This window comes from Verrucomicrobiota bacterium (assembly GCA_021413925.1).
Classification (GTDB): Bacteria; Verrucomicrobiota; Verrucomicrobiia; order Chthoniobacterales; family UBA6821; genus UBA6821.
On sequence record JAIOPL010000015.1, the window covers coordinates 115,343 to 173,013 of the forward strand.

The 57,671-nt window shown below is 56.6% G+C and carries 54 protein-coding genes (2 of these 54 running past the window's edge); 39 read left to right on the forward strand and 15 right to left on the reverse strand.

The window, feature by feature from the left end:
• Both K8R57_07660 and K8R57_07665 read left to right on the forward strand, forming a co-directional pair.
• On the forward strand, positions 1–54 hold the 3' portion of the coding sequence (locus K8R57_07660; protein ID MCE9588172.1) for a hypothetical protein. It extends 1,050 nt beyond the left edge of the window; the window shows 54 of its 1,104 coding nt (coding positions 1,051–1,104); the start codon falls outside the window, past its left edge; it ends in the stop codon at positions 52–54.
• A 44-nt stretch (positions 55–98) separates the two neighbouring features.
• Positions 99–1,097 (forward strand): NAD(P)-dependent oxidoreductase, encoded by a 999-nt coding sequence (locus tag K8R57_07665; GenBank protein MCE9588173.1) that lies wholly within the window; start codon positions 99–101, stop codon positions 1,095–1,097.
• A 427-nt stretch (positions 1,098–1,524) separates the two neighbouring features.
• Here the strand turns inward: K8R57_07665 and K8R57_07670 are convergent, their stop codons facing one another.
• The 5 genes from K8R57_07670 to K8R57_07690 all read right to left on the reverse strand — a co-directional run bounded on the left by K8R57_07670 (position 1,525) and on the right by K8R57_07690 (position 6,360).
• Positions 1,525–2,610 carry a hypothetical protein gene (locus K8R57_07670; protein ID MCE9588174.1) on the reverse strand — a complete coding sequence of 362 codons (1,086 nt, stop codon included), beginning with the start codon at positions 2,608–2,610 and terminating at the stop codon, positions 1,525–1,527.
• A 26-nt stretch (positions 2,611–2,636) separates the two neighbouring features.
• Positions 2,637–4,349 (reverse strand): hypothetical protein, encoded by a 1,713-nt coding sequence (locus tag K8R57_07675; protein MCE9588175.1) that lies wholly within the window; start codon positions 4,347–4,349, stop codon positions 2,637–2,639.
• Between the two features lie 38 nt (positions 4,350–4,387).
• On the reverse strand, positions 4,388–4,768 hold the full coding sequence (locus K8R57_07680) for a hypothetical protein (GenBank protein ID MCE9588176.1): 381 nt from the start codon (positions 4,766–4,768) through the stop codon (positions 4,388–4,390).
• Entirely contained in the window at positions 4,765–5,256 is a 492-nt protein-coding gene (locus K8R57_07685) for an RNA polymerase sigma factor (protein MCE9588177.1), read from the reverse strand. The genes K8R57_07680 and K8R57_07685 overlap by 4 nt, the downstream gene beginning before the upstream one ends.
• 513 nt (positions 5,257–5,769) lie before the next feature.
• Positions 5,770–6,360 (reverse strand): YqgE/AlgH family protein, encoded by a 591-nt coding sequence (locus K8R57_07690; protein ID MCE9588178.1) that lies wholly within the window; start codon positions 6,358–6,360, stop codon positions 5,770–5,772.
• A gap of 247 nt (positions 6,361–6,607) precedes the next feature.
• Here K8R57_07690 and rplK point away from each other — a divergent pair, with 247 nt between their 5' ends.
• From rplK to K8R57_07755, 13 genes are all read left to right on the forward strand, one after another.
• Complete coding sequence (gene rplK, locus K8R57_07695; GenBank protein ID MCE9588179.1) at positions 6,608–7,033, forward strand: 50S ribosomal protein L11; 426 nt, start codon at positions 6,608–6,610, stop codon at positions 7,031–7,033.
• 72 nt (positions 7,034–7,105) lie between these two features.
• Entirely contained in the window at positions 7,106–7,807 is a 702-nt protein-coding gene (gene rplA, locus K8R57_07700) for a 50S ribosomal protein L1 (GenBank protein MCE9588180.1), read from the forward strand.
• A gap of 36 nt (positions 7,808–7,843) precedes the next feature.
• The gene (rplJ, locus tag K8R57_07705; protein ID MCE9588181.1) at positions 7,844–8,503 is read left to right on the forward strand and encodes a 50S ribosomal protein L10; all 660 of its coding nucleotides are present in this window, start codon (positions 7,844–7,846) and stop codon (positions 8,501–8,503) included.
• Between the two features lie 174 nt (positions 8,504–8,677).
• Positions 8,678–9,061 (forward strand): 50S ribosomal protein L7/L12, encoded by a 384-nt coding sequence (rplL, locus tag K8R57_07710; protein MCE9588182.1) that lies wholly within the window; start codon positions 8,678–8,680, stop codon positions 9,059–9,061.
• Positions 9,062–9,400: 339 nt separating this feature from the next.
• Positions 9,401–13,201, forward strand: a complete 3,801-nt coding sequence (rpoB, locus tag K8R57_07715; GenBank protein ID MCE9588183.1) for a DNA-directed RNA polymerase subunit beta — start codon at positions 9,401–9,403, stop codon at positions 13,199–13,201.
• Between the two features lie 66 nt (positions 13,202–13,267).
• Positions 13,268–17,401, forward strand: a complete 4,134-nt coding sequence (gene rpoC, locus K8R57_07720) for a DNA-directed RNA polymerase subunit beta' (protein ID MCE9588184.1) — start codon at positions 13,268–13,270, stop codon at positions 17,399–17,401.
• Positions 17,402–17,442: 41 nt separating this feature from the next.
• Positions 17,443–18,183, forward strand: a complete 741-nt coding sequence (gene rpsB, locus K8R57_07725) for a 30S ribosomal protein S2 (protein ID MCE9588185.1) — start codon at positions 17,443–17,445, stop codon at positions 18,181–18,183.
• A 61-nt stretch (positions 18,184–18,244) separates the two neighbouring features.
• On the forward strand, positions 18,245–19,153 hold the full coding sequence (gene tsf / locus K8R57_07730) for a translation elongation factor Ts (protein ID MCE9588186.1): 909 nt from the start codon (positions 18,245–18,247) through the stop codon (positions 19,151–19,153).
• 47 nt (positions 19,154–19,200) lie between these two features.
• A complete protein-coding gene (locus K8R57_07735) occupies positions 19,201–19,662 on the forward strand; it encodes a PTS sugar transporter subunit IIA (GenBank protein ID MCE9588187.1) in 462 nt (153 codons plus the stop codon).
• A 232-nt stretch (positions 19,663–19,894) separates the two neighbouring features.
• Positions 19,895–21,607, forward strand: coding sequence for an arginine--tRNA ligase (argS, locus tag K8R57_07740; GenBank protein ID MCE9588188.1), 1,713 nt, complete (start codon positions 19,895–19,897; stop codon positions 21,605–21,607).
• Between the two features lie 287 nt (positions 21,608–21,894).
• Positions 21,895–25,023 (forward strand): DEAD/DEAH box helicase family protein, encoded by a 3,129-nt coding sequence (locus K8R57_07745; protein ID MCE9588189.1) that lies wholly within the window; start codon positions 21,895–21,897, stop codon positions 25,021–25,023.
• A complete protein-coding gene (locus tag K8R57_07750) occupies positions 25,020–26,639 on the forward strand; it encodes a type I restriction-modification system subunit M (protein MCE9588190.1) in 1,620 nt (539 codons plus the stop codon). Before K8R57_07745 ends, K8R57_07750 begins: the two co-directional genes overlap by 4 nt.
• A complete protein-coding gene (locus K8R57_07755; protein MCE9588191.1) occupies positions 26,636–27,919 on the forward strand; it encodes a restriction endonuclease subunit S in 1,284 nt (427 codons plus the stop codon). The genes K8R57_07750 and K8R57_07755 overlap by 4 nt, the downstream gene beginning before the upstream one ends.
• Positions 27,920–28,051: 132 nt before the next feature.
• On the opposite strand, the gene K8R57_07760 is transcribed toward K8R57_07755, so the two are convergent.
• Positions 28,052–29,218 (reverse strand): ATP-binding protein, encoded by a 1,167-nt coding sequence (locus K8R57_07760; GenBank protein MCE9588192.1) that lies wholly within the window; start codon positions 29,216–29,218, stop codon positions 28,052–28,054.
• A 179-nt stretch (positions 29,219–29,397) separates the two neighbouring features.
• On the opposite strand from K8R57_07760, the gene tmk reads away from it, so the two are divergent.
• The 19 genes from tmk to sufD all read left to right on the forward strand — a co-directional run bounded on the left by tmk (position 29,398) and on the right by sufD (position 44,572).
• The gene (gene tmk / locus K8R57_07765; GenBank protein ID MCE9588193.1) at positions 29,398–30,057 is read left to right on the forward strand and encodes a dTMP kinase; all 660 of its coding nucleotides are present in this window, start codon (positions 29,398–29,400) and stop codon (positions 30,055–30,057) included.
• On the forward strand, positions 30,044–30,991 hold the full coding sequence (locus K8R57_07770; GenBank protein ID MCE9588194.1) for a DNA polymerase III subunit: 948 nt from the start codon (positions 30,044–30,046) through the stop codon (positions 30,989–30,991). Before tmk ends, K8R57_07770 begins: the two co-directional genes overlap by 14 nt.
• Positions 30,992–31,001: 10 nt before the next feature.
• The gene (proB, locus tag K8R57_07775) at positions 31,002–31,859 is read left to right on the forward strand and encodes a glutamate 5-kinase (GenBank protein ID MCE9588195.1); all 858 of its coding nucleotides are present in this window, start codon (positions 31,002–31,004) and stop codon (positions 31,857–31,859) included.
• Positions 31,856–32,731 (forward strand): ABC transporter permease, encoded by an 876-nt coding sequence (locus tag K8R57_07780; protein MCE9588196.1) that lies wholly within the window; start codon positions 31,856–31,858, stop codon positions 32,729–32,731. The genes proB and K8R57_07780 overlap by 4 nt, the downstream gene beginning before the upstream one ends.
• Positions 32,732–32,776: 45 nt before the next feature.
• On the forward strand, positions 32,777–33,574 hold the full coding sequence (locus K8R57_07785) for a hypothetical protein (protein MCE9588197.1): 798 nt from the start codon (positions 32,777–32,779) through the stop codon (positions 33,572–33,574).
• On the forward strand, positions 33,575–34,303 hold the full coding sequence (locus tag K8R57_07790) for a metallophosphatase family protein (protein MCE9588198.1): 729 nt from the start codon (positions 33,575–33,577) through the stop codon (positions 34,301–34,303).
• 8 nt (positions 34,304–34,311) lie between these two features.
• Positions 34,312–35,319, forward strand: a complete 1,008-nt coding sequence (locus tag K8R57_07795; protein MCE9588199.1) for a glycosyltransferase family 9 protein — start codon at positions 34,312–34,314, stop codon at positions 35,317–35,319.
• A gap of 90 nt (positions 35,320–35,409) precedes the next feature.
• Complete coding sequence (gene thiH / locus K8R57_07800; GenBank protein ID MCE9588200.1) at positions 35,410–36,534, forward strand: 2-iminoacetate synthase ThiH; 1,125 nt, start codon at positions 35,410–35,412, stop codon at positions 36,532–36,534.
• Positions 36,531–36,731: a sulfur carrier protein ThiS gene (thiS, locus tag K8R57_07805; GenBank protein ID MCE9588201.1), complete on the forward strand. Its 201-nt coding sequence runs from the start codon at positions 36,531–36,533 to the stop codon at positions 36,729–36,731. The genes thiH and thiS overlap by 4 nt, the downstream gene beginning before the upstream one ends.
• A gap of 19 nt (positions 36,732–36,750) precedes the next feature.
• Complete coding sequence (gene ybeY / locus K8R57_07810; GenBank protein ID MCE9588202.1) at positions 36,751–37,194, forward strand: rRNA maturation RNase YbeY; 444 nt, start codon at positions 36,751–36,753, stop codon at positions 37,192–37,194.
• Between the two features lie 10 nt (positions 37,195–37,204).
• Positions 37,205–37,810, forward strand: a complete 606-nt coding sequence (locus tag K8R57_07815) for a hypothetical protein (GenBank protein MCE9588203.1) — start codon at positions 37,205–37,207, stop codon at positions 37,808–37,810.
• Positions 37,807–38,094: an ATP-dependent Clp protease adapter ClpS gene (clpS, locus tag K8R57_07820; GenBank protein MCE9588204.1), complete on the forward strand. Its 288-nt coding sequence runs from the start codon at positions 37,807–37,809 to the stop codon at positions 38,092–38,094. Before K8R57_07815 ends, clpS begins: the two co-directional genes overlap by 4 nt.
• Positions 38,095–38,117: 23 nt before the next feature.
• The gene (locus K8R57_07825) at positions 38,118–38,624 is read left to right on the forward strand and encodes a DUF2017 domain-containing protein (GenBank protein ID MCE9588205.1); all 507 of its coding nucleotides are present in this window, start codon (positions 38,118–38,120) and stop codon (positions 38,622–38,624) included.
• A gap of 28 nt (positions 38,625–38,652) precedes the next feature.
• On the forward strand, positions 38,653–39,189 hold the full coding sequence (locus K8R57_07830; protein ID MCE9588206.1) for a recombination protein O N-terminal domain-containing protein: 537 nt from the start codon (positions 38,653–38,655) through the stop codon (positions 39,187–39,189).
• On the forward strand, positions 39,186–40,379 hold the full coding sequence (locus tag K8R57_07835; GenBank protein MCE9588207.1) for a beta-glucanase: 1,194 nt from the start codon (positions 39,186–39,188) through the stop codon (positions 40,377–40,379). The genes K8R57_07830 and K8R57_07835 overlap by 4 nt, the downstream gene beginning before the upstream one ends.
• 123 nt (positions 40,380–40,502) lie before the next feature.
• On the forward strand, positions 40,503–40,955 hold the full coding sequence (locus K8R57_07840) for a transcriptional repressor (protein MCE9588208.1): 453 nt from the start codon (positions 40,503–40,505) through the stop codon (positions 40,953–40,955).
• Between the two features lie 34 nt (positions 40,956–40,989).
• Complete coding sequence (gene sufC / locus K8R57_07845; protein MCE9588209.1) at positions 40,990–41,775, forward strand: Fe-S cluster assembly ATPase SufC; 786 nt, start codon at positions 40,990–40,992, stop codon at positions 41,773–41,775.
• 104 nt (positions 41,776–41,879) lie between these two features.
• Positions 41,880–43,292: a Fe-S cluster assembly protein SufB gene (gene sufB, locus K8R57_07850; protein ID MCE9588210.1), complete on the forward strand. Its 1,413-nt coding sequence runs from the start codon at positions 41,880–41,882 to the stop codon at positions 43,290–43,292.
• On the forward strand, positions 43,289–44,572 hold the full coding sequence (sufD, locus tag K8R57_07855; protein MCE9588211.1) for a Fe-S cluster assembly protein SufD: 1,284 nt from the start codon (positions 43,289–43,291) through the stop codon (positions 44,570–44,572). Before sufB ends, sufD begins: the two co-directional genes overlap by 4 nt.
• A 115-nt stretch (positions 44,573–44,687) precedes the next feature.
• On the opposite strand, the gene K8R57_07860 is transcribed toward sufD, so the two are convergent.
• The 3 genes from K8R57_07860 to K8R57_07870 all read right to left on the reverse strand — a co-directional run bounded on the left by K8R57_07860 (position 44,688) and on the right by K8R57_07870 (position 47,909).
• On the reverse strand, positions 44,688–45,851 hold the full coding sequence (locus K8R57_07860) for an SAM-dependent methyltransferase (protein ID MCE9588212.1): 1,164 nt from the start codon (positions 45,849–45,851) through the stop codon (positions 44,688–44,690).
• 78 nt (positions 45,852–45,929) lie between these two features.
• Positions 45,930–47,507, reverse strand: coding sequence for a hypothetical protein (locus K8R57_07865; GenBank protein MCE9588213.1), 1,578 nt, complete (start codon positions 47,505–47,507; stop codon positions 45,930–45,932).
• A 66-nt stretch (positions 47,508–47,573) separates the two neighbouring features.
• Positions 47,574–47,909 (reverse strand): iron-sulfur cluster assembly accessory protein, encoded by a 336-nt coding sequence (locus tag K8R57_07870; protein ID MCE9588214.1) that lies wholly within the window; start codon positions 47,907–47,909, stop codon positions 47,574–47,576.
• Positions 47,910–48,075: 166 nt separating this feature from the next.
• On the opposite strand from K8R57_07870, the gene purS reads away from it, so the two are divergent.
• From purS to purL, 3 genes are all read left to right on the forward strand, one after another.
• Positions 48,076–48,306, forward strand: coding sequence for a phosphoribosylformylglycinamidine synthase subunit PurS (gene purS, locus K8R57_07875; GenBank protein MCE9588215.1), 231 nt, complete (start codon positions 48,076–48,078; stop codon positions 48,304–48,306).
• Between the two features lie 14 nt (positions 48,307–48,320).
• Positions 48,321–49,025, forward strand: a complete 705-nt coding sequence (gene purQ / locus K8R57_07880; protein ID MCE9588216.1) for a phosphoribosylformylglycinamidine synthase subunit PurQ — start codon at positions 48,321–48,323, stop codon at positions 49,023–49,025.
• 147 nt (positions 49,026–49,172) lie between these two features.
• Positions 49,173–51,398, forward strand: a complete 2,226-nt coding sequence (gene purL / locus K8R57_07885; protein MCE9588217.1) for a phosphoribosylformylglycinamidine synthase subunit PurL — start codon at positions 49,173–49,175, stop codon at positions 51,396–51,398.
• Positions 51,399–51,460: 62 nt separating this feature from the next.
• On the opposite strand, the gene recQ is transcribed toward purL, so the two are convergent.
• The 4 genes from recQ to pyrF form a co-directional block, all read right to left on the reverse strand.
• Positions 51,461–53,314 (reverse strand): DNA helicase RecQ, encoded by a 1,854-nt coding sequence (recQ, locus tag K8R57_07890; protein MCE9588218.1) that lies wholly within the window; start codon positions 53,312–53,314, stop codon positions 51,461–51,463.
• Between the two features lie 133 nt (positions 53,315–53,447).
• Entirely contained in the window at positions 53,448–53,777 is a 330-nt protein-coding gene (locus tag K8R57_07895) for a type II toxin-antitoxin system RelE/ParE family toxin (GenBank protein ID MCE9588219.1), read from the reverse strand.
• Positions 53,765–54,022: a type II toxin-antitoxin system prevent-host-death family antitoxin gene (locus K8R57_07900; GenBank protein MCE9588220.1), complete on the reverse strand. Its 258-nt coding sequence runs from the start codon at positions 54,020–54,022 to the stop codon at positions 53,765–53,767. The genes K8R57_07895 and K8R57_07900 overlap by 13 nt, the downstream gene beginning before the upstream one ends.
• Positions 54,023–54,118: 96 nt before the next feature.
• Positions 54,119–54,829, reverse strand: coding sequence for an orotidine-5'-phosphate decarboxylase (gene pyrF / locus K8R57_07905; protein MCE9588221.1), 711 nt, complete (start codon positions 54,827–54,829; stop codon positions 54,119–54,121).
• Between the two features lie 36 nt (positions 54,830–54,865).
• Here pyrF and ispE point away from each other — a divergent pair, with 36 nt between their 5' ends.
• A complete protein-coding gene (gene ispE, locus K8R57_07910; GenBank protein ID MCE9588222.1) occupies positions 54,866–55,738 on the forward strand; it encodes a 4-(cytidine 5'-diphospho)-2-C-methyl-D-erythritol kinase in 873 nt (290 codons plus the stop codon).
• A gap of 89 nt (positions 55,739–55,827) precedes the next feature.
• Here ispE and larE read toward each other — a convergent pair whose 3' ends face one another.
• Both larE and K8R57_07920 read right to left on the reverse strand, forming a co-directional pair.
• Complete coding sequence (gene larE / locus K8R57_07915) at positions 55,828–56,664, reverse strand: ATP-dependent sacrificial sulfur transferase LarE (GenBank protein MCE9588223.1); 837 nt, start codon at positions 56,662–56,664, stop codon at positions 55,828–55,830.
• Positions 56,661–57,497, reverse strand: coding sequence for a chlorite dismutase family protein (locus K8R57_07920; protein ID MCE9588224.1), 837 nt, complete (start codon positions 57,495–57,497; stop codon positions 56,661–56,663). The genes larE and K8R57_07920 overlap by 4 nt, the downstream gene beginning before the upstream one ends.
• A 90-nt stretch (positions 57,498–57,587) precedes the next feature.
• Between K8R57_07920 and K8R57_07925 the strand changes: the two genes are divergently transcribed.
• Positions 57,588–57,671, forward strand: the 5' portion of a protein-coding gene (locus K8R57_07925; GenBank protein ID MCE9588225.1) for a ferredoxin. The gene runs 147 nt beyond the window's last position; the window shows 84 of its 231 coding nt (coding positions 1–84); the start codon lies at positions 57,588–57,590; its stop codon lies beyond the right edge, outside the window.

A 57,671-nucleotide genomic window follows, 5' to 3' on the forward strand; every position in this document is an offset into this window, starting at 1 on the left:
CTCATGGGCGGCCATTGTTCCCGCACCTACGAGATTTTCGAGAAGGCTCTCTAGCCTCTGCAAAGCTTCTCCTGCTCGAGATCGGGAATCACTTTTTTATGGAACTTCTGCTGACCGGCTCCACGGGATTCGTCGGACGGAATCTGTTGCTTAAGCTTCATCGTGACTCCCGCTGGAGCCGGATCATTCTTCCGGTTCGTGATCCGCAGAAACTCCGTGCTCAGCTTCAGGGTGAGGGGATTGATGACGACGGGCGCTTCGAGATCTGCCGGGTCACGGGGGATTTTTGGGAGCTTCCGCAGGGTATCTCTCCTGATCTGGTGATCCACGCCGCAGGACTTCTCTTTGGGCGCCGGAAGGAGGATTACTTTGGTACCAATGTCGACGGGAGTATCCGTCTAGCCGCTCAGTTGCCCCGGACGGCCCGGATGATCGTTCTTTCCTCACTGGCCGCCGGAGGGCCGACTCCGGCCGACTCCTCGCATCGCACCATGAATCACCAGGATAATCCTGTTTCGTTCTACGGCGCCTCGAAACTCACCATGGAGAGGGAACTCCGCAATCGGCTTGGTCGTCGCCTCCTTATTCTCAGGCCGCCGATGGTGCTCGGGCCGCGCGATGCCGCCACGCTACCGCTCTTCAAGATGGCAGCCGCTCCGATCCGCATCAAACCGGGTTTTGCTCCCAAGCATTACAGCTGGATCGATGTCGGTGATCTCTGTGACGCCATGCTGTCTGTCGCCGTGGTTGCGCCTGCTGACTGGGAGAAGCACGGGCCCTTCTATCTTGGCTCGGAGCAACTCATCACGGATTCCGAACTGATTGCGACCGCAGCCGAAGTGATCGATGCCCGCGGCATCACGCTTTCGGTTCCCCAGGTTGCAATCCAACTAGCCTCCCTAGTGATCGACGCAGTTCCTGCCTGGCGTGCCGCTGCCCCCAGTCTCGGGCGTGACCGTGTGCGTGAGATCCTTCCCTCACGATGGGTCGCCGAAGGAACGCCCTTTGCCGAGCACTTCGGCTGGAGCCACCGCCGCACGCTTGCGGAGACCCTCGCGGAAACCGCCGCATGGCTGAAGGGGCAGGGGAAGATCTGAACTGAAAACCTGAAAGCGGAAACTTGAAACCTGAGTGGGTAATAGAGATCCCGGTTCTGAATTTCAGCTTTCAGGTCTCAAGTTTCACCCTTCTCTGCTCAATTCAACCCCGGATCATCAGCAAAAGGGTCAGTCCCGTGTATTGACGACTAATCGAAACCAGCAACCGTGCCAGCCAAGGTGGGGGAGGAGAACCTCAGAAGGATTATTGCAATGCGTGTCCTGAATAGCTCGAAAGAGTCGGCCGTTGGTGTTTACCGATTTTGCGGACCATTTCTGATTGATACATGCCAAAAAGCGATCATCCCCCTGCCCCCATCCCCATAGGCCAATACCTCAAAGTAGAAAAGCCACCATTTGCGAAAGGGTGAATCCAATAAATGGGCTCTTTGGTAGCGATGGAAAAGGCTTCATGGGTTTGCTCCTTTTACTTTTCCCCGTGGCGTTCGCGCAGCCAGCGGAGGGCTTCAAGTTCGCCGTAGAGTTTTTGGCGGTCGAAGTAAGCAACGGCTTCGGCGCCGTCCATGTTCACCCATGCCTGACTGCCAGCCATGTGTTGGAGGTATTTTTTACGCGCATCCATCTCGGCCAGTCGGGCCTGGCGGGCGGCGGGATCGAGTAGCCCGAGGAATTTTTTTTCGATGCTGGCGCCGACGAGTTCATCAATCAAAAAGTTGCTGTCCTGCGCCTGCCGACCAAGGTTGATCCCCATGTCGGAAACGGTTTGCGCGGAGGTCCGGTCTCCCATTTGCAGGTAGCGGTTTTGGAGTTCGCTCATTTGCTTCGACAGGTCTTGGAGTGGTTCGATTTGTTGGCGCGTGAGGCCGAGCATCGCGGCGGCTTTGGCCTCGACCACGCTATAGCCTGCTGCCATGTAGGCCTCCTCCGAAGTTTGAAGCGCGGAGAGCGCGTAATCATCAAGCTTGGTTTTATCGGCGGCGGCGACAAGGTCGTTGAGCGCCGCTTCCGTGCGTCCGGCCCGGAAATGTTCGCGCGCGGAAAGGTAGTCGCCCATGGTGTTATCGGGATCATTTTTGCGAAGCGCTTCGATACCACGGCGACGCTCGCCGGGGTCACCGCTGCTGAAAGCGAGCTGGAGCTGCACTTGCGGGTCGTTGGGAAATTGCGTCACTGCTTGACGAAGCGAGTTCATATCTCCCGTCAGCCGGAACACGGCAACCAGGGCTTTAGCGTCGCCCTGATTTTCACTCAAATACTTGGAGAGTTGTGCCGGGGTGAGTTTCAAAAGCTGATTCTCCTTGAGCAGACGGGCGATCGGTCCACCTGTGGGTTTTTCCGGCAACACGACGGGAGGCGGCGTTGCCGCCGGCATCGGGGCAAGTTCGGGGGCGGGCAAAGCGGGGAGCGCCACTTTCACCGGCTTGACGACAGGCCGATTGACTTCAGGCGAGGAGCTTTTCGTTGTGCCGCCAATCCCCGAGAGAAGGAAAATCGCCAGCATGACGAGCAGAACAGAGCCAGCGGTTAGGAGAATTCGCGTGTTAGGTTTCATTGGTTATCGGGTATATTTCGGAGTTCCTAGAACTTCATTAGCACGCCCCAGTCGGCTTGATTTTCGAATCTTGAGGAGAGTCCTGTGATGGCAGTTACGCCGGAGCCGGCGTTGTCCGTCTGGTCCCAGCCCGTACCGTAGATCAGATACGATCTGCTCTCTGATGGCCTGTAGCAAAGCGGCTTGCCGGTGAGCGGGTCTGTGGGGACCGATGGCAGGAAGGCTGGCACGAGGTCTTCTAGGGTTGCGGGAAGGCGCCCGTGGGCCATGCGATAGCGCTCGACCGCGCAGGCGGTGGCGAGGCTTTGGAGGATTGTCTGGGTGGCTGCAATCTGCTTGGCTGGGCTCATAATAGCCGGCATCGCCACCTGAGATAGGGGATTCCGGATCTTATTCCAAACGGAGGAACCGGCACGCGCGGCCTCGATCTCTGTGAGGGTTGACGGAAGTTCCTTTGGCTGCTTCACGGCGTCGATATACCGCTGGATGGTGCCGATGTATCCGGCTTTATCCTCGTTGAACCATCCCGCTGGCCAGATTGCCCATGTGGCCCGGAGCGCCGCATTTTGTAGTCTCAGCGTGCGGGTGTCGGGGAGTCCCTGCAGCGTCAATAGATCTGTTCTGGAAGCATCGAGCTGGAGAAGAGATGCTCTCTCCCCGCGAAGACCGTTGGAAAGGCGTGCCAGCAGATCGATGCGGGAGAGCTCGCTGGAGAGGGCCGCCAATTGAGCATCGGTCCATGCGTGCCTCTCCAGACCATCGCTAATCACCTGAGATGCCCGGTCCAAGATGCTTCTTTCAACAAGCACCGTAATGAGAAAAGGGGAGGACCCAGCGGCGCGTGCCAGACCCAAAAGCGTCTGGACATCTTGAAAGGCATTCTCCGGACGGCCAGTCGCCAGTTTGGCGAGCGCTCTCCCTTGGAAGACCTTGGAGGCATTCACTGTCTCTGGGAGGTAGGTCATCGGCATCTCGAAACCTTTTGAGTAATCAAGCGGCCAACAAACCCCCGGTCGACGGACCGCCTGGGCGACTTCCTCAAGCAGAGGGGCTGAGGGGGCAAGACTCTTTAAAACCAATTCCCCAGCGGCCTGATCGTCGCCCTTGAAATCGGGATTTAAGAACCTTGCTGTGAAATGGATCGTGCTCTCGCCCGACTTAGGTTTTCCAGTGATTTTTTTCCAAGGCACATCCAGCTTTCCAAGTCGCGAATCCTTCGCGGAAACAAAGACTTCCTGAAAGACCGGTGCGGCGGCCGCGTTGTCGGCATCGGGCATCGGTGCCGGCACGATTTCCTCGAATCGCGTGGGCTCGTTCTTTTCCCGGAGCACGGCCAGGGCGGCGCTCAGCTTTCTTGCACCCCACCAGTTCGTCCATGAATAGAACAGGGTCACAAGGGTGACCAATGTGACAACGGCCAACAGGAGGCCCTTTGTCCATCCGCCTCGCCGGTCGCATTCCTCGTAACGCGCAAAGTTCCACGGCAACACCACTCCGGTGATCACAAGAATGCCGAGGAAAATCGCGGCAGCCAGCCAGAGCGTTATCGTGCGGGAGAAAACCATATCTCCCAAAGCAAAAACGATGGGCAATCCGATCACGACGTGCAGCATCGCCTGCAGGTAGAAACCGGCATATCGCAGGTGTACATGGCAGTTTTCACATTCTTTTGTCGGGCCTGGCCACAGAACCCAAGACTTAAACGGAGCAACGCGTTGATGGCATTTGGGGCATTTCATCTATTTATTGGTTATTGGGTTTTGGTTTTGGGAATCTTCTAAGCTGCAGGTTGGGATGCTTGGGGAGTGGCCTTTGGCAGGCGAAAATGCAATTCGATCTGAAGGGGTTGCTGGATCGGAGAGTCATCCATCTCCTGAGGAAATTGTCCGGTTGCGATGATGCACTTGAGCGTTGCGGCTCGCGCCAGAAATGCCTCGCGGTCGAAGGGCAGAGTCCCATTCGGAACGTCCGGCGTAGTGGCTCGGAGAAGAACGATCAACGACCAGCACACAGCCAACGAAGTCCATGCAAACCGTGGAGCCCAGGCGATGGGCTCCGCGTTTTGTCGCGCGGCCTGTAGAATCCGGTGCTTCAACCCGGCTGGCAGCTCATGCGGGCGCGCCCGGCGGAGAAGGGATTCGATTTCCTCGTTGTTCATGTTTCATCCTCCAGACGCATGGCGTCGCGTAATTTGTCTAATGCGTAGCGATATCTGCTCGCGGCTGTGTTTGCCGGGATGCCAAGGATGCCGGCGATCTGCCGGAAGGTCCTCTGCTCCCATGTCTTCAAATGGACCACCACGCGCTGCTCCTCCGGCAGGACAGCCAACTGTTCGAGTAACTCCGCGATCTTCTCATCCTCGCCGGGCTTAGGTCGGAAGGGGGTCTGCGCTTCCAAAGCGAAGTTTTCCAGCATCTGCCGCCGGGTCGCATCGCGGCGCACAACATCCACATGGGCGCGGTAAATGCACCGCAACACAAAGGAGCGAGGGTTCAGAATGGTAAACCTCGGCCGCCGGGCCAGACGCAGGAAGACATTCTGCACAAGATCCTGCGCCGCATCGGGATCCCGTGTCAGTTGCAGCGCAAACGCATAGGCCGCGGGAGCGAATTCGTCGTAAAGGGATTCCAATTCTCGAAGGTCCATGAATGGCAGTCTGTCAACCAGACGCGATGGTAAGGGGATTTGTCTATCCTGCGGGAACCTTTTCATCACCGGCTTTCGAGTCGACTGAACTCGGGCCCGATCACGCCGGGGCGTGAGGATGATTACTTCGTGGTTCGAAGCGTCCCAAGCGAACGGCCTTCGGCGGCTTACAGAGTGAAACCCGCACGGTTTCGCCGCATCCTCCAGCTTCAGAGTGGAACCCATCAATAATCTCACGGCGAGACCGGTGCGCAGTTGCATCCTGCGCTCCACCGGCGAATACCCCCGATTTTCAGCATTGCAGGATTCCCGTGCTGAACCCTTGGTCGCCGAAACAACGTTAGTGGACGTATGCGGAGTGGGTGAAGGGGCAGGGGAAGATCTGAACTGGAAAAAGTTGGAAGGTGGGAAGGTGGGAAAGTGGGAAAGTGGGAAGGTGGGAAGGTGGGAAGGTGGGAAGGGGTATTACGGATGGTTCGCGACCTTTTACGTTCTTACTTTTATACCTTCTCACTAATTGAGCCCCGGATCATCCGGTGCCTGGGCGAGGAGATGATATGTCGGTCCAAGTTTTTTCATGATCGCTTTCCAGCGCTTGATGCCATCCTCAGTAGTGCTCACAGGATACAGCATCTCGGCCGTGGGTTTAAGGAGATGCCATGATTGTTCGGCGACCTCTTGCTCGAGTTGCCCTGCCGTCCATCCTGCGTAGCCGGTAAAAGCCCTGAGATTCCGATGCGGGTCATGATCGTGGTCGCCATCCGGACCCTCTTCAGAATTCAGTTGGAAAAGATCTTCCTCCCCGAGCGATTGGAAGCGGACAGCGTTCTCCAGCCAGAGCAGGCGGGTCAGGATCAGATGCTGCTGTTCTACAGGGCCGCCCTCGAAGACAGGCACCGCAGCTAGATCCATCGGTGATTCGGCTAGTTCCCCCAGGCTCTCATTCCTAGGGCGGTTCAGGATGAAGCCCATGGCACCCTCCTGATCGTGGTGGGTCAGAAAGAGGATCGCCCGCCGGAAATTGGGATCGAGCAGGGAGGGGAGGGCGACCAGCAGTAAGCCCGTAAGCCGCGTATCGGTAGGATGGGTTTCCTGAGGTAGCACGGGGGTATTTTGATCCCAGTCGAGAGACAGATCAATCCGAACTTGGATGATTGAGAGGGGAGGGATTGCTAGTTTGGAAAGTGAAAAAGATTGCGGATGGAGGGCCCTAATTGGAACTTCAATAAAAAAATCAAGAAATCTCTTGCCCCTAAGGACCGGATCAGCTTTTATTTCCACCCTTTTTCGCCGGAAACGTCGGCAGAAACATTCTCGAATCCCTTTCTACAACCTTCTCAAAACTCGAACCATGGCCAAAGAAATCACAGGACAGATCAAACTTCAGATCCCGGCAGGACAGGCTAATCCAGCCCCTCCGGTAGGTCCCGCTCTCGGTCAGCAGGGTGTCAATATCATGGCATTCTGTAAGGAGTTCAACGCCGCCACGCAGAAGCAGGCAGGCGATATTCTGCCTGTCGTCATTACCGTCTATAAGGACAAATCCTTTACCTTCATCACGAAACAGCCTCCATCCGGAGTGCTCCTGAAGAAAGCCGCTGGGATCGCTTCAGGTTCCAAAGAACCGAACAAGGTCAAGGTAGCCAAGCTCACCAAGAAGCAGGTTATGGACCTCGTGAAGATCAAGATGAAGGACATGAATGCCAACACCGAGGAGGCGGCCTTCCGCACCCTCTGTGGCACCGCCCGCCAGATGGGGATCGAGATTGAGGCATAAAAAAGCGAGACAGAACTTTTAACAAAAAACCAACCGCAGGAGGTCTTCGGATCGCTTGAACTGCAACACACCATGCAAAACACCCGCAGCAAACGTTACCGCGCCGCCAATGAGCTCGTTGAGCAGGGGCGCAAATATCCTTTGAGCGACGCCCTGACCGTCCTCAAGAAGATGCCTCCCACCAAGTTCGACCAGACGGTCACCGTCTCAATGCGACTTGGTGTTGACCCCAAGCAGAGCGACCAGATGGTCCGTGGTACCTGCCCACTGCCCCATGGTAGCGGCAAGAATGTTCGTGTTCTTGTCTTTGCAACTGGTGCAGCCGCTACAGCAGCGCAGGAAGCAGGAGCAGAGTTTGTTGGTTTTGATGATCTTCTCAAGAAAGTCCAAGGCGGATTTTCCGATTTCGATGTCGCCATCGCGACCCCGGCAGCCATGACCGAAGTCCGCAAGCTTGGTAAGGTTCTAGGACCCAGGGGTTTGATGCCGAATCCCAAGACCGGAACGGTCAGTGATGACACCGCCAAGGCAGTCCAAGAGGTGAAGGCTGGACGCGTCGAGTTCAAGCTTGATAAGAATGGCAATATAGCCGTTCCCGTCGGAAAGTTCTCCTTCAGTGAGTCACAACTTCTCGACAACGGTCGCGCCGTGATCGAGGCGGTCATCAAGTCTCGCCCGGCAACCGCCAAGGGTGCCTATGTCGAGTCTTTGACAATCGCTGCCACGATGTTGCCTGGCATTCTCGTGGATGCATCCCCCTTCCTGAAGAACTAAACCCATCAACGGAACCAGGAACCTAGGACTACTACCATGCGCCCCGAGAAACCCACGATCGTAGAGGACGTCAAGCTGCGCCTCAACAACTCTCCCTTCCTCATCGTCGTCGAATACGGCGGGATGAACGTGAATCACTTTGCAGAACTCCGCAACCGCCTCGGTGGCGCTGGAGCCACGCTGACCGTCATCAAGAACACCTTCCTCCGCCGTTCCATTAAGGACGCCGGCCTGCCTGATTTGGATGCCCACCTGGTAGGTCAGACGGCTTTTGTTGTCGGCGAGAAGGACATCTGCGCCGCCGCTAAGATCCTCAAGACCTTTGCCGCAGAGTTTGAGAAGCCAACAATCCGTGTTGCTATCCTCGATAACGCCATCCTCGAGACTGCTGAGGTGATTGCTCTCGCCGACCTTCCCCCGAAGGAAGTTCTTCAGGCACAGCTCCTCGGTCTTCTGCTCAGCCCTGCCACCAAGCTGGTGCGCACGCTCAACGAACCAGCCGCCAGTCTGGCACGCGTTCTCGCGGCCATGGCGGAGAAAGCTCCTGCCGCCCCTGCTCCAGAAGTTGTGGAAACCCCCGCAGTTGCTGCTGTGGAGGCTCCCGTAGCTCCAGCTGTCGAAGTTGCTGCAGAAGTCCCATCAGCAGAAACCACCGCAGTTGAGGAAGCCGCCCCAACGGAGGCCCCGGCCGCCTAGCAAGCAGAGTCTGCAGTCCCTATTTCAACCTTTTAACCAAAAATAATTTCTCCCGGCGTACGAAGCCACGACGGGTGAAGGAAACACAACACGATGACCTGTCGGTCCGGCAGCTGCCGGACTCAAATGTCCTGAGGCTTCGGGACGCGACAGCATCAAAATCCAAACAACACCATGTCTGACAACACCGCAATCGTAGAACAGCTCAGTAATCTCACCGTCCTCCAGATCGCCGACCTCGTGAAGGCCCTCGAAGAGAAGTGGGGCGTGAGCGCCGCCGCTCCCGTAGCCGTCGCCGCCGCTGGCGGTGCACCAGGCGCGCCCGCCGCAGCAGCCGAAGAGAAGACCGCCTTCGACGTGATCCTTAAGGATGTCGGATCCAACAAGATCGGCGTCATCAAGGAAGTCCGCGCCGCAGTCCCAGGACTCGGCCTCGCAGAGGCAAAGGCCCTTGTCGAGAGCGCTCCCAAGGCTATCAAGGAAGGCGCCACCAAGGAAGAGGCCGAGGAGATCAAGAAGAAGATCGAGGCCGCTGGAGCCAAGGTCGAGATCAAGTAGTCTCCGACTACACACGCCATTCATTTCCGTTTATCGTTGTCAACTGGGTTTTCCCGGTTGACACGATGGACGGAAGGGCGTACAACGAAAAGTTCCACCTGTCCCGAGCCCTGCAACACGGTCACAAGAAGCTTAGTCAATCACATCCCTTCGCCGCCCGCGCGGATTTCCATGTTTCTTTTGGGGATCCCACAGCTGGCGGCTCTTTTGCCTACCGTTTTTCCAGTTCCTCCCCGGAGTCCACAACACTCTTACCGCTCTCCCTTTTCCGTCGGCGCTAGCCGGCAAAGAAAGGACCGCCATTAAGGCAACCCGTATCGCCACCCAAGATCCTGTACCATGTCTGAAAGAATCAACTTCGGAAAACTCTACGAGGCCATCCAACCGCCCAACCTCATCGAACTGCAGATCAAGTCCTACGAGGAGTTTTTCCAGACAGGCGTCGAGCCCTCCAAGCGAAAGAACGTAGGCCTTCAGGCCGTCTTCCGTGAATTCTTCCCGATCTATGGCTTCGAGGAGAAATCCTCGCTTGATTTTGTGAGCTATCACATGGACGAGCCGAAGATCGGCCCTTTTGAATGCCAGATCGAGGGAGAGACCTACAGCGCTCCCCTTTACGTCACCTTCCGGTACAAGGACGAAAAGTCCACTAAGGAAGAAAAGGTTTACATGGGTGAGATCCCTCTCATGACCAAGTCCGGAACCTTCATGGTCAATGGTGCCGAGCGCGTCGTGGTCAGCCAGCTTCACCGTTCTCCAGGCATCTGCTTTGAGTCCGATATTCACCTCAACGGAAAACTGCTCTTTGGTTTCCGGATCATTCCCGACCGGGGTTCTTGGACCGAGGTGCAGTTCGACACGAATGACCTTCTTTATGTCTATCTTGACCGCCGCAAGCGCCGTCGCAAGTTCCTTGCGACCACCTTCCTGCGCGCACTTGGATTCCCTACGGACGAGGAGATTGCAGCTCTCTTCTACAAGATCGAAAGCCTCAAGCTCTCGGACAAACTCGACGAAGAGGAAATCGGCACCAAGGTCCTGCTCGCTGATGTCCGCGAGGGCGACGCGATTATTGCCCGTGCCTACGAGCCCCTGACTCCCGCCGTCATTCGCGATCTGATCCGTGCCGGACACAACTCAGTCAAGGTCATCGACACGAAGGATGACGATACGATCGTCAAGTCCCTTAAGCGCGATCCCGCCCACAGCGAGGAAGAGGCACTCAAGGACATCTACCGCAAGCTCCGTCCCGGCGATCCTCCGACAGTGCAGAATGCCCGAGGCATGCTCAAGCGCCTCTTCTTTGACTCCAAGCGCTACGACCTCGGTCGCGTTGGCCGTCACAAGATCCAGCAGAAGCTTGGTCTTGATCCTAAGATCGATGACCGTGTCCTTCGCAAGGAAGATATCGTTGAGTCGATGCGTTATCTTCTCAAGCTTCGCAAAGGTGACGGGATGCTCGATGATATCGATCACCTCGGCAGCCGCCGTGTCCGTACGGTCGGAGAACTGCTTGCCAACCAGTGCCGCGTGGGACTCTCCCGCACGGAGCGTCTCGTCCGCGAGCGCATGGCCCTCTACGATCCTTCCGTCGATCACATCACGCCTCAGAAGCTGATCAATCCGAAGTCCCTGAGCGCCGTCGTGCGTGATTTCTTCGGCCGTTCCCAGCTGAGCCAGTTCATGGATCAGACGAACCCGCTCTCCGAGCTCACCCACAAGCGCCGTCTCTCGGCTCTTGGGCCTGGAGGTCTCTCCCGTGAGCGCGCTGGATTCGAGGTTCGCGACGTCCATCCATCCCACTACGGCCGCATCTGCCCGATCGAGACCCCTGAAGGTCCGAACATTGGTCTGATCAGCTCCTTGAGCACGTACGCCCGTGTGAACGACTTCGGATTCATCGAGACCCCGTACCGCAAGATCATCAATGGCAAGGTAACCGACGAGATCGAGTACCTCACCGGTGACCGTGACGAGAACTTCTACATTGCTCAGGCGAATTCACCCCTCGACAGTAAGGGGAAATTCCTTGGCGAGACGGTTTCCTCGCGTTACCGCGGAGACTTCGTCGAGATTGAGCCCGAGAAGATCCAGTATATGGATGTCTCTCCGAAGCAGCTCGTTTCAGTAGCCGCGGGTCTTATCCCCTTCCTCGAGCACGATGACGCCAACCGTGCGCTCATGGGCTCAAACATGCAGCGCCAGGGTGTGCCGCTCCTCATCTCCGATGCCCCGATTATCGGGACCGGAATGGAGGGACGCGTCGCCCGTGATTCGCGTGCGGTGATTGTTTCCGAGTCGAACGGCAAGATCGCTTCCGTGGACGCACTGCGCATTATTGTTACCAAGGATGGCGAGCTTCCCGAGGGGAAGAAGAAGATCAAGGATGATCCCGAGAACGGCGTGCACGTCTATGACCTGCGCAAGTTCATGCGCTCCAACAGCAGCACCTGCATCAACCAGAAGCCCATCGTCAAGAAGGGCCAGGTGATCAAGAAGGGTGACGTGCTTGCAGACGGTCCGAACACGGAGAACGGAGAGCTCGCGCTCGGCCGCAACGTGCTCGTCGCCTTCATGCCCTGGAACGGTTACAACTTCGAGGACGCCATCATGATTTCCGAGCGAGTGGTCAAGGAGGATGTCTACACCTCCATCCACATCGACGAGTTCGAGATTGGGGCCCGTGATACAAAGCTTGGGCCTGAGGAAATCACTCGTGACATCCCGAATGTTAGCGAGGAAGCTCTTCTGAACCTTGGACCCGACGGAGTCATCCGCATCGGCGCCGAGGTGAAGCCGGGCGATATCCTTGTTGGAAAGATCACTCCGAAAAGTGAGACCGAGCTGGCTCCTGAGGAGCGCCTCCTGCGCGCCATCTTCGGCGAGAAGGCAGCCGATGTGAAGGACACCTCCCTCACCGTTCCGTCCGGAACCTACGGCATTGTCATGGACGTACGCGTCTCCTCCAAGGAGAAGGCCGCTAAGATCAAGATGACCCCATCCGAGTCGAAGCGTCAGCAAAAGATGATCCAGGACGACAACAAGAAGCGTAAGGAAGAACTCTTCGAGCAGCTCACGGAAGGCCTGGCCAACGTGCTCCTCGGCGAGAAGATCCCGCTCGACGTCGTCAACGGCGAGTCAGGAGAGATCATCATCCCAGCCAACCGCAAGATCACCAAGATGCTCCTGCGCAAGCTGGCCGGCGTCTACAATGTGGTCGAGATCGATCCGAGCCCGATCCGCAACAAGATCCGCGAGATCATCGGACAGTTCGAGCACCGCTTCGCCGACCTCGATAACGAGAAGGAAGAGAATCTCGGCCGCGTCGAGAGTGGTGATGATGTCGATCCCGGTATCATCAAGCAGGTCAAGGTCTTCATTGCCAGCAAGCGCAAGCTCTCTGTCGGTGACAAGATGGCAGGCCGCCACGGTAACAAGGGCGTTGTCGCCAAGATTGTTCCCGAGGAGGACATGCCCTTCCTTTCCGACGGTACCCCCGTCGATATCGTGCTCAACCCGCTCGGTGTGCCTAGCCGTATGAACGTTGGTCAGGTTCTCGAAACCCATCTGGGTGTCGCGGCCAAGGCCCTCGGTTTCAAGGTTGCCACCCCCGTCTTCGACGGAATTCCCGAGAGCCGCATCCGCGAGTACCTCAAGGAAGCCGGTCAGAAAGAGGGATTCTCCTGGATTCAGGAGAACGGCAAGTCGCAGCTCTTTGACGGTCGTACCGGCGAGGCGTTCGATCAGGAGGTCGTTGTCGGCATCATCTACATGCTCAAGCTCGGTCACCTCGTGGCCGACAAGATCCACGCCCGTGCCGTCGGTCCCTACTCCCTCGTCACCCAGCAGCCGCTCGGTGGTAAGGCTCAGTACGGAGGCCAGCGTTTCGGAGAGATGGAAGTCTGGGCACTCGAGGCCTATGGCGCCGCTTACACGCTGCAGGAATTGCTCACCGTCAAGTCCGACGATGTGCAGGGCCGTACGCGTATCTACGAGAGTATCGTCAAGGGTGACAACTCCCTGGAGGCCGGTATCCCCGAGTCCTTCAACGTGCTCATCAAGGAAATGCAGGGACTCGGACTCGATGTCCGCGTCGGCAAAAAGGACGAAGCCCGTTCCTTCATCGATACCGCCGCTTAACCCAAGCGACCAGGCACACGCGAAGCAGATCATACCACTCACCAAGCCAGCAGCATTCCACTTACCATGAGCGACACAGCACTTGCAGTAGCACCCGACCTTCTGGCGGATCCCATCAAGGCCTCTTTCGACGAGGTCGGGATCACCGTCGCCAATCCGGAGACCATCCGCGGTTGGAGCAAAGGCGAAGTCAAGAATCCGGAGACCATCAATTACCGGACCTTCAAGCCCGAGAAGGGTGGTCTCTTCTGCGAGCGCATCTTCGGTCCCACCCGGGACTGGGAGTGCTCCTGCGGCAAGTACAAGCGCGTCAAGCACAAGAACGTCGTGTGCGACCGTTGTGGTGTTGAGGTCTGCCTGAGCCGTGTCCGTCGCGAGCGCATGGGCCATGTCGATCTGGCCGTGCCTGTCTCCCATATTTGGTTCTACAAATGCATGCCTTCACGCATCGGTCTCATGCTCGACCTGACAGGTCGTCAGCTTGAGCGCGTCATCTATTACGAGGATTACATCGTGATCGATCCGGGCAAGACTCCCTTCGAGAAAGGCCAGCTCCTGACCGAGACCGAGTACTGTGAGGCCGAGGACCAGTATGGCGAAGACTTCACCGCTGGCATGGGCGCCGAGGCTATCCGCAAGCTGCTTGAGAACCTGGACCTGCTCGAGGAGCAGCAGGTGATCGAAAAGCAGATGACCCAGACCAAGAGCAAGCAGATCCGCAAGAAGCTTGCGAAGCGTCTCAAGCTTGTTCAGGGATTCATGGAATCCAAGACCCGTCCCGAGTGGATGATCCTGAGCGTTCTGCCCGTCATCCCTCCCGATCTGCGTCCCCTCGTTCCTCTCGAGGGTGGCCGTTTCGCGACATCGGATCTCAATGATCTCTACCGCCGCGTCATCAACCGCAACAACCGTCTTCGCACCCTTCTCCAGCTGAAGACCCCCGAGGTCATCATCCGCAACGAGAAGCGCATGCTCCAGGAAGCCTGCGACGCCCTCTATGATAACGGTCGCCACGGCCGTGCCGTCACCGGCGCCGCTAATCGCCCCCTCAAGTCCCTCAGCGACATGCTCAAGGGCAAGGGAGGCCGCTTCCGTCAGAACCTGCTCGGTAAGCGCGTCGATTATTCCGGTCGTTCGGTCATCGTCATCGGACCCGAGCTCAAGCTCAATCAGTGCGGACTTCCCAAGAAGATGGCGCTTGTTCTCTTCGAGCCCTTCATCATCCGCCGATTGAAGGAACTCGGCTACGTGCACACCGTACGCAGTGCCAAGAAGCTCATTGAGCGCCAGACCCCCGAGGTTTGGGACATCCTGGAAGAGGTCACCAAGGGACACGCTGTTCTCCTGAACCGTGCACCTACCCTCCACCGTCTCTCAATCCAAGCCTTCGAGCCGATTCTGATCGAAGGAGAGGCAATCCGTGTTCACCCGCTCGTTTGCACGGCTTACAACGCCGACTTCGATGGTGACCAGATGGCCGTTCACGTCCCGCTTTCCATCGAGGCTCAGCTTGAGGCTCGAACCCTGATGCTGGCGCCGAACAACATCTTCTCGCCTTCCAGCGGCAAGCCGATCACCAATCCATCGCAGGACATCCCGCTCGGCTGCTATTACCTCACGCAGAATCCGCGCAATGTCGGCACCAAGGATGCAAAATCATCCGAGGCTCGCCTTCCCCTTTTCGCTGAATCCAGCGAGGTTGAGCTAGCCCTCTCGGAAAAGAGCGTCAAGATCCACACCCGCATCCGCTTTCAGAATCCCGATCGTGGATTGAAGACGGTCTATGGTAACGAGGAGCTTGCTGTTATCGAGACCACAGTCGGCCGTGTTCTCTTCAACCAGATCTGGCCCAGTGAGCTTGGTTTCTACAACAAGGTTGCAGGCAAGAAGCAGCTCTCCGACATCATCTGGCGCTGCTACAAGGCCGTTGGTCAGGCCCGTACCGTTGAGACTCTGGACAAGCTCAAGGAGCTCGGTTTCCGTGAGGCGACCCGCGCCGGAGCCTCCATCGGTATCAACGACATGATCATTCCGAAGGAGAAGGCTGTTCTCATCGAGAGTGCTCAGAAGCAGATTGCCGAAGTTCAGAAACAGTACCGCCGCGGAATCATCACCGACGGTGAGCGCAAAAACAAGGTGCAGGACATCTGGACCCACACCGGTGAAGAAATCGCCAACGCCCTTTTCCGCACGCTCGAGCATAATGACGGACGCCCAGAGGCCAATCCTGTCTTCATGATGGTCGACTCCGGTGCCCGAGGCAACCGCACGCAGGTCAAGCAGTTGGCCGGTATGCGCGGACTCATGGCCAAGCCATCCGGCGAGATCATTGAGCGCCCGATTCTTTCGAACTTCCGCGAGGGTCTCTCCGTGCTCGAATACTTCATCTCGACCCACGGCGCCCGTAAGGGACTCGCCGATACGGCGCTCAAGACCGCCGATTCCGGATATCTCACCCGCAAACTGGTCGATGCAGCCCAGGACGTCATCATCACCACCGAGGATTGCGGTACCGTCAACGGCATCGTTGTCCGCCCGATCTACGAGGGTGACGAGGAAGTCGTCTCCTTGGCCACACGCATCATCGGCCGCGTCAGTTGCGAGACCGTCAAGGATTCCATTAACAATTCCGCGATCATCAAGGCCAACCAGCTTATCGATGAAGAGATCGCTGCCGCACTCGACAAGGTCGGCCACGAACAACTCAAGATCCGCTCCGTTCTCACCTGTGAGAACAAACGCGGCGTCTGCGCTAAGTGCTACGGCAGGAACCTCGCCAACGGTCTTATGATCGGTCTCGGTGAAGCTGTTGGCATCATCGCCGCCCAGTCGATCGGTGAGCCGGGAACCCAGCTCACGATGCGTACCTTCCACGTCGGTGGAACGGCCAGCCAGACCTTCAAGCAGCCGATCATCAAGGCAAAGAACGACGGTGTTCTCCGCTACAGTGACCTTCGTGCAGTCAAGGCTCTGGACGGCACCTTCATTGTGCTCTCCAAGAACGGCACCGTGGGTGTCCACGGCAAGGATGGCCGCGAGCTTGAGAGTTACCCCGTGGTACTCGGCTCCGTGTTCTCGATCGCCGACGGTGGAACCGTCAAGAAGGGGGAAACCTTTGTCCAATGGGATCCGTATAACGTTCCTGTCATTACAGAGAAGTCAGGTAAGATCGAATTCCGCGACATGATTGCCGGCGTCACCATCCGCAAGGAAGTTGACGACGAGACTGGCGTCATGGGCACAGTGCTTATCGAGCACAAGGACGATCTCCATCCGCAGATTGTCATCGTCGATGACAAGAAGGAGGTCGTGGCCAGCTACTCCATTCCCGCTGGAGCTCACCTTGAGTGCAAGGAAGGCGAAAAAGTCCAGGCTGGTCAGCGTCTGGCCAAGACTCCGCGTAAGATCGCCAAGACCAAGGACATTACCGGCGGTCTGCCGCGTGTCGCCGAGCTCTTCGAAGCTCGCCGTCCAAAGGATGCCTGCGAGATCGCCCGCATCGACGGCGTCGTCGACATTGGTGGAACGGTCCGTGGCAAGCGCAAGCTCATCGTCCGTGATCCGCAGACCGGATCCGAAGAAGAGCACCTCATTCCTCTCTCCAAGCATATCATCGCCTTCAAGGGTGACTTCGTGAAGAAGGGCCAGCAACTCACCGAAGGTCCCGTCGTCCCGCATGAGATCCTCGATGTCTGCGGACCCCAGGAGCTTCAGGAGCACCTGCTCAACGAAGTCCAGGAGGTCTATCGTCTTCAGGGCGTCGAGATCAACGACAAGCACATCGAGATCATTGTCCGCCAGATGCTCCGCAAGGTGAAGATTACCGATCAGGGCGACACCACCTTACTCTGGGGCGATCAGATCGACCGCCTCGAGTTCGAGGGTGAGAACGAGCGCGTCAGCTCCAAGGGTGGAAAGCCCGCGGAAGCGGCCCCAGTTCTGCTGGGTATCACCAAGGCCTCACTCGAGACCGACAGCTTCATCTCTGCCGCATCCTTCCAGGACACAACGCGTGTTCTCACCGAAGCAGCCACCCTCGGCAAGTCTGACAGACTCCGCGGATTCAAGGAGAACGTCATCATGGGTCACCTCATCCCTGCGGGAACCGGCTTCAAGTCGAATCGCAACTTTGATCTGGTCCACCTCGGAGAACCCTCACTGTTTGAGGGTGATGAGGAAGCCGAAGAAGCCTCCCTGTAATCAATTAATCAGCAACAAAGCCCTAAAAACCACGCATTCCCATGTCCGTAGAAGCAATGACCGAACTCCTCGAAGCCGGTGTCCATTATGGTCACCAGACCAAGCGCTGGAATCCCCGTATGCGGGATTTCATCCTTGAGGAGAAAAACTCCATCCACATCATCGACCTTTCCAAGACGGTCGAGCAGCTCGCCAAGGCAGGAGAGTTCCTCGCAGACATCTCGGGCCGTGGCGGCAAGATCCTCTTTGTGGGCTGCAAAAAGCAGGCCCAGGAGGCTGTGAAAGAGGCTGCGCAGGCCTGTGGACAGTACTATGTCAACCAGCGTTGGCTCGGTGGCACCCTCACCAACCTCGTCACCATCCGCAAGAGCGTTTCCAAGCTCCGTGACTTTGAGGCCCTCGAAAAGAGCGCTGGATTCAACAAGATCAACAAGGCCGAGGCTTCCGCCCTGCGTCGCGAAGCCACCCGCATCCGCCACAATCTCGAGGGAGTCCTCGACATGGACAAGCAGCCGGATGTCATCGTCATTATCGACACCGTCAAGGAGACGATTGCGGTCGCAGAGGCCCGCCGCCTTGGTATCCCCATCGTTGCCATTGTCGACTCCAACAGCAACCCCGAGGAGATAAACTATCCCATCGCGGGTAACGACGACGCGATCCGCGCGATCCGCATCATTCTTCAGAAGCTGGTCGATGTGATCGCCAAGTCCCGTGTTGGTGCGCGAGCCCCTATCGCCGCCCCTACCGAGACCGAAGAGCTTGCTGCCGTGGCTGAATAAGCCAGGACCGAAGCAACTCGTTTACTTAAACCAACCATTCCTAGAATAACCGCTTATAACCATGGCTGATATCACACCAGCAATCGTCAAGGCTCTCCGCGAGAAGACCAACGCCGGCATGATGGACTGCAAGCGCGCTCTCACCGAGGCGGGCGGCGACATCGAGAAGGCCGAGTCTCTCCTGCGCCAGAAGGGCATCGCCAGCGCCGGCAAGAAGGCCTCTCGCCATGCCAAGGAGGGAGCGGTCGTCGCTTTCATCCAGCCAACTGGCAAGGTGGGCGTGCTTGTTGAGATCAACTGCGAGACCGACTTTGTTGCCAAGAACGAGATTTTCACAAGTTTCACCAAGGAAATCAGCGAGGAGATCGCCGCCGCCAAGGCTGAGAGCGTCGAGAGCCTACTGGAGGTGCCTACATCATCCGGCGTACTTTTCAAGGACGCGATTGCTTCCAAGATTGCTGCTCTCGGCGAGAATATGGTCATCCGCCGTTTTGCCCGCTTTCAGATCGGACAGGGCAATGGGGGCCTTGTGGCTTCCTACATCCATCTTCAGGGCAAGGTGGGCGTGCTCGTGGAGATCAGCTGCGGCTTGGAAGCCACGGCTCAGCACGAGGGATTCCGCGATTTCGTGAAGGACATCACACTCCAGATCGCCGCCGCGCATCCTACCTGCGTCTCCCGCGATGAGGTGGATGCATCTCTTGTGGCTTCAGAGCGTGAGATCTACAAAGCACAGGTCGCCGGCAAGCCCGAGAATATCGTTGAGAAGATCGTCGATGGGAAGATGGACAAGTTCTACAGCACGACGTGTCTCCTCGAGCAGGCTTGCATCAAGAACCCTGACATCAGCGTCAAGGATCTCGTAGCTACCAAGGAGAAGGAACTGAGCGACAAGATCGTGATCAGTCGCTTTGTCCGCTACGGTTTGGGCGAAGAGTCGGGCGAGGCCCCTCTCGAAGAACAGGCATAAAAACGCTCTTTTAGATCCGTTTGTTCCCTTTTGCGGGATCTCCTTCTATGACACTCGCAAGCCTCCTCTCCGAGGAACTGATCATACCCGAGATGGTTGCCACTGATCGGTGGCAGGCCATCGAGGAGATCGTGAACCGGCTTGTTGAGGAGGGACAATTGGACGTTGCTCACAGGGATGAGGCGATCGTCTCACTGCGTCACCGCGAGGAGACGATGAGCACCGGGATCGGTTTCGGGATCGCGATCCCCCATGCCAGTTGCGACGCTGTCCCCGAGGTGACCGCCTGTTTCGGTCGCTCCAAGACCGGGATCGATTTTGAGTCCCTGGACAACAAGCCCGTACACTTCATTGTTCTTTTCCTGGTGCCGAAAGATCAATTTCAGACACATCTCAGGACCTTGGCCGCTATAGCCAAGTTCTTGAACGATCCCGCCGTTCGCTCGGACCTTGCGGAAGCGAGCGACGCCAAGGCCATCCTTTCAGTCTTCGACCGAAAGACGCAGTAGGCGTTCTTGTCAGCTGGGCTGACAGCGAAGGATGAGACCTGAAACTTGAAACCTGAAAAGAATCTGGGATCACTGGGATCTTCTAAGTTCCACCTCAAGACCTTTTAGGCGAAGTGGCTTCCTCCTAAAGTCCATTCCGGCTAGAATCAATTCATATCTGCTACCGGATCGTTGTGGTCTGAATTCAGAACCTTCAGCTTTCAGGTCTCAAGTTTCATCCCTCTCTTTTCCCATGTCTCTCCCCTCCACCCTCAGCGACCGCCTTGCCGCCGCACTGCGTGCCGCAGGAATCGATGACTCGCTGGCGGTCGTAACTCCTGCTGCCGACACACGCTTTGGGGATTTTCAAACAAATGCGGCGATGGTAGCCGCGAAGGCATTGAAGAAGAATCCCCGTGAAGTAGCGGCCTCCATCCTTACTCATCTGAAAGTTGAGGATCTCTGCGAACCGCCGACGGTGGCCGGTGCAGGATTCATCAATTTCAAGATGCTCGACACAGCCCTTTCTGAGGCCGTCAATGTCGTTCGGAACGACAAGCATCTCGGTGTCGAATCGTTGAAGATGCCGAAGACCATCATCATCGATTTCAGCTCGCCGAATGTCGCCAAGCCGATGCATGTCGGCCATATCCGCAGCACGATCTTGGGGGACTCCCTCGCCCGGATCGCCAGTCATCTCGGCCACCACGTCATTACTGACAACCACATCGGCGACTGGGGCACCCAGTTCGGGAAGGTGATCTACGGCTGGAAGCACCTACTCAACCGCGAGGCGCTGGAGCAGACCCCGATTGATGAACTCGTCAGACTTTACCGCGAGGTCAATGCGCTGGAGGAGAATGACCCTGCTCTGAAGGAAATTGTCCGCCATGAGCTGGTGAAGCTCCAGCAGGGGGATGTCGAGAACCTCGAGATCTGGAAGCAAGCCGTTGCCCTCTCTTGGAAGGAATTTGAGCGTCTCTACGGACTGCTCGACATCAGCTTCGATGAGCGATTGGGAGAGAGCTTCTACAACGACGCCCTCGCTCCCTTGGTGGACCGCTTGCTTGCAGAGGGCATCGCACAAGTCAGCGAAGGAGCCGTCTGTATTTTCTTCCCCGATATTCCCGCTCTTGAGGAAAAGCCGTGCCTCATCCGCAAGAGCGACGGAGGCTTCCTCTATGGCACGACTGATCTGGCCACCCTCGAGTACCGAGAGCAGCGCTGGAAGCCCGACTCCGTCTGGTATGTAACAGGAGCACCGCAGCAGCTTCATTTCGAGCAGGTCTTTGCCGCGGGGCGTAGGATGGGTATCACCACCGACCTCCGTCACATCGCCTTCGGCAGTATCCTAGGCGAGGACCGCAAGATGATGAAGACCCGCTCCGGCGAGAATGTCGAACTGGGGGGACTGCTTCACGAAGCGATGGAGCGGGCCCTGGCTGTCGTTGCGGAGAAGAACCCCGATCTTCCCAAGGCCGAGCAGTTGGAGATCGCCCGCCTCATCGGCCTCGGTGCCGTGAAATACGCCGACCTGATGCAGCACCGGCTTACCGACTATGTCTTCTCCTGGGAGAAGATGCTCTCCTTTCAGGGGAATACCGCCCCCTACCTTCAGAATGCCTACGTCCGCATCCGCTCTATCTTCAGGAAGGCAGAGACCGAGGGGATCTCCTTGGAGTCAGCTCCCATTGTCATTGCCGACCCGGCTGAGCGTGCCCTCGCTCTCCAGATCCTCAAGTTCGGAGAGGTGCTGCACGCCGTTCTGGATGACCAGCGCCCGAATCTCCTCTGTCTCTATCTCTACGAACTAGCGAATGCCTTCCACAGCTTCTACGAGGCGTGTCCGATTCTGAAATCAGAAGATCCAGTCCGCTCTTCCAGACTGACGTTGGCTGGAATCACGGCAGAACTACTGAAATCTGGCCTTTCGCTGCTGGGGATTGGTGTCCCCGAGCGGATGTAGAAGCTAGGGCTTGGTCCTTTGCGCCATAGTGGCGTTGGCCTGCGCTTGCAGTAGTGCACTACAGCTGCGCTTGGCCGCCTAACTCTGGCATCAAATTACCGTCGCCCTGACCGAGGACAGGCAGGCAGCTAGGACACTCTGTGTCTGTTCGAGATGATAGGCTTGTATGGATTCGAACCATGAATACTAATCCATTCCCTTCTCGTCATTCGCCTTTCTGAGCGTTATCTGTCGGACACCGTTTTTGGATTCAATGGACCATATGAAGTCACTTCTCATTTTGATTCATGAAGTTTAACGAGGATTCCAGGGTCAAGATCCCAGCTATCCTCCATCTCACGAGGCTGGGCTACACCTATCTGTCCCTAAAGGGGCTGGAGTGGGATGCGTCGAGCAACATCGTCCCCTCGATTTTTCGCAAGAGCGTCTCCTCCCTGAATCCCCAGGCCTCGACTCACGAGATCGACAACGAGCTGTCAAAGCTGGATCTCCTCTTGGACAACGAGGATCTGGGTAAGCAGTTCTACGAGAGGATTACCCAAACCTCTGGATTGAAGATTATCGACTTCGACAATTTCAATCGGAACTCCTTCCATGTGGTGACCGAGTACACCTGTAAGAAGGATGACGAAGAGTTCCGCCCTGACATCACTCTGCTGGTCAATGGACTTCCTCTCGTTTTCATCGAGGTGAAGAAACCCAACAACCGCGATGGCATTCTCGCCGAGCGTAAACGAATCGCCACGCGATTTCAGAACCCCAAATTCCGACGCTTCATCAATGCCACCCAGCTCATGGTGTTCTCGAACAACATGGAGTACGACGATGGTTCGCCTGAGCCTCTCGAGGGAGCATTCTACGCATCCACCTCCTATTCGGAGCCCAAGTTCAATTACTTCCGTGAGGAAGAGAGCCTGAACCTCGACGAGATACTGGGACCGCTCTCCCAGGGAACCGAAGATTTTGTTCTCTCAGACAACAATCTCATCAGCATCAGACACTCGCCTGAGTTCGAGACCAATAAGAGACAGGGCACCCCCACCAACCGCCTCAGCACCTCCCTCTTATCCCGTGATCGCTTGGCCTTCCTCCTCCGCTATGGGATCGCCTATGTGCGGACTGAAGCCGGTATCGAGAAACACATCATGCGGTACCCCCAGATATTCGCCACCAAGGCGATTGCCCAGAAAATCGATCAGGGAGTCCGCAAAGGCATCATCTGGCACACACAGGGTAGTGGGAAGACGGCTTTGGCCTTCTACAATGTTCATCACCTCACCGACTATTTTCGGAAGAAAGAGACCATTCCAAAATTCTACTTCATCGTCGATCGCCTCGATCTTCTCGATCAGGCCAGCCGGGAGTTTCGGAGTCGGGGGCTGATTGTCCACAACATCAGTTCCAAGGAAGAGTTTGCCGCTGACATCAAGTCGAGCTTGGCGATCCACAACGACTCAGGAAAGCCGGAGATTACCGTCGTGAACATCCAGCGCTTCGAGGATGACCCCGATGTCATCAGGGGAACGGATTACGCCCTAGGCCTTCAGAGGATCTACTTTCTGGATGAAGTCCACCGGAGCTACAACCCCGAGGGTAGCTTCCTTGCGAATCTCAACCAATCCGATCCTGACGCCATCAAAATAGGACTCACCGGCACCCCTCTGCTCAAGGCGGCACTCCCTGCTCAGAAACAATCCGATGGGACCCCTTCTGGAAAAAAGACTTACAACTCTCGAGTACTCTTCGGGGATTACATTCACAAGTACTACTACAATCGCTCGGTAGCCGACGGCTATACCCTCCGTCTGATCAGGGAAGAGATCGAGACGCAGTACAAACTTGAACTCAAAGAGGCTCTTGAGCAGATCAAGGTGCTGAAGGGTAGTAACAACCGAACCCTTCTCTACGCTCACGAGAAGTTCGTTGATCCGATGCTTACCTACATCGTTGATGATTTTGAAAATGCTCGGCTCATGAAGGGCGACACGTCAGTGGGAGCCATGGTCATTTGTGATTCTGCAGAGCAGGCGAGAGAGATGGCTCGGCTGTTTGAGAAGAAATATGCCTCCCTGAGCTCTCCGATGATTGCTGAGGATGTTCCGCTCGCCTATGCCGCAGAGCCTCCCTCCCTCTACGCGCTTCCCGATCGCACGGTCACCTCATGCGCCCTCATTCTTCATGATGCAGGCACCAAGGAGGAGCGAAAGACCCTTGTGGAGAAATTCAAGGAGGGGAAGATCGATATCCTCTTTGTCTACAACATGCTTCTCACGGGGTTTGACGCAGCCCGGCTGAAAAAGCTCTACCTTGGTCGTACGATCAAGGACCACAACCTTCTCCAGGCCCTCACACGGGTGAATAGACCCTATAAATCGCACCGCTACGGCTACGTTGTAGATTTCGTCGATATCACTTCAGAGTTCGAAAAGACCAATAAGGACTACTTCGACGAGCTCCAGTCAGAGTTGGGTGACGAGCTGCAGAACTACTCCAATCTCTTCAAGACCGAGGAGGAGATCATCGCGGACATCGATGCGATCAAGGATGCCCTCTTTCACTTCGACATTGGAAATGCCGAGACCTTTTCACAGCAGATCAGTCAGATCGAGGACCGATCCGAGATGCGCACGATTCTCAAGGCTCTCAACGATGCCAAGAGCCTCTACAACCTGATTCGTCTCTCTGGCCGCTACGAACTCCTCGCCCAGCTTGATTTTCGGAAGCTCAATCAGCTCTTTACCGAGGCAAACAACCGCCTGGCACTTCTCAATCAGCGCGAAGCCCTCGAGCATGCTGATGAGAACGTGAACATCCTGAACATCGCCCTTGAGGATATTCTCTTCAAGTTCCGCAAGGTCTCCGAGTCTGAGATGGTGATTGCTGACGAGCTGAGGGAAAACCTTCGACGCACCCGCGAGGGGCTAGGTGGCAACTTCGACCCTGGTGATCCAGCCTTCATAACCCTGAAGGAAGAGCTCGAGCGCATCTTCCTGAAGAAAAACCTCTCTGAGATCTCCCAGGGGGAAATGGTTCAAAACATCGCCACCCTGAAAGGAATTGATGTCCGAGCCCGAGAGTTGGAGCGCAAGAACCAGTTGTTGCGGGCTAAATACGCGAATGACGAAAAGTACGCCCGCCTCCATAAGCGCCTCCTAGAGAAAGGCGAGCCAACCGACAATGAGAGGAAGCTCTTCGAGGCCCTCAGCGCCTTCAAGGCCGAGGCCGACGCTCGTATCTCCCAGAACTCCCGAATCCTGACCAACGAAGCCTTTGCGAAGGCCGAGATGACACGAATCATCATCGACCAGCTCAAAAACAAACACCACCTTCCCCTGACCGCGGAAAGCACCCAGTTCATTAACTCCCTCGTCATGAAGGAGTACCTGGCTGAATTTCACGGCGTCCAAGCCGCATGACATCCCAAGAATTCAAAACAAGGGCGACCGCCCTCATCGACGACCTTAAAGGCGTCTGTGCCAACTACGGCCTCGGAAACGACGGTAACGAGTTCAAGATCATCACTCAGATCTTCCTCTACAAGTTCCTGAACGACAAATTCGCCCACGAGGTGAAGCGGATTGAGCCTTCGCTTACCAAGGCTGAATCTTGGGAGGAGGCCCTCCATCAAAAGTCAGCGGACGAATACGAGCTACTCCTCATGCAGCTCGGGGCTGATACAGCTCGGCTCCGGCCCGAGCACTTCCTCTCTAGTCTGTGGAGCAAGCAGAACGACGACAACTTCGCTGCTACCCTTGATTCCACCCTGCTGAGTATCGCCACGCTGAATTCCGACATCTTCTCCGTCATGACCAATGACGGCCAGAAGATCGTCCTCTTCGAGGCAGTCACCCAGTATGTCGCTTCCCAACGTGACGATTTTGCCAAGGCAATCATCAATAAGCTGATCCCCTTCAGCTTCGAGCACATCTTCGCTGAGAAGTTCGACTTCTACGCCACCCTCTTCGAGTACCTGATTAAGGACTACAATAAGGACGGAGGCGGCAAATACGCCGAGTACTATACTCCCCATGCCGTGGCGAAGATCATGGCCTCCTGCCTTGTGCCTGAAGAGGTACAGAATGTCACCTGCTACGACCCCTCGGCTGGCTCCGGTACCCTCCTCATGAATCTCGCCCATGCCATTGGCGAGGATCGCTGCACCATCTACACCCAAGACATCTCCCAGAAGTCCTCGAGCCTGCTCCGGCTTAATCTCATCCTCAATAACTTGGTCCACTCGATTCCCCACGTGATCCAGGGGAATACGATCCTGGAGCCCTATCATAAAGAGGATGGCGGTCATGACCTGCGGAAGTTCGACTTCATCGTCTCCAATCCGCCGTTCAAGCTGGATTTCTCCGACTTCCGCGACCAGCTCGACAGCAAGGCTAACCAGCAGCGCTTCTTTGCCGGCATACCGAACGTCCCCAAAAAGGATAAGGACAAGATGGCTATCTACCTTCTCTTTCTTCAACACATCATCCATTCCCTCGCAAAGAATGGAAGGGCGGCTGTGGTCGTCCCCACCGGGTTCATCACAGCCCAGTCAGGCATAGAGAAGGGAATCCGAGAGCACCTCGTGAAGCATAAAATGCTCGGGGGAGTCGTCTCGATGCCGAGCAACATCTTCGCCACGACCGGCACCAACGTCTCGATCCTCTTCCTGGATGCTATGAATAAGGAGGATGTCATCCTTATTGACGCTTCCAACCTTGGAGAGAAGGTCAAAGAGGGAAAGAATCAGAAGACACTTCTTAGCTCAGAGGAGGAGCTCCGGATCATCCAGACATTCAATGCGAAGCAAGCCATTGAGGATTTTTCCGTCGTCGTCAGCTACGAGGAGATCGAGGCCAAGAACTATTCACTGAGCGCTGGGCAGTATTTTGATGTCAAGGTAGAGCACGCGAATATTACACCAGATGAGTTTGATGAGAGGCTTTCCGATCATCGAATAGCCTTAAAAAAACTGTTTCTAAAAACTAGAGATTTGGAATCACAGATAGAAAAGAATCTAAATAAATTGCACCTGTGAAAGCAGAATACTTGAAAATCGGAGATTTTTCTGAAGTCTTCGATGGGCCCCATGCAACGCCTACTAAAACGGATAAGGGGCCCTACTATCTCAGTATCTCAAGTCTTGAGAATGGAAACCTTGAGTTGAATAAGTCTGCACATCTCAGTTCCAAGGATTTTGAGAAGTGGACAAAAAGGGTAGTTCCTAGAAAGGGAGACCTCCTATTTTCATATGAAACCCGACTTGGAGAAGCGGCCTTAATGCCGGATGGCATACAAGCCTGTTTGGGCAGAAGAATGGGCATTCTACGACCAGATACCTCAAAAATATCTTCTGAGTTTCTTCTCTACTCATATCTATCTCCCGAGTTTCAAAATATAATAAAGGCTAATACAATCACAGGAGCTACGGTTGATCGGATCCCGCTTACGGATATGCCAACCTTTCGGATGCGAGTTCCTGAACTAAAAAAACAGGAGAATATCGTCTCGGTCCTCTCAACGCTTGATGCCAAGATCGAGCTTAACAACCAAATCAATGCCGAGTTAGAGGGGGTGGCGAAGCTGCTCTACGACTACTGGTTTGTGCAGTTTGATTTTCCGATCACTGCCGATCAAGCCGCAGCAATGGGAAAACCCAAGCTCGAAGGCAAACCCTACCGCGCTTCCGGCGGAAAGATGGTCTACAACGAAAAGCTCAAACGCGAGATTCCCGAGGGATGGGCTGACGGAAATATTTTGGCTGTTTCGGATATTGGCGGTGGTGCCACTCCAAGCAAAAAAGTACCCGAGTTCTGGGGTGGGGAGGTCCCTTTCTTCACGCCGACAGACGCCAAGAGTGAACCATTCTGCCTCGATACGGAGGATCATTTATCCAATCTCGGGTTGAAGAACAATTCCACTCGTCTTTACCCTAAGGGCACGCTTTTCATAACCGCACGCGGATCAGTGGGAAAAGCTATGATTATCTCAAAGGAGATGGCGATGAATCAATCTTGCTACGCCTTGTCCCCCCACGATGGAGTAGGCTCCGCCTTTCTTTACTTCCATACGCTGAGCCTTATGGACTATTTGCACGCAAAATCTAGCGGCTCAGTTTTTAATTCTATAGTGACAAACGACATTAACTTCACTCCCGCTGTCGTGCCTGCAACACAGCAACTCGTTACCTTCGATAAAGTCACAGAGCCCATGTATGAATCCATACTGAACCATCAAGAGCAAAACCAAGAACTCACCCAACTCCGCGACTGGCTTCTCCCCATGCTCATGAACGGCCAAGTCACTGTGGGTTCATAGGGGAAAGTAGATCAACATGAGATCCTCTTTTCAGGCAACATTCAGCACTCCTCGCGAGGTGATCTGGGATGAGGCCATTAGGACACTCTCTGGTACTAAGGAGATTCATGAGTTGAGGAACGTTCTCTTCTGTTACTTGAGCCGGATCTTTCCGATGTCGCGAAGCGGGAGTGCGGTGATCTTCTCTGTGAGGGGGTAGCTCTTTTCTCCCGGATAGAGCACCCAGAGATGTTCCAGGTCGAGGCTCTCGATGGCGCTGTGCATTGATTTGGAGGTGGATGGGGCATCGGCGCATTTGAATTCAAATCCCCACTTCTTCCCTCCACGCAGGAGCAGGAGGTCGAGTTCCGCCCCGCCTTGTGTGGCCCAGAAATAGGCATCCTTTTCCCCGTGAGCGATCAGCGTCTGCTCCAAGGCGAACCCTTCCCAACTTGCGCCATAGCGCGGATGGGCTCGGAGGGACTGCATATCCTCGATTCCGAGCAGGTGATTCAGCACGCCGCTGTCACGGAGGTAGACTTTGGGAGACTTCACCTGTCGTTTGCCGATGTTCTCGTGCCACGGCTGAAGAACCCGTGCCATGAAGGTTCCCGAAAGCAGGTCGCGATAGTGATTCGCGGTGAGTGGGCTCACTCCCATGGATCGGCCGATCTCCGAGGCATTCCAGACCTGCCCATGATAATGGGCCATCATGGTCCAGAATCTGCCGAGCGTCGCCGGGGGGATCCTGATCCCGAGAGAAGGAATATCACGCTCGAGAAAGGTCGTGCGAAAGCCTTCGATCCAACGTTCTGCCGCTGCATCGGAATCGGCACAGTAGCTTCTCGGGAAGCCTCCCCTGAGCCAGAGCTTGTCCTGATGACTCGCGTTGACCTCCTCGAGAGAGAACCCCGGCACCGGCACGAACTGGATCCGTCCCGCGAGTGACTCCGAAACGCCTTTCACCAGATCAGGGGAGGCGCTTCCGAGAAGCAGAAAGCGTCCCGACTGGCGTGAGTCATCGCAGAGCGGTCGCAGAATCTCGAAGAGCTCCGGCATCCGCTGCACCTCATCGATGACCACCAATCCCTTGCAGGATCGAAGGGTGAGTTCTGGGGTTGCCTCCAAAGGGGCACGGCTTGTGGGACTCTCCAGATCAAACAGTGTGGTCGAGTCTCCCAGCGTAGCGCACACCTCCTTGGCCAGTGTGGTCTTGCCTACCTGACGGGCTCCAAGCAACGCCACGGCTGGGGATTCCTGGATGCGCTGGGAAATCTTACTGAGAAGCTTTGTCCTTGGTATAGATCCTGACATATCCATATACTATCTATTGATATACAAGGATAATAGCTAAATCTTAGAGTGATCCGATTGTTTTTTAGCTATTCTTGTGGATACGCCTGTGAAGGGCCAGAAATTCCCCAAGTCTATCCAATGGGAAGTGATGGGAGTTTTTTTAGCACTTCAATGCTTCTGGTATCTCGCTATCATAACGATTCATGGCACAAGCCGGTCTTTTCATCACATTCGAGGGTTCGGAGGGGTGTGGCAAATCCACCCAGATTCGTCGCCTTTCTGAATTTCTGCGTTCCTTGGAACGTGAGGTGGTCGTGCTGAGGGAGCCGGGCGGCACTCCCATCGGCGAGTCGATCCGGAATCTACTCCAGTATGACGAGTCTGCCGGAGCGATGACGCCTGAGGCTGAGTTGCTCCTGTTTGCCGCCAGCCGCGCCCAGTTGGTGAGAGAAGTCATTAGGCCTGCCCTGGCCCGAGGAGCGGTTGTTTTGTGCGATCGGTTCCTCGATTCCACAACGGTCTACCAGGGGGTTGCGAGGGCGTTGGATTCGCATGAGGTATCGAGGATCAATGACTTTGCGGTGGGAGAGACGCTTCCCGATCTGACCCTTCTGCTGGATCTGGATGCCACCGAGGGGCGTTCCCGCGCCTCCGCGCGGAAGGGACCCGCCGACCGTATGGAGCAGGAGAATGAATCATTCTACGAAGCAGTGCGACAGGGTTATCTCAAGCTGGCTGCGGAGCATTCCGGACGCTTTGAACTGATCGATGCCTCATCGGATGAGGAGAGTGTGGAGTCTGCCATCAGGAAGGTTCTGATGGAGCGTTTTCAGATTCAGGGAGGGGCTCATGGCATTCACTAGGGAAGAAGCCTTCCGTCTGCTGGAGAAGGCCCTTGCGGAGGGGCGCCTCGGTCATGCCTATCTGATTTCGGGATCCCCCGGATCCGGGGTTCAGGAGTTTGGCAATGAGCTAGCCGCTCTTTTTCTGGGTTCAGGCGAAATCACCGTGGAGAAGGATCCCGACTTCCATGCTATCGAACCAGAATCCAAATCCCGCAAACTCCTCACCGAGCAGGTGAGGGAACTGGAGCATGCGATCCACCGCAAGCCAGAGCGAGGCTCCCGCAAGGTGGCGGTAGTCCGGGATGCGGATCGCCTCATGCCCCAGGCCGCGAATGCATTCCTGAAGACGCTAGAAGAGCCGCCGGATGGGACTCTCCTGATCCTCACGACGGAACTCCCGGAGGCACTGCTGGAGACCATCCGATCGCGCTGCATCTCCGTGGTCCTGCATTCATCCACTCCCCGTGCGGTGGGATCAAGGGAGGAACGTCTCGCGAGGAAACTGACTGAGTTCTTCGGGCCTGGATCGAAAACCGATGCCACGGCTGCCTTCGGCCTCACGCGGGTGTTCCGCGACCTCATCGAGGAGGTGCGCGAAGAAGCTGCCGAGAGAACCAAGGAGGAGCTGGCAGCGGAGAAGGCTCACTTCGGAAAGACCACCGAGGGAGACTGGGAGAATCGAGAGGAGGTTCTCAAGGCAAGCTCCGAGGCCGAGGTCCTGCAGGAGCGTTCACTCTTACTCGGAGTAGTGGCTGATTATTTCGGTGGCCTGCTCCGTAAGATCCATGCCCATCATGAGGGAGACTCCGCGGCATTGGATGAATCCCGAAGACTGATCCGCTCTCTTGATGCTGTGGAAAAGCTCCGAAGCAGTCTGGAGCGTGGCATTCAGGAGGGGCTCGCCCTGGAGGCGGGATTTCTGGAACTGATGATGGCTTCTAAGCAACAATAACCCGTATCCCATGAAAAAGCGTCCCGTTGTCCTGAAGTTCGGTACCGGCATCCTCGCCCGCGAGGGGGGATGCTCTTTGGATCCAAGCCAGTTCCGCAACCTCTGCGGGGAAATCGCCCGACTTGTGAAGCAGGGAATCCCCGTCATTGTGGTCTCCAGCGCCGCGGTCGCGGCTGGGGTCGATGCCCTTGGATTAAAAAAACGCCCCTCGGATCTGGCTGGAAAGCAGGCCTGCGCTGCAGTGGGTCAACCGGTCCTGATGACGGCCTATGCTCGCCATCTCGGCAGGCATGGACTGCGCCCCGCCCAACTTCTGCTAACGCACGACGATATTTTCGACGCGGGTCGCAGGCGCAACGCGAGTGTCACGCTTTCCAAACTGCTGCAGTCTCCGGGAGTGGTTCCGATCATCAACGAGAATGACTCTGTCGCCGTTGAAGAGCTTCGCTTCGGTGACAATGACCGCCTCTCCTCGGAAGTTGCCCAGTTGGTGAAGGCGCGCCTCCTGATCCTGCTGACCAGCGCGGATGGTCTGATGGCCAGCTCATCGCCTGCTTCAAAGAATTCCTCGAATCCCCCTTCTAAGCTCTCCTCTAAGAACACCTCTAAGAACACTTCTAAGCTGCAGCGCATTCCCGTGGTGACGGAGATTCGCGACGCATTCCGCCATGTGACACCCGACAAGGGGGAGCACTCCACCGGCGGGATGCAGGCCAAACTTCAGGCGGTTCAATCCGCCGTGGACGCCGGAATCGAGACAATGATCGCTCATGGTCGCAAGCGGGAACAGATTGCCGGTGCCATCGCTGGAAAGGATGTCGGAACCCGCTTTCCTGTCCGCAAGAAAAGAAAACAATCGAATTCATGAACGGAGCATTTCTTACCCCGACTCGGATCCAGGCGATCGGCAGGAATACCTTCACGGAACTTGTCCGCCAGAAGGTCTTTTACTTCCTGCTGATCTTCGGCCTGATCGTGATCGGCAACTCGGCCTTCCTGGCCAAGTTCTCGTTCCAGGAGGAGTTCCAGATGCTCAAGGATGTCTCGCTCGGAGCCATGTCCGTCTTCCTGAGTTTGCTTTCCATCTTGGCTACGGCCACCCTGCTGCCTCGGGATTTGGAAGACCGTACGATTTTCACCATCCTCTCCAAGCCGGTGCCACGCTATGAGTACCTCTTAGGCAAGCTCCTAGGGGTCGTCATCCTCCTGACCGTGTCGACGCTTATCATGGGTCTCCTTTTCCTGGGTGTCCTCTTCCTGCGTGAGAACATGGCTCTTGGAGAGACCCGGATTTCCCTTGCGGGATCGCCTCAGGAACTGGCTGCCGCTCTAGCCGAAATCAAAAAAGCCGCCTTCAGCTGGGACCTCATCCCGGCTATGGCGATCCTGCTCATGAAGGGAATCCTGCTCTCCTCCCTGACTCTTCTTGTCTCGACGTTCGCGACCTCGGGGATCTTTGCGATCCTTGTTTCTGCCTCCGCTTATTTCATCGGTCATCTCCAGGTGACGGCCCGGGAATACTGGATGAGTGGTATCGGCATCCATTGGTGGACGCGGATCTTCACCGCCTTCGTGGCACTCCTCTTTCCCGACCTTCAGGCCTTCAACCTCAGCGATGATATTGTGGCAGGAACGGCTCTGCCGATGGGCATCTTCTGGCAGACAATTGCGCTCGGGGCGGTCTACACGTCCGTTTATTATGCCGTTGCGTGTTTTGTCTTCGAGAGTAGGGAGCTCTAAGGACGCTCTAAGTAAGCCCTAAGATCCTTAAGATCAACCCACGCCATGTCAGGCCTGTCATCGCTCCGCCGGAATCTCATCGCCATCCTGATGCTGGCTGTCGTGGGTGCCGTTCTTCTGCCGTGGCAGGGAAAACTTCAACGTGAGTCCCAAGCAGCCCATTTCCGGACGATACCGATGAATCTTACTCTCCGGGAACAGATCGGTCAGTCGGGATTCCTGGCCGCATTGAGCGGATTCCGGGCGCCACTAGCCGCCTTTCTCTGGATCGATGCGCATTCCGCCTGGGAAAAGACCGAGTGGGGGCGTATGGCGGGGCTGTTCAATACGGTCACCACGCTCCAACCCCACACGCTTCTCTACTGGGATATCGCCGCCTGGCACATGGCCTGGAATGCCAGTATCGCCGCCCTTCACGATACCAAGCAGCAGAGCGAGGTGCTGCGGGAGAGGGCGCGTCGGCAATACATCGATCTTGGCCGCGATTTCCTAGAACGGGGTATCCGCAACAATCCCGATAACTATCTTCTCTATGAGCGTCTCGGAATCCTGCTGCGCGACAAGGTGGAGGATCATAGTGCTGCGGCCGATGCCTTTGCCAAGGCTGCCTCCTTTCCGGATGCGCCCTCCTATATCGGCCGCTTTGCAGCTTATGAGCTGGAAAAAGTTCCCGGCAGGGAACGCGAAGCATACGACAGACTCCTGACCCTTTATCACCAGGGAAAAAAACAATGGATGCCTTCCCTTCTTACTAAGATCCGGAAGCTGGAAATCAAACTGAAGATTCCCCCTGATCAGCGCATTCCCGACGTAGGAGTAAAAGATTCTTCCCCTTCACGCTGAATGCGCTGCGCGATCCTAGGCGATATCCATGCCAATCTGCAGGCGCTGGAGGCGGTGCTTGCTGATGCGAGGGAGTACGGGTGCACCGAGTTCCATTGCCTCGGGGATGTGGTCGGTTACAACGCGAATCCCCGCGAGTGCCTGGAGATCGTGAGGAATCTCACCGGGGCCTGTGTGCTCGGGAATCATGACAAGGCCGCTGCCGGAGAGGACTCCCTTGAGGGGTTCAGTTCCTCAGCAGCGATCTCCCTGGAATGGACGAGAAGAGTCTTGGACGCCGATCAGAAGGCCTGGCTTGGCTCACTTCGTCTGCAACGGCAGATCAGGAAAACGACTCTTGTCCATGCGACACTCGATTCGCCGGAGTCTTGGGGATATGTCCGGACAGTGTCTGAGGCTGAAATGAGTATGGCCTGTCAACGGACCCCACTCTGCTTCATCGGCCACACCCATGTTCCCCAGGTTTTCGGACAAGGGATTGGCGAGATGCTGCTCTTTGAAAGCATCGACGGCGTGGAACTTCCCAGGTCACCCAAGCTGCTAATCAATGCGGGTTCCGTGGGCCAGCCCCGGGACAATGATTGGAGAGCCGCCTACATGATCCACGACGAGGAGAGCGGAGGTCTCTGGCTCCGCCGCGTGGAGTATGATGTCGAGTCGGCAAGCCGGGCTGTCCTGGAGGCGGGACTTCCAAGCCTACTGGCTGAGAGGCTCCATACTGCAGCATAATGCGGAACATGAAGAAGATCATGAAAGCCCCGGGACGCATCCTGCTGGTGAAGCCGAGCTCACTTGGCGATGTCATTCAATCTCTTCCTGTTGTCTCGGCTATCCATCGTCACTGGCCTGAAGCCGAGTTGCGTTGGCTCATTCATCCGGCATGGCGCTCCTTGGTGGAGCATCATCCGGGGGTCTCCGGAACAGTGCTTTTTCCCCGTGATAAATTCCGGGGGCCGAGGGGATGGATCCGTTCGTTGGCCTGGCTGAAGACCTTGTCCGATTGGAAGCCTGATCTGGCGATAGATCTCCAGGGATTGCTGCGGAGCGCCCTGTTTGCACGACTTTCCGGAGCCCCGCGCGTCGTAGGGCTCTCCGATGCTCGCGAGGGAGCACGTCTGCTGCATGGCGAACGGGCAATCGTCAACCGAGCTGCTCATGCCGTGAGCCGGTATCTCTCCGTGCTTGATCTTCTGGGGATACCGTGTCCCACACATCCCGAATTCGAACTGCCGGAGGGAAGGCTGCCTGTGGGATTTTCCCCGGAGCAACCGTATGTGGTGATACATCCTTATTCTCGTGGTGAGGGAAAGAGTCTCACGCCGGAAATGATCAGGTCCTTTGCTGCAGGCGCCGCTCCTGTTCGTGTCGTGATCGTAGGGAAGGGAGATCCTGGCAATAAATGGCCTCAAAACGTCGAAGACTGGAGCAATCGTACCGACCTTCTGGAACTCACGGCCATTCTTCGAGGAGCCTCCTTCATCGTCAGTTCCGACAGTGGACCAATGCATCTTGCGGCGGCGCTACATCCTGAAAGAACACTCGCCATCCATCTCTGGAGCGATCCCTTGAAAGTTGGGCCCTGCTTTCCCGAATCACTGGTCTGGAAAAACGGCCGTATCAGCAGGGTTGCAGAGCTTGATGATTCCTGGCGTGCCGAGGGGAGGGCACCCTCCGCGATCGAGATGGAGGAACTCGGTCAACTCGGCCGCCTGGCAGCGGCTAAAAGTATGAAGTCCGAAGGATGAATGATGGCAAAGTCCTCAGTGACTTCCGTTTGAAGTAGTCATCGGGTTATTCTTCATACTTTATCGCTCAACCTTCATAATTTTCAGTTCATGGGATTCTCTACACAGATCGATTCGGTTCTGGCCTCTCCACCTACGGAACTGAGGGCCTTTCGTCGTTTGCTGGAACCTTGTAGTGACAGGGAGTTGGAGGAACTTGCCCGTCGCTCGGCTTCGGTCACGCGCCGGAATTTCGGACGGACGATGCGGATGTTCGCTCCCCTCTATCTCTCCAACGAGTGCATCAATTCCTGCGCCTATTGCGGTTTTTCCCGGGATAATGCCATCCTTCGCGTGACCCTCGAGATCGAGCAGGTCGCCGCCGAGGCGCGACATCTTGCCGCTGAGGGATTCCGCAATGTGCTGCTTGTTGCCGGCGAACATCCCAAGTTCGTCTCGGGAGGATATTTGCAAAAATGCCTCGAACGCCTTTCCGGAGAGATCCCGAGCCTTTCACTCGAGGTGGCTCCGATGGAGACTGAGGAGTATCTACCGCTCGTTGCGGCTGGAGCAGAAGGCCTTGTTGTCTACCAGGAGACCTATGACCGCTCGGTTTACCCGGAGCTCCACACTGCGGGGCCCAAGAAAGATTACGACTGGCGTCTGGATGCTCCGGAGCGAGCCCATGCCGCAGGATTCCGCAGGCTTGGCATCGGAGTGCTGTTCGGTCTCTCGGAATGGCGCAGCGAGGCCACGGCCCTGGCGGCTCATCTGCTCCATCTTCAGCGTGTCTGCTGGACTTCCCAGATCACGGTGAGTCTCCCGCGACTCCGTCCCGCAGCCGGATCCTTCGAGCCGAAATTTTCCTTCGACGATCGCGACCTCACCCAGCTCATTTGTGCCCTCCGTCTGACCTTTCCGCAGATCGGCATCATCCTGAGCACGCGTGAACCAGCTTTCTTGCGCGATGCTCTGGCGCCTCTTGGAATCACGATGATGAGTGCGGGAAGTCATACTGAACCGGGCGGCTACACCGGACAGGGGGCTGATCAGCTCCATCAGACAATAAAAGGGAAAATGGTTGAGGCAACGTGTGGAAGCACCTCCGCCACTGAGCAGTTCTCAATCAGCGATGATCGCACCCCCGCCGAGGTCGCCGCCATGTTGACGACGCGTGGCCTGGAGCCGGTCTGGAAAGATTGGGATGCCGCGATCCTCACGACGAGCGCCGCATGACCGCGATCATTGTCAACGGGGAGCAAAAGGAGTCTAGGGCCGAGAGTTTGGAGGGTCTCTTGGTTGAACTTAGCCTGAATCCGTTGCTGATTCTGGTGGAATACAATGGCCAAGCATTGCCTCGATCGGAGTGGGAGGGGGTCAGGATTGTGACGGGTGACAAACTAGAACTCCTTTCCGTTGCCGCCGGGGGTTGATTGTTCTTTTACAAACGTCATGAGACCAATCGCTCTTCTCTGGGCTAACCGCCATCGTTCCCCTTCCTTAAGGGTAGATCTCCCCTTGATCCGCAGGATCGTGGAGGCGGCCTTGCCTCTCTGTGTCGCCAAGCCTCGGCACAAGGGCATACAACTTCCTCCCGAGGTGGAGATCACACTCCTGGGTGAGAGTGCAATCGCCAAGGTGCACGGGGAGTTTCTCGATGACCCGACACCGACTGATGTCATCACCTTCGAGCATGGAGAGATCCTGATTGGCGTGCCGATCGCGGCGGCCAATGCCTGCAAGTTTAGTCACCCGGCAGACCACGAGGTGGCCCTGTGCGCTATCCATGGCCTTCTTCACCTGCTGGGCTACGATGATCTGAGCGCGCAAGAACGCACAATCATGCATGCCCGTCAGGAGGAAATTTTAGAGGCTGCCCTTCGGGAGGTGTGCTAGCGTTCGGCTCATGAGAGAGGCTGCCGTTCAGCGCGAGGAAATTCCCGATACGGGGGATTACGCCGTTGTTGCCCGCGCCGCCGAGCTCTGCAATCCCTTTCTCGATGCATTGGGTGAGGTGACCCTTTCGATCCGGGGGCCGGTGGCCTCCTCGGTGCTGAACTGGAATGCATCCCTCTTCACCCCGATCATTTATCCGACACTTCTAAAGGTCATCGTCTTGGCGGCCGAGGGGGGGAGTTTCGAGCTCACGGCTCTGGATTGCACATTGGATCAGGCGCTCCCCTCGTCCGTTCGACTGACGAGCCGCGACGAAGGAAGGAGGCTTTTGCTCGGTTTACTGGCTCCGCGTGGTGACCGTTTGATCGAGCGCTATCGTACAGCCGTCCTGGCGGGGAACTCACCCGGACATCACGCGATCACTCATGCTCTGCGGGCCAATCTGTTTCATCTTCCTCCGAGGGTGATGATCACCTCGTACCTTTTGCAGGAGGGAATCGGTGCCGGTCTGGATGGCCGGGACATCTCCCGCTTCCTGATCGATGGGATAGGGGCGTCAAGAGACCTTCCCAGTCCCGAGCGCATCATACCCATGAGTCAGCCATGCAGGGAATGAACCAACCGGGGCTTCTCGAGGCTCCCGAAGTAGAGCTCTCTGAGAATCTCGATCTCCCCTGGCTTGTCGTGGTGCACAACGATCCCGTGAATCTCATGAGCTATGTCGCGATGGTCTTCCGCCGGATCTTCGGATGGACGCGAGAGCGCTCCGAGAGGCACATGATGGAAGTCCATACCAAGGGGCGCTCGGTTGTTTGGGGCGGCGGCAGGGAACAGGCGGAGCACTATGTGCAGCAGCTCCACTCCTTCCTCCTGCTGGCGACTCTTGAGAAGTCTTCCTGAGTCACCTTGAGGGACTAACGCCGATGATCTTCGAACGCTCAAAAAACGGAAACTTCCGCTTTAGCAGGATCCATCCTTTGCTGGGCGAATTACTGCAGGCTGTTGCGATGGACCCCTGGGAGCGCTACCCCGAGGGGAGTATGCGCCTATTGCCCTCGCCCACCGAAAGTGAGGATCTTGAGGATCTACGTCTTGATTGGCAGGATCATGTGCAACCGGGCCTGCGGCATCATTTTGACCTGGAGCGGGCCGTGGTGTCGGAGGACCTTGCTTGCATGATTCAGCGGAAAGGGAAGATTCCTTCCTGGACCTTGGAGATTTCTACCGATCACTCCGACGCCTGGTTGACGACGCTGAACGCCCTACGACTGGCCCTTGCCGAGGAGCATAGGTTCACCGAAAAGGATCTCTCTGAAAAAACGCCCTCTGATCTCGAGACTGAGCGTGGCCTTGCCTTGATGCAGGTGAACTTCTACGCCTTCATCCAAGAGTGTCTTCTCCAGGCGATGGACGACGAGTTGGGCGAGTAGTTGGGAATTAGGAATGGGAAGTTGAGCTATGGAAGAGGCGCGCGCCATTCTGCTGCGACGGTATAAATTCTCGGAGAATAGTCTCGTCGTGATCTGGCTGACCGACCGGCATGGCAAGGTGAAGACGACGGCCCGCAGTGCCACCAAGCCGGGAGGGCCGTTTTCCGGGAGATTGGAGCTCTTCACCGTCGCTGGAATTACCTTTAAATCTCCCAAGAACGGTGATCTTCACACTCTCAGCGAGGTGGTGGTCGAGACAGAAGCACTTCTTCCCGCGACCTATTCCACTATCCTTTCAGCGTCCTACTTCTCCGAACTCTGTGATCTTTTCACCGAACCGATGCATCCGGTTCCCGAAGTTTTTGCCTTGTTGGAACGCGCTTGGGGATTCCTGCGCACGCAGGCACCGAGTCGTCGTGCTGTTGCCCATTTCGAGACCGAATTGGCAAAGTCTCTTGGCATCCATGATCCCTCTATTCCCGCCCACAGATCCCTGGCGTCCGTCGCGCATAAGCTGCCGGAAAGCCGCCCGCGCCTGCTGGAGCAACTTGCCGAGAGCCCGTGAACCTTCATTCCTCAACCCTCAAGGTTGTTTTGTTACTCGTACTCGCGGGGATGGCTGTTTCCACAGTTCATCCACTCAATGCGGGCGATGTCTCCGCCGCAAGCGCCCCCCTTCTCAAGGCTCCTTCTGATTATTATTCCTACTGGAAGCAAAAATACCTGAACCCCTCCGTGCGGTTCCCTGGAGACTGGAAGGTCAATTATGACGGGAAGGGGACGACTGTTTCGGAGGCGATCGGCTATGGGATGCTGATCACCGCACTCATGGCCGACACCGATTTCGAGTCAAAAAAATACTTCGATGGTCTGAATAGATTCAGGAAGCGCTTCCCCTCGTCGATCAATCCCGCCTTCATGTGCTGGAAAATCCCTCCTCATGAAAGGCCTGGGAAAAACGATTGCGCCACCGACGGTGAACTCGATATCGCCTATGCCCTCCTGTTGGCCCATGCGCGGTGGGGGGATGAGGCCTATCTGGCGGAAGCCAAGAGTCTGATCGGGTCCATCGGAGCCTCATTGGTACGCCCCGATTTTTCACTGCGCCTGGGCGATTGGAACGATGCGCCCGGTCAGACGCGCCCTTCTGACTTCATGCCGACTCATTTCCGAGCCTTCGGTAAAGTAACGGGTGATCCTCTCTGGAAGAAGGTTGAGGATCGTTCCTATGAAATTCTCACGGAGTTGCAACTTGAGAAAGCACAAGCTGGGACCAAGACGACGGGGCTTATTCCTGATTTTGCAGTTCAAAAAAACGGATGTTGGGTTCCTGCTCGGCCCGGCTTCCTGGAGGGGGGGCATGATGGCGACTTCTACTACAATGCCTGCAGAGTGCCTTGGCGAATCGGTTGGGCGGCTCTTGCCTCCCGTGACAAAGGAGATGATCGTGCCAAGGAGGTTCTGGGACGCTTCATGCAGTGGGCCCTCATGAACGTGAAAGATCCCGAGCAGTTCAGGGCAGGCTACCGGCTGGACGGGAAGCCGGTGCATAAGAGCGACTTTAACACAGCTTGCTTCATTTCTCCGACAGGGGTGGCCGCGATGGCCTTGGGCATGGAGTCTTGGAAAGCAAAGGTTGAGCGCTATGCACTGGGTAGCAGGGAGGAGTATTATGAAGACTCAATCAATCTGCTCTGCCTGATCCTGATGTCAGGTCAATCGCACGGGTTCATCCGTCAGAATTCCCCTCAATAATCTTCAAGACACATTCTTTATTTAGAATAGTTCTTGATTGATCTTGAATGAGTCTGGCCGGGTGCTAGATTGAGAAACCATCTCATGAAGAAGCCGGCAGCCATTCCATCCAACGAAAGCGCTATGGGACACTATGCGTCCGCCATGGTGCAGGGAGGTATGCGTCTTACGCCTCAGCGGCGGCAGGTCTATGAGGTGCTCATGGACAAGAGGGATCATCCGACGGCCACGGAGGTCTTCATCCGGGCTCAGAAGCAGATGCCCTCCATCTCGCTCGCCACTGTGTATAACTGCCTTGAAACGATGGTTGGAAGCGGTTTGGTGAAGGCCGTCCATGTCGACCGTGAGCCAACCCGATTTTGTGCGAACCTCCAGGAGCACGGTCACTTCCACTGCACGGAATGCGGTCATGTCTCCGACATCGGATTTTCCCACACCCGCGAGAAGGGATGGAAACTCCCCTCCGGATTCCTCGTCACTCAGCACGATGTCACCCTCCGGGGACTCTGCGCCGACTGCGGAACATCTTCTAAAAACACGAATCATTCCAAATCAAAAATCCCATTCTCACACTAATTCCAACGACAAACCATTAACCCAGTAACCGCCCATGTCCGCCCATTCCTCTTCGTCACTTTCCATCCGAGACTTGCACGCCTCCATCGGCGATAAGCCGATCCTCAAGGGCCTCACGCTCGACATCCCCAAGGGAGAAGTCCACGCCATCATGGGCAAGAACGGAGCCGGCAAGAGCACGCTCGCCAAAATCATGGCCGGCCATCCCGACTACACGGTAACCTCGGGTGATGTCCTGATGGATGGTGAGAGCATCCTGGGTTTGGAACCCGATGTCCGCGCCCGTCTTGGTCTCTTCCTTGCCTTTCAGTATCCGATGGAGATCCCCGGGGTCACTATCGCCAACTTCATCCGCGCAGCCCTTCAGGCCCGCCTTCCCGAGGGGGAGGAGTTGGAGGCAACCGACTACTACGCCAAACTCTATGCCAAGATGGATGCCCTGAGCGTGCCTCGGAACTTCACTTCCCGCTCGGTGAACGAGGGCTTCTCTGGTGGTGAGAAGAAGCGCTGCGAGATTCTCCAGATGGCGATGCTCGAGCCCTCCTATGCCGTGCTTGACGAGACAGACAGCGGTCTCGACATCGACGCGCTCAAGATCGTTTCAGCGGGAGTGAACGCCCTTCGCGGTCCGAATATCGGCATGCTTGTCATCACCCATTACCAGCGTCTGCTCGACTACATCGTGCCCGATAAGGTGCATGTCATGTCCGAGGGGCGCATCATCCACAGCGGCGACAAGGATCTTGCCCTCAAGCTTGAGGCTCAGGGCTATGACTGGGTCGAGAAGGAATTTGGGGGATCCGGCACCAAGGCCGCCTAAAAGGGCATTAGCAGTTTAGACTATTAGACTATTAGCCAGAACCTATCAGAACCAAGACTCAGAACCTAAAAGTCTAACAGACTTCAGCCTAACCTACCTTTTCTATGAGCACCGAGACCAAACCAGACATCGATATTGACCGTTCCGTCGGCGATTTCCGCTACGAGATGGACTACGCCTTCGATGCGGGCGTCGGACTGACCGAGGCGACGATCGACTACATCAGCGACGTGAAGGGTGACCCTGATTGGGTTCGCGCTTTCCGCAAGGAAGGTTACCGAAAGTTCCTGGAGAAGCCGATGCCGACTCACTGGGCTACCAAGGACCTGGAGAGCATTGTCTTCGAGAACATCCGCTATTACCTCTCGCAGGGACAGGTTCCCAAGCGGACCTGGGACGAGGTGCCCGATGACATTAAGAGGACCTTCGAGCGGCTTGGTATTCCCGAGCAGGAGCGCAAGTTCCTCTCCGGTGTAGAGGCCCAGTTCGACAGCGAGGCGGCCTATTCGAATATCAAGGCCGCGGTCGGCGAGCAGGGAGTCATCTTTGTCGGATCCAGCGAGGGTCTTAAGGAGCATCCCGAGATCTTCAAGAAGTGGTTCGGCAAGGTAATCCCGAGCGGTGACAACAAGTTCTCCGCGCTGAACTCCGCAGTCTTCAGCGGCGGCAGCTTCATCTATGTGCCGCCAGGAGTTAAGGTAAAGCACCCGCTCCAGGCTTACTTCCGAATCAACGCCCAGAACTTCGGACAGTTCGAGCGAACCTTGATCATCGTCGACGAGGGGGCTGAGCTCACTTACATGGAGGGTTGCACCGCGCCGAAGTTCGAGACGGCCACGCTGCACAGCGCCGTCGTAGAGCTTGTCGCTATGAAGGGGGCCAAGATCCAGTACATCACCGTCCAGAATTGGAGTTCGAACGTCTTTAACCTCGTGACCAAGCGCGGCATCGCCCATGAAGATGCCGAGGTTAAGTGGATCGATTGCAATATTGGATCCCGGCTCACCATGAAATATCCGGGAGTCGTGATGAAGGGGAAGGGTGCGCGTGGCGAAGTCGTCTCGATTGCCCTGGCTGGTGATGGCCAGCACCAGGACACCGGTGCCAAGATGATCCATGCGGCCGACAACACGACCAGCAACATTATCTCCAAGTCGATCAGTCTCGGAACAGGCCGCTCCACCTACCGTGGCATGGTCCATGTGCCGAAGCACCTGAAGGGTTGCAAGAACAACACCGAGTGCGACGCCCTGCTTATCAATAGCCACAGCCGCACCGACACCTACCCAGCTATCAGCGTGCGCGGTCAGGGAAATGCCGTTCAGCACGAGGCGAGCGTCAGCCAGATCAGCGCGGAGCAGATCTTCTACATGCAGCAGCGCGGTCTGAGCGAGGCCGCTGCCATGAGCCTCGCGGTCAATGGCTTCGTCAATGACCTGGTTCAGCAGTTCCCGATGGAATACTCGGTCGAGCTGAAGCGCCTTATCGATCTCGAGATGGAAGGATCCGTCGGATGAGCATCACCACGACCTCTCCCGCCGAGACCGGCAACTCTACTAATTGGCCCGAATGGTTCAGCAAGGACCAGAATGAGGCCTGGGAGCTTTTCCAGTCACTACCGCAGCCAAAGCGCAACGATGAACCGTGGCGCTTTGCGAATCTCAAGGCGCTCGACCTTTCCGATTTTCATCTCGCTGTGCCCGTCCAGGATGCTGCGTCACTTATCACCCGTTCCTCGGCGCACACCAACCTCGCCGCGAAGCTCATCTTCGCGAATGAAGTTCTCATCCACAACGATCAGTCTGAATTGCCTGCCGGGGTGCTTCTCTTGCCGCTTGAGCAGGCCGCTAGGGATCACGAAGAACTCTTCCGCAAGAGCTTCATGACTTCCGATGTGCGCCTCGGTTCGAAGAAATTCGCCGCCCTTCATCGAGCCCATCTACGCTCTGGGGCTTTCGTCTATGTTCCCAAAGGAGTCGTTATCGAGCAACCCATCGAGATCTGGCATTGGGTCGAGGGGGAGAATGCCACCATCTTTCCCCACACTCTTATCGTCTTGGGTGAGGGTGCCTCCGCCACCGTGATCGATCACTTCGTCTCATCGCGGGATGAGCGTTCGCTGGCTATTGCCGTGAATGATCTCACGCTGGGAACGAATGCGAAGCTGCATTACGTCGGTGTCCAGGAGTGGAGTGACAAGGCAACCGCCTTCCACATCAACACCACCGAAGTGGAGAAGGAGGGTGTTTCGACAGCCCTTCAGATGAACCTCGGAGGAGCCTATATCCGTGGAGAGAGCGACAGTCATCTGCTGGGTGAAGGATCGCGTAGCGTCATGCTCTCGATCAATCCCGCAAGCGGGACCCGCGAGATCGATCAGCGAACCTTTCAGGATCATTTCGCCCCGCGTGCGACCAGCGACCTCCTCTACCATAATGCCCTGGCGGATTCGTCGCGTACGATCTTCGCCGGCCTGATCAAGGTCGAGGAGCATGCCCACGAGACGGATGCTTACCAGAAAGTCCGCAATCTGATGCTTAGTGATGAGGCCGAAGCCAACTCCATGCCTGGTCTCGAAATTCTAGCTGATAATGTTCGCTGCACGCACGGCGCGACGTCCGGCGAACTCAACGAAGACGAACTCTTCTACATGATGGCCCGCGGTATAGGTCCTAAGCAAGCGGCACAGCTAATCGTGAGGGGCTTCTTCGGAACTGTCCTTGAGCGTCTTGAGAATGAGGAACTTCAAGCCCATCTGGGCGAGATCCTGGATAAAAAATTATCAACCTCTGAATAAATCTCCCGCAACCGTAACGGCTGCGAATCAATGGCCGGGCTAGCCAAGGGGATGAACGGGATAGCCCTCTTTTATTCCACTCCGCGCCTCTGCGCCTCCGCGCGATACATTCAGTTCAAAGTACGCCAATCCCCGGGCGCGCATATTTGAAGCAGCCGAGGGGAGGCTCTGCAGGGAAGTCTTTCCCAAGGGCAATTGCCTTGAACTGAATACCCATCGAGCCGGGGTTGAGAAGGGTCTGAAGGGCGCCGAGATCCCGTCTAGCCGCGTCACTCTGGTCAGTGAAGTCTCCGAGTGAACGCAGCCAGGGTTCGGCTGCTCCCACGAGAAAGTGGTGCTGGTCGCTGTAGCCGAGAATCTCGAAGCCGACCTCACGTGACGATCGGGCAAGTGCAGTAAAATCGACCTGGGCTGTGATATCGCGAAGTCCCGGTTCGCCCAGAGGATCGTTGAACCGCTCGTGTTTTTTGAATGCAAGCAGGGTTCCATCGGCGCGATGGGGTGCGTAGCGATCCTCTCCCGACTGACCGTAGTCGATGGTCAGCACGAGCCCGCGCTCTAGCCGCTTATGGAGAGTCGTGAGCCAAGGGTTCATGGCCCGGTTGATCTCTGCACGGAAGCCCTTGGTAAGATGATTCGGGAGTTTGGTTGCCTCTGCATGGAGTTCAGGGTCCTGGATCGGCCGAGTGGTCCATACCAGAGCCCCATCATGGTATGCCACGCACTCCTCCTCCCATGCGGTTCCGTTCCAGCGCACGGAATCTACTGGGAAGGCATCCAGCAATTCGTTGGAGAGGTGGATGCCGGTGAACGTTGGCAACTCTTCCAGGGAGGGCACCCAAGTGACGTTTGTGAATCCCGCCAGCTTTTGTTTCTGGCGATCCCTATTCACGGGGAAAGGCTCCACGATGATGAGTCGAACTGCTTGGTTGTATGAGTCCCCAGCTTTAGCGAGCGCTCCGAGAATATCGGTCGCCATGCTTCCGTCATTTGCGCCCTGCTCGACGATTGTGAATTCAGAGGGTTTTCCCAAGCGCTCCCAGACGTCGCGACAGACCGAGGTAAGAAGACGGCCGTAGATGCTGCCGACGCTGACGCTTGTGAAGAAGTCCCCTTCTTTTCCGACCCTAGCCCGACCTGAGCCATAGTAGCCGTACTCCGGATGATAGAGTGCCAGCTCCATGAACCGCCGGAACGGGATGACGCCATCGACATCGGATATCTCCTGGTGGATGACTTGAAGGAGCGGCGTTTGGGAAACCTGAAGTTCTGAGATCATGAAGAGCAGAGGTTCCTTAGGTTAGTTTTTTCAGGTCTCAGCCTTCAGCTTTCATCCTTCGCGGCCTTGGCCGCTCGGTCACTGCCCACGAGTGATCTCGCGGGCGTAGATGTTGATCTGGCCGTCATCCCCGCGTTTGACAGAGGTGATCTGGAAAGGTCGGAGGCCTTCTCTGGAAATCACATTCCCCTCAGCCGGAGGAGTCGCACCTGCAGGGAACTCCACGATCACACGCACCTTCGCATTAGGCCCAAGTGGAACTCCGGCGATGGCCCCCTGCGGACGAAGCACTGCGCGTCCATTGCCCGAGGCCGTGACGGCAAAGTGCCCCTTGAGGTAATGACGCTCGCCACCGATACCCCGAGAGGCGATATCTTGCGCATCCGAGGATTCCACGAGGCGGCCACGCGGCATTTTCCCGGGCTCAAATACAGGCCATATTTCTGAAGGAGTGGTGGCAACGGGTTGGTTGGTCGCTGTCATCGCAGCAGCGTTTGTCGGAAGCGGCCCCGACGGGATGGCGCTTGGTTTCGGCGATGCTTTGGGTGTTGGAGTGGCGATTGGCGTGCTGATCGGGGTTGGGATCGGAGTTGGTGTGGGTAGCGGTGTTCCCACAGGTATGGCCCTAGGTACTGCTGTGGAGGAGTCAGCTCCAATCGGCGTGCTCACGGGGATAGCCGGTAATATGGTCGGTTCATTCACAGGAATAGCCCGTGCGATCGGGGTGGTGACTTCTTCAACAGTTCGGGACTGCTTGACTGGAATGGCCTTCGCAATCCTGGGTTCGGGAGTGGGTGTCGCCATTTCCTCGGCGATTCTGCTCAGGTGACCTGATGGTTTCTCGCCATTCTTGCCAGCCATCTCTTTGTCTCCGGTGATCTTTCCGCCCGAGAGTTTGGCGATGTTGGCCGAGGAGATAATCGGCAATCCCGCTTCCAGATTCAGTCCCTCAGGAGGTTCCAATGAGAAGCTGGCCTCACCCTTGGCTGCACCGTAGGTGCCGTAGAGCAGGGGCATCGTCGTCAGTAGAATTTTATTTTCCGAAAGCCGCTCGATATGAACTACAGCCGAGAGATCGAGAGGCTTCTCGAGTTTGATCTGCTGGCCCGTCACCAGGGATCGTTTGAGTCCGGGGAGATCCTTCTCCTGGGCTGTGAATGGCTGTTCCAGAAGCACCTCGGGCTGTTCCACCGCCTGGAGCAGGGCTACCAATCCCGGTTTGCAGAACGTCTCGTCCGTCAGGGGCAAGGTCCCGAGCACCCGATAGGTGCCGACGGCATAGGGAACAAGTTCGCGGACCTGGTGGTAGTTGCGAATGAAGTGGCGCAGAAGGTTTGAATTGGCCCTGCGGATTTCGGAGGTGGTCATCGATCCGAATCTCTCGAGTAGCTGACCCGGCTTTAGGAATTCACCACGTGGCGCCAGTGTGATCTCAAATCTGATGGGAGGCTCGATCTTGTGCATCCGAATGAGCAACCGGTAGTTGGCCGCTTTTTCGGGATTGGCAAAGATGTAGTAGCTTCCCATCCAGCAGAGAAAGACGAAGCCGAGCAGGAGAAAGATGAAGACGGTCCACCCGAAGAGACCATCTTTTGATCCGCCCCCCCTTCGGTGTCCCGACCCTCCTTGATATCCGTAATAGCGCTTGCCTGACATGAATCACTTAAGAAGAGCGAGGCTCTCGATGGGTGGCAACCGAAAACAGGGAAATCCCTCCTGACCTTACAGAGGTTTTTCTTGAGGTGCCGGCTCGAACGAGGTGCCGCAGCCGCAGCTCCGTGAAGCATGGGGGTTGATCACCCGGAAACCCGCGCCCGTGAGTTCGTCGACATAGTCGATAGTGCAGCCATCGAGTTGTTCGCTGCTCTCCGGATCGATGGCCACCACGGCGCCGTTCTGTTCGGTCACTTCGTCACCCGGCAGGGGGCCACCCAGACTCATGGCGTATTGTAGGCCGGCACACCCCCCTTTCTCCACAGCGAGCCGAAGCCCTGAGTTGCCATTTTCAGAGGCAAGCTCCCTGAGCTGTTTCGCCGCCGACTCCGTGATATGAATCATGAACTTACCTTTCAGGATGCATCACCTGAAGTCAACCGGAGTCCTTTGGGTTTTTGAGAGCAACCAAGGGTTTTTGAGAGCCGTTTCGACCAGGACGTTCTAAAAATAGAGCTTTTTTCCATTTTGGCTTGTCCGCTTAGCCGGTTGGCCCGATTTTCCTTAGCTCATGAAAGCCGTCGTTACCGTCATGCCGAAACCCGCCATCCTCGATCCAGCCGGAGTCGCTACCGGTCAAGCCATGGAGCACCTTGGCCTCAAGGGAGTCCGCTCCGTCCGTATCGGGAAATCGATCGAGATCGAAGTCGATGGCGCCGACGAGAAACAACTTCACGAGATCTGCCACGACCTCCTCTCCAATCCCGTGGTCGAGGATTACAAGCTCGAGATTCTCTCCTAACGATGGCGCCGATCATGAAGGTTGCCGTCATTCAGTTTCCCGGTTCGAACTGCGACACCGACTGCCAGGCTGCGCTTGCTTCTTTCCCCGGCGTTCAGGCAGAGATCGTCTGGCACAAGGAAACTTCCCTTGCCGGATATGATGCCGTGGTTCTCCCCGGCGGCTTCTCCTATGGCGATTACCTCCGCTGCGGATCGATCGCCCGGTTCTCCCCAATCATGGGGGCCGTCCGTGTCGCGGCCGATTCCGGCGTTCTGGTGCTCGGCATCTGCAATGGCTTCCAGATTCTTTGCGAAGCAGGGCTTCTGCCCGGGACGTTGATGCGTAACAACGGCCTGCTCTTCCGCTGCGAGCGCCTTCAACTGCGTGTCGAGAATACGGACTCTCCCTTCACCTCCATGCTTCATCAGGGACAGGTGCTCGACATCCCGATCGCTCATGGCGAGGGAAACTACTTTGCCGATCCTGAGACCCTGGCTCAGATCGAGGCCAATAACCAGATCCTAGTCCGCTACTGCGATGCCTCGGGGAATGTGACCCCCGAAGCCAATCCCAACGGCTCACTTGGCAACATCGCCGGCATCTGCAGCCATGGCCGGAATGTCTTCGGCCTCATGCCCCACCCGGAGCGCGTCTGCGATCCGATACTGGGTGGCATTGATGGGCGCGGTATCTTCCAGTCGATGATCGAGGCGGTTCAAAAGACGAAGGCAAAATGAAGAATGAAGAATGAAGAATGAAAAAGAGAGTGATGTCTCCACTTCACCCCTCTTCGCATTCTGCCCTTTTAACCTTCTAACTTTTTAACCTGTCACTTTCCCACTTCCCCCCTTCTGCAGTTCCTCTTTCCTAACAGCCTTTCACCAATGTCCAATCCCGCTATCACGCCAGAACTTATCGCCAAGCACGGACTCTCCCCCGAAGAGTACGAAAAAGTTCTTTCCATCCTTGGCCGCGAGCCGAGCTTCGAGGAGCTCGGCGTCTTCTCGGTCATGTGGAGCGAACACTGCTCCTACAAGAACTCCCGCCCCGAGCTCCGGAAGTTCCCCACCACAGGACCCAGCGTCCTGGTCAAGGCGGGCGAGGAAAATGCAGGTGTCATCGATATCGGGGATGGATGGGCGGTCGCTTTCAAGATCGAGAGTCATAACCACCCGAGCGCCGTCGAGCCATTCCAGGGTGCGGCCACCGGAGTCGGTGGTATCATCCGCGATATCTTCACCATGGGAGCGCGTCCCGTTTTCCTCATGGATTCACTCCGCTTCGGCCCCATCGAGGGGGACTCGGAGCAGGCCAAGACCAATAGACGCCTCTTTGCGGGAGTGGTCGCTGGCATCGCCCACTATGGCAACTGCATCGGTCTGCCGACCATCGCCGGTGAGGTTTATTTCGATGAGAGCTATAGCGGTAACCCGCTGGTGAATGCCTTCTGCCTCGGCATCCTGCGTCACGAGCAGATAGCTCGAGGAGCAGCCGAGGGCGTGGGAAATCCTGTCTTCTATGTCGGCGCTGAGACCGGCCGTGATGGTCTGGCTGGCGCCGCCTTCGCCTCCCGCGAACTGACCGAGGAATCAAAGGCTGATCGTCCCGCCGTCCAGGTCGGCGATCCCTTCCGTGAGAAGCTTTTGCTTGAGGCTTGCCTCGAGCTCCTTGCTACCGATTGCGTCGCCGGCATCCAGGACATGGGTGCGGCGGGACTCACCTGCTCCACCTGCGAGACCGCCAGCCGCGGAGGTACTGGTGTGGAGATCGATATCCAGCTGGTGCCTCAGCGCGCCAAGGGGCAGACCCCCTATGAGGTTCTCCTAAGCGAATCTCAGGAGCGCATGCTCGTTATCGTCAAAAAGGGCCAGGAGGCCATTGTGAAACAGATTTTCGAGAAGTGGGATCTGCCCTATGCCGAGATCGGCAAGGTCACCGACGACGGCATGATGCGCGTCCGCAACGGGAACGATGTCGTGGTGAACGTCCCTGCCCGGGCGCTTGCCGATGACGGCCCGCTCTATTCCCGAGAGGCCGCTCCGTTCACCCCACCTGCCCAGCTTGATTTGGCCACGGTGCCCCAAGCTGATCCCGAGACTGCTCTGCCGAAGCTTCTCGCTCATCCCAGCATCGCCAGCAAGCGCTGGGTCTGGCTCCAGTACGACCACATGGTCCGCACCGGTACCGCAGTTCTTCCGGGTTCCGATGCAGCGGTCTTCATTGTCCGCGAGGCGAACAAGATCTTGGCGGCCGCTACCGACTGCAATGCCATCTATTGCAAACTTGATCCGGGTGTCGGAGCACGTATTGCTGTCGCAGAGTGTGCCCGCAATCTTGCCTGCTCCGGCGCTGTGCCGATCGGCGTCACCGACAACCTGAATTTCGGCAATCCGCACAAGCCCGAGAACTTCTACCAGCTCCGCGCCGCCGTGGAGGGAATCTCTGAAGGGTGCCGTGCATTTGGTGTGCCGGTCACAGGCGGCAACGTCAGCCTCTACAACGAGAGCCCCGCCGGGGCGATCGACCCAACCCCGACCATCTCCATGGTTGGAACCATTGCTGATGCAGCCAACATCACCACCCAGGCCTTCAAGGAGGCCGGTGATCAGATCTTCCTGATCGGCGAGACCGGCAGTGAGCTTGGTGCTTCTCATTATCTCTTGGCCATTCATGGCCGCAAGGAGGGTGCCCCTCCAGCGATGGACTTTGCTAAGGAAATCGCCATCCACAACGCCCTACTCGGAGTCATCCGCAAGGGGCTTGTCCAGAGCGCCCACGACTGCTCCGAGGGCGGCCTGGCCGTAACTATTGCCGAGTCCTGCTTCGGCAACTCCCTTGGTGCCTCCATCGATTTCGGTGCCACTGATCAGCGTCCCGACGTCGTCCTCTTCAACGAGACCCAGGGGCGTATCGTCATCTCGGTGAAATCAGCTGATGTGGCTGCCATCGAAAAAGAGCTATCCGCCACAGGCGTCCCCTTCCGAAAGATCGGCGAGGTTACGGCCAAGGCAGAGCTCTCCATCAAGACGGGAGCAAATTCCTACAGCTGGTCGGTTTCTTCGCTGAATGAGACCTTTGAAGTGGCTATTCCGAAGCTGATGGAAGGGTAACGAAAGGGCTGTTTTTTGAGAATGCTTCGGGTGTGGCGACACCCCGTACCATTTGTTGAGTGTTATTTACGTTCGGCCAGATGATCCCTGATGGCGGAGATAAAGGTCTCGCCGAATTCGGAGAGCTTTTTCTGACCGATGCCGCTGATCGAGGACATCAGTTCGAGAGTGCTTGGCTGTTCTCGGGCCATGAGCCGGAGGGTCACATCCGAGAAGATGACGTAGGCGGGCACATTCCGCTCGTCGGCGAGTGTTCGTCGGAGGGCTCGGAGCGCGTTGAAGAGTTGCTCATCGCAGACGATGTCACCCCGGTCTAACGCCCTAGAGGGAGTCCGTGTTGCTTCAGTGTTTGGCGTTATGGGTTTGGTGAGGCGGATCTGACGGCGATCTCTCAGGATGGCCATTCCTTCGGAACTCAATTCGATGGTGGCAAAGCCGCTACTTGTTGATTGCTGTTGGAGGATCCCCATGCGAAGGAGTTGGCGTCCTATTTCTTGCCACTGGCGACGGTCGATGTCCCTGCCTATTCCGTAGGTAGAAAGCTGATCATGGTGCCAGCGGCTGATCTTCTCAGTTTTCGCTCCGACCAGGACCTCAGCGATGTGGGCCATGCCGACAGAGAACCCTGCCGCCTGCCGGATGCGCAAAACGCAGGAGAGTAATTTCTGAGCGAGGAGCGTTCCTCCGTCGCCGGGATACGGTTCACGCGGCAGGATGCAGTTATCGCAGCCGCCACAGTTTCCCTCGCTACCCGTCTCACCGAAATAATCCAAGAGAGTGGCTCGTCTGCATTGCTCAGCCTCGGCGTAGTGGAGGATCTGCTGGAGTTGCTCAAGCGCGATCCTTCGTTCCTCGGGATCGGTTTTTTCGTCGATAAAGCGGCGCTGTTTGACAGCATCACCGGAGCTGTAAAGCAGGAGGCACTCGGAGGGAAGACCGTCGCGCCCCGCGCGTCCCGTCTCCTGATAGTAGCCCTCGATATTTTTAGGCAGATCGTAATGGATCACGAAGCGGACGTTCGATTTGTTTATCCCCATGCCAAAGGCGATGGTGGCGCAAATCACATGTGTCTTATCTCGCAGGAAAAGCTCCTGATTCTTCGCCCGCTCTGTCGTGGTGAGTCCCGCGTGGTAGGGGAGCGCAGGGATGCCGTCGTCGGAGAGTTTGCTGGCCAGTTCTTCGGCCCCTTTGCGGCTCTGGCAGTATATAATACCGGCTTCGCTGCGGCGGGACTTGATGAAGAATCTAACTTTTTCGTATGCCTTCGCCTTCGCCTCAACCCGGTAGGTGAGATTTGGCCGGTTGAAGCTGGCCACAAAGCGGTGAGCCTTCTCAAGCCGGAGTTGCGTTACTATATCTTCCCGGACGCGGGGTGTCGCAGTGGCGGTTAGGGCAAGGAGGGGTGTTTTTGGGAAGAGATTACGTAGTGCGGCTATCTGCCTGTATTCGGGCCGGAAATCGTGGCCCCACTCACTGATGCAGTGGGCCTCATCGATTGCTAGCAGGCTGACGCCCCAACGCTGGAGATCCTCCAGGACGCCGGAGAGCATCAGGCGCTCCGGGGCAAGGTAGAGCAACTTGTATTGGCCCGCATGAAGTCCTCGGAGACGTGCACTCGACTCCGCCGCAGTGAGCGAAGAGTTCAGATAGGTCGCCGCCACGCCCGCCGCATGGAGGGAATCGACCTGGTCCTTCATCAGGGCAATGAGAGGGGAGACTACAACGGTAAGTCTTGGCAGGAGGAGTCCCGGAATCTGAAAGCAGAGAGATTTTCCTCCCCCTGTCGGCAGAAGCGCAAAGGCATCCCTACCTGCAAGGATCTCCTCCATGATCTCCCGCTGAAGTGGGCGGAATGTATCAAATCCGAAGATCTGCTTGAGAGAGTTAGCAAGCGAATCGGGAGGCGTAGTAGGCATCAATAAGTGAGTGAAAATTACCCGTCGTTTTGCTGTTACCCTTCCGGAACCTCGGCGGTGACGTGTTCAGAAGCCGCTTTCTGATCGCCTATGGCCGTATTGAGGCGATCGATTTCCAGCCAGCCGAAAGAGATCATTTTTCCCGTCCAGTTAATTCGTCCAGGTGAAAGAGTCTTTCTCCCCGCATGACGTAGATGATGAAGATTTGGTTGCCCTGAAGGCGGTAGAAGATGCGGAGGGGAGGAATCACCAGATGTCTGTAGGTGGTTCCACGCAATTCCTTGGGACAGGATCCTGACTTAGGAAAGTTGGCGAGTCTCTCCACTGATTCAAAAACTCTGTGGACCAGTCGTTTTGCCGCATCGGGCTTATCCAGAGCTATGTAATCGGCGACACGGTCGAGATCCGCCAGCGCGGGCTCAGTCCAGATAACGCTCAGGGAGGTATTCCCTAAGCCAGCCATCGTTTCATACGCTTTCTGGCGTCCGTGTTAGAGAGAGTCCTTCCTTCCTGCACGGCCTTTTCGCCTCGGGCGATGCCTTCCAAAAGAGAGATCTTTTTCCGCATTTCCGAGAAGGTATCGACATCGATCAGGAAAGCGACTGGGAGGCCGTGCTGAGTGATCATGATGGGCTCTCGATCTTCTGAAATCTGATCGATCAGATCAGTGGCCTTGCGCTTCAGGGTGGTGACGAGTTCTGTTCGCATCAAAGTGACACTAAAGTGATACTCTTTTTGACACAAGCGGTTTTCAGAAACATCTCCTTCATCCCCTTCATCCCTGTGAATATTTCTTCTCTGAGATCAGGATAGCTCCGCGACGACCTTGGCGTAGGCCTCTTTTGGGCTATCTGCGGCTGTGATCGGGCGGCCGATCACGAGCCAGTCGGAACCTGCTGCGACAGCTTCAGCAGGGGTCATGACCCGCTTCTGATCTCCTGCAGCGGCCCAGATGGGACGGACGCCAGGAGTGACGATCCGGAGTTTTTCATCAAAGGATTGGCGAATTGCCGAGATCTCCAGGGGGCTGCAGACAATGCCTCCGATGCCTGCCTTTGCGGCGAGTCCTGCAAGACGGAGAACCTGCTCCTTTGGTTCCGCATTGATGCCCGTGGAGGAGAGTTGGTCGGAGTCCATGCTAGTGAGGACTGTGACGGCAAGGATCAGTAGTTCCATTTTCTCGGCGGCTTTTGCGGCAGCCTCCATCATGACGGGTCCACCCACTGCATGGATTGTCGTCATGGCGACACCAAGGCCTGCCGCCGAGCGGATGGCATGGGCGACGGTGTTCGGAATGTCATGAAATTTCAGATCGAGAAAGACCTCGCAACCGCGCGCCTTTACCGCCTTGACCACGGAGGGGCCCTCAGCCGTGAAGAGCTCCAGACCAATCTTGCAGAGTGCTGGCGGTTCGCCGTGATCGGCTATGGAATCGATGAGTCTCAGGGCTCCATCCGTATGGGGAACATCGAGGGCGATGATGATTTTGTCTTGGGGTCGGGACGGTAGTTTCACACGATGAGAGAGTTCAAAGGTTCTAAAGGACGTAACGTGACTCAGACCATCTCACTCGTGGCTCCGGCCAAGATCAACCTTTCTCTCCGCATCCTTGGGAAGAGGGCAGACGGCTTTCATGAACTGGAGACACTCATGGTTCCCATTGGTCTGGCCGATACTGTCGAAGTCTCCCATGGAACGGGACACGGAATTACCCTGACCTGCAATGATCCCGAACTCCCCACAGGAGCCGAGAACCTTTGCGTGCAAGCTGCCGAGGCCTTCCGCGTCGCTACGGGACTCGATCATGGGATCGCCATCACGCTGCTTAAGAGGATACCTCATGGGGCGGGATTGGGTGGGGGTAGCAGTGATGCCGCCGCCGTTCTAAAAGGACTGAACGAACTCTTCGATCATCCCTTGGTGAATGAAGAACACCACCAGATTGCCGCTACGCTTGGCTCCGATGTTCCGTTCTTTCTGGGTAGTGGCCCAGCCTGGTGCCGAGGAAGGGGAGAGATCATCGAAACGGCCCCGATGCTTCCTGAGCGAACTCTCCTTCTGATCAAGCCACCTTTTCCCGTGCCTACCGCATGGGCTTACAAAAAGTATGCCGAGCTGAAGGAATTGGGAAAACTTCCCGTGCATCCTGATCGGCAACTCCTGGGTGATCACGAAATCATCAACGATCTCGAGGCTCCCGTCTTTCACAAGTTTCTCCTTCTGCCGGTCATGAAAACCTGGCTGCGTCAGCAACTCGGCGTCGAGTCCGCTTTCATGACCGGATCTGGTTCAACGATGGTGGCGGTGCTAGCTCCGCAAACCGCCGCTGAGGAAATTACAGATCTCAAGCAGGGGATCCTCTCCAAATTCGGGGAGACGATGTGGATCTGCGAGACTGGGTGGGGAATGGGTGATGGGGAATAGGAAATGGGGTGCAGCTCAGGAGATCAATCCTACTATGAACCGCTCACCTTTTCAGGTTTCAGGTCTCCAGTTTCATCCTTCCTCCGCTACTACCTTTGTAGCGGAGTTGGATCGATCTCCACGCTGCTGAAGCCGCTCGCCGAGAGTGCGGCGATGAGGGTGGTTTGGGTCGATTCCAGGTGAGGCATTTCCTCGGAAGAGACCTGCACTTTGGCTCCTGGACGATCAATTCCCTCCCTTCCATCCGGCGGCACGTAGCGGACGCGGAAGACCTTGAATCCGAACTGACGCACGATCGCCTCACCCCGTTCCACATAATCGAGCGCCTCACTGGTCACTCGTGTGCCATGGGGGATACGTGAACTGAGACACGGCTGGGCCGGTGCATCAGCTGTCGGGAGGCCGAGCTTTCGCGAAAGCGCACGGACATGGGCCTTGGTGAGGCCCGCCTCTTTCAATGGGGCGATCACGGAGAACTCTGCTGCCGCCTGCGAGCCCGGCCTTAGGTGGGCAGGGTCGTCGGCATTCTCCCCGTAGGCGATCGCAACGAATCCCCTGTCACGGGCCACCTGATCCATCCGGGTGAAGAGTTCGGCTTTGCAGAAGTAGCAGCGGTTCATCGGATTCTCGGCATAGCGTGGATCATCCAGTTCCGTGGTGGCTACCAACTCAAGTTGAGCGCCCATTTCTTTCGCTACCCGGACGGCTTCATTCAACGAGGCACGGGGCAGGCTGGGAGAGTCGGCGATGATAGCGGTGACTTGATTGCCCAGCGTTCGATGGGCGATTGCCAGTAGCAGCGTGCTGTCGACGCCTCCCGAATAGGCAATCAGCAGGGGAGCATGCCGGGACAGAATCCCCTCAAGGAGGACTTCCTTTGCTGCCAGATCAGTATCCAGAGTCGAGTTCTGGGAAGATAAGGTCACAGATTCAGCCGGTTGCAGAGATCAGGAATGTCCATCCGGATCCCTATGAAGAACTCGCCGAACTCCGCGTAGTGAGAGCTCACCACGTCGAAGCGCATCTCGTAGACGATCGCCTTGATCTCGCTGGTTGTCTTCGCGAAGAGGGTGACGCCCCATTCCATGTCATCCAGACCAGTCGAGCCTGTGATGAGCTGAAGAACTCGACCCGAGTAGGTCCGCCCGATTTTGGCATGGCCTGCCATGAGGCGCTTCCGATCCTCAAAGGGGAGGGCGTACCAATTCAGTTGCGGCAGGCGGCGCTTGGACATTGGGTAGAAGCAAAAGACCGGCCACTCCTGTGCATCGGGAAGCTCAGGAACCACACGGCGGCGCATGTACTTCTCCATGCGGTCATGGAATTCGGCGATCTTGGTCGCGAATTCAGGCGTCTCCGGGTCGATCCCTTCGGCTTTGAGTTCTGCACTGAATTCCGCTTCGGAGGTCGTGTATTCGCTCCTCTCGGTCATAGAGAGCCAGGAGAATGCAGGAGTCAGCATTCCTGCCCCGAGGCCCTCGCCGAGCAGTTTGGAGCAACGGTCGGCCACCTGGAGATCCGGAGTGACCAGCATGAAGCCGAGATCGGCCTTAGGGCCCACGACGCTGTAAGGGAGAAGTTGCGTCTCGGGGAGGGCTTGGATCTCCCTGACAGTCTTGGCAAGACCGTCGCGCCTCTTGCGTCGCTCAGGAGCCTCAAGGTAGCTCCAGGGCTCCTGCTCCATCCTGTAAAAGAGATGGAGGACATGACGCCCTTCGGTTGGAAGGATCGGGGCAAGGGAAGTGAGGGAGTCGCTCATGGGAGGATTCTGACAAATCCGCAGGTTTTGGCAACGAGTCGCGAAAAAACCGTTGCAATCGAGTCAGGCGCTTTTAACCTTTTCCTCACTATGGCTGACGTATCCAACAAGTATCCCGAGAATGTCGCAGGCGCCTACTACTGCGATGACCAGTGCATCGACTGCGATCTCTGC

Excerpts from the sequence above, each read along its gene's own strand:
- K8R57_07665 (MCE9588173.1), top strand. The coding sequence starts at position 99 with ATGGAACTTCTGCTGACCGGCTCCACGGGATTCGTCGGACGGAATCTG.
- K8R57_07670 (MCE9588174.1), bottom strand. The coding sequence starts at position 2,610 with ATGAAACCTAACACGCGAATTCTCCTAACCGCTGGCTCTGTTCTGCTC.
- K8R57_07675 (MCE9588175.1), bottom strand. The coding sequence starts at position 4,349 with ATGAAATGCCCCAAATGCCATCAACGCGTTGCTCCGTTTAAGTCTTGG.
- K8R57_07680 (MCE9588176.1), bottom strand. The coding sequence starts at position 4,768 with ATGAACAACGAGGAAATCGAATCCCTTCTCCGCCGGGCGCGCCCGCAT.
- K8R57_07685 (MCE9588177.1), bottom strand. The coding sequence starts at position 5,256 with ATGGACCTTCGAGAATTGGAATCCCTTTACGACGAATTCGCTCCCGCG.
- rplK (MCE9588179.1), top strand. The coding sequence starts at position 6,608 with ATGGCCAAAGAAATCACAGGACAGATCAAACTTCAGATCCCGGCAGGA.
- rplA (MCE9588180.1), top strand. The coding sequence starts at position 7,106 with ATGCAAAACACCCGCAGCAAACGTTACCGCGCCGCCAATGAGCTCGTT.
- rplJ (MCE9588181.1), top strand. The coding sequence starts at position 7,844 with ATGCGCCCCGAGAAACCCACGATCGTAGAGGACGTCAAGCTGCGCCTC.
- rplL (MCE9588182.1), top strand. The coding sequence starts at position 8,678 with ATGTCTGACAACACCGCAATCGTAGAACAGCTCAGTAATCTCACCGTC.
- rpoB (MCE9588183.1), top strand. The coding sequence starts at position 9,401 with ATGTCTGAAAGAATCAACTTCGGAAAACTCTACGAGGCCATCCAACCG.
- rpoC (MCE9588184.1), top strand. The coding sequence starts at position 13,268 with ATGAGCGACACAGCACTTGCAGTAGCACCCGACCTTCTGGCGGATCCC.
- rpsB (MCE9588185.1), top strand. The coding sequence starts at position 17,443 with ATGTCCGTAGAAGCAATGACCGAACTCCTCGAAGCCGGTGTCCATTAT.
- tsf (MCE9588186.1), top strand. The coding sequence starts at position 18,245 with ATGGCTGATATCACACCAGCAATCGTCAAGGCTCTCCGCGAGAAGACC.
- K8R57_07735 (MCE9588187.1), top strand. The coding sequence starts at position 19,201 with ATGACACTCGCAAGCCTCCTCTCCGAGGAACTGATCATACCCGAGATG.
- argS (MCE9588188.1), top strand. The coding sequence starts at position 19,895 with ATGTCTCTCCCCTCCACCCTCAGCGACCGCCTTGCCGCCGCACTGCGT.
- K8R57_07745 (MCE9588189.1), top strand. The coding sequence starts at position 21,895 with ATGAAGTTTAACGAGGATTCCAGGGTCAAGATCCCAGCTATCCTCCAT.
- K8R57_07750 (MCE9588190.1), top strand. The coding sequence starts at position 25,020 with ATGACATCCCAAGAATTCAAAACAAGGGCGACCGCCCTCATCGACGAC.
- K8R57_07760 (MCE9588192.1), bottom strand. The coding sequence starts at position 29,218 with ATGGATATGTCAGGATCTATACCAAGGACAAAGCTTCTCAGTAAGATT.
- tmk (MCE9588193.1), top strand. The coding sequence starts at position 29,398 with ATGGCACAAGCCGGTCTTTTCATCACATTCGAGGGTTCGGAGGGGTGT.
- K8R57_07770 (MCE9588194.1), top strand. The coding sequence starts at position 30,044 with ATGGCATTCACTAGGGAAGAAGCCTTCCGTCTGCTGGAGAAGGCCCTT.
- proB (MCE9588195.1), top strand. The coding sequence starts at position 31,002 with ATGAAAAAGCGTCCCGTTGTCCTGAAGTTCGGTACCGGCATCCTCGCC.
- K8R57_07780 (MCE9588196.1), top strand. The coding sequence starts at position 31,856 with ATGAACGGAGCATTTCTTACCCCGACTCGGATCCAGGCGATCGGCAGG.
- K8R57_07785 (MCE9588197.1), top strand. The coding sequence starts at position 32,777 with ATGTCAGGCCTGTCATCGCTCCGCCGGAATCTCATCGCCATCCTGATG.
- K8R57_07790 (MCE9588198.1), top strand. The coding sequence starts at position 33,575 with ATGCGCTGCGCGATCCTAGGCGATATCCATGCCAATCTGCAGGCGCTG.
- K8R57_07795 (MCE9588199.1), top strand. The coding sequence starts at position 34,312 with ATGAAGAAGATCATGAAAGCCCCGGGACGCATCCTGCTGGTGAAGCCG.
- thiH (MCE9588200.1), top strand. The coding sequence starts at position 35,410 with ATGGGATTCTCTACACAGATCGATTCGGTTCTGGCCTCTCCACCTACG.
- thiS (MCE9588201.1), top strand. The coding sequence starts at position 36,531 with ATGACCGCGATCATTGTCAACGGGGAGCAAAAGGAGTCTAGGGCCGAG.
- ybeY (MCE9588202.1), top strand. The coding sequence starts at position 36,751 with ATGAGACCAATCGCTCTTCTCTGGGCTAACCGCCATCGTTCCCCTTCC.
- K8R57_07815 (MCE9588203.1), top strand. The coding sequence starts at position 37,205 with ATGAGAGAGGCTGCCGTTCAGCGCGAGGAAATTCCCGATACGGGGGAT.
- clpS (MCE9588204.1), top strand. The coding sequence starts at position 37,807 with ATGAACCAACCGGGGCTTCTCGAGGCTCCCGAAGTAGAGCTCTCTGAG.
- K8R57_07825 (MCE9588205.1), top strand. The coding sequence starts at position 38,118 with ATGATCTTCGAACGCTCAAAAAACGGAAACTTCCGCTTTAGCAGGATC.
- K8R57_07830 (MCE9588206.1), top strand. The coding sequence starts at position 38,653 with ATGGAAGAGGCGCGCGCCATTCTGCTGCGACGGTATAAATTCTCGGAG.
- K8R57_07840 (MCE9588208.1), top strand. The coding sequence starts at position 40,503 with ATGGGACACTATGCGTCCGCCATGGTGCAGGGAGGTATGCGTCTTACG.
- sufC (MCE9588209.1), top strand. The coding sequence starts at position 40,990 with ATGTCCGCCCATTCCTCTTCGTCACTTTCCATCCGAGACTTGCACGCC.
- sufB (MCE9588210.1), top strand. The coding sequence starts at position 41,880 with ATGAGCACCGAGACCAAACCAGACATCGATATTGACCGTTCCGTCGGC.
- sufD (MCE9588211.1), top strand. The coding sequence starts at position 43,289 with ATGAGCATCACCACGACCTCTCCCGCCGAGACCGGCAACTCTACTAAT.
- K8R57_07860 (MCE9588212.1), bottom strand. The coding sequence starts at position 45,851 with ATGATCTCAGAACTTCAGGTTTCCCAAACGCCGCTCCTTCAAGTCATC.
- K8R57_07865 (MCE9588213.1), bottom strand. The coding sequence starts at position 47,507 with ATGTCAGGCAAGCGCTATTACGGATATCAAGGAGGGTCGGGACACCGA.
- K8R57_07870 (MCE9588214.1), bottom strand. The coding sequence starts at position 47,909 with ATGATTCATATCACGGAGTCGGCGGCGAAACAGCTCAGGGAGCTTGCC.
- purS (MCE9588215.1), top strand. The coding sequence starts at position 48,076 with ATGAAAGCCGTCGTTACCGTCATGCCGAAACCCGCCATCCTCGATCCA.
- purQ (MCE9588216.1), top strand. The coding sequence starts at position 48,321 with ATGAAGGTTGCCGTCATTCAGTTTCCCGGTTCGAACTGCGACACCGAC.
- purL (MCE9588217.1), top strand. The coding sequence starts at position 49,173 with ATGTCCAATCCCGCTATCACGCCAGAACTTATCGCCAAGCACGGACTC.
- recQ (MCE9588218.1), bottom strand. The coding sequence starts at position 53,314 with ATGCCTACTACGCCTCCCGATTCGCTTGCTAACTCTCTCAAGCAGATC.
- K8R57_07895 (MCE9588219.1), bottom strand. The coding sequence starts at position 53,777 with ATGGCTGGCTTAGGGAATACCTCCCTGAGCGTTATCTGGACTGAGCCC.
- K8R57_07900 (MCE9588220.1), bottom strand. The coding sequence starts at position 54,022 with ATGCGAACAGAACTCGTCACCACCCTGAAGCGCAAGGCCACTGATCTG.
- K8R57_07920 (MCE9588224.1), bottom strand. The coding sequence starts at position 57,497 with ATGAGCGACTCCCTCACTTCCCTTGCCCCGATCCTTCCAACCGAAGGG.